Raw genomic sequence first — 57,671 nt, 5'->3', positions numbered from 1 at the left:
CGGTTTGGCAAGGATAGCCGCGAACAAAGGCCGTGAAGTCAACCGTTTAGACATGGAAGATGTGACATTCCATAACAAAGTACAAGCTGGCTATGAGACCGTTCGCGACATGTTCCCAGAACGTATTGAAATCATTGATGCCACGCGAACCATTGAAGAAATCGTCGCAGATATTTTCGAGCGAATCCAAGCAAAAATAAGCTAACATCAAGTGTTATATATGTAGAAAAAACGCTTCGCCAACGAGGTTTTATTAGTAAAGCTTTCTAAAATTTTCTGATATAATAAAGAAAAAACATGTATAAGGGGATGTAAGACATGAAACTAATTTATGCAATCGTTCAAGACCAAGACAGCAACCGCCTATCCGACGCGCTAACAGATGCCAATTTCCGCGCAACGAAACTAGCTTCAACCGGAGGATTTTTAAAAGCAGGAAACACGACATTTATTATCGGAGTAGAAGATGACCAAGTAAAAGCTGCACTCGATATTATCCGTAACAATTGCAAGGCACGCGAACAAATCATGAGCCCCTCAGCCTCACTTGGCGTAACCGTAGACACGTACGTTCCATACCCAATCGAAGTCCAAGTTGGCGGCGCGACAGTGTTTGTAATGCCGGTGGAGCAATTTGAGCAGTTCTGACTGAAGAGCGGAAACAGCCCGTTAGCCTCGACAGAATTTGTTAGGGGGCGTAGTGAAAAACCTTTTTTGTTTTTTGCGGAGGCACCGAAAATTCCGAGAGGCTGGCTGTTGAAGCTAGATCCGAAGGCGCTGAGCATAAACTAATACCAGAATCCGAGACCATACCTTCTCTAAATTCCAGAACTTCAATAAAAAACAAAGCTCTAATTCAGCAAAAGACGCTGGCTGTTGGCGCTGAATATCAAAAAAGGTTGAGCTAGAAATTCCTAGCTCAACCTTTTTTATCCGACAACAACAACGCCAACCGCAACTTCAGCGAAAAATCCGCATGCGTAATCGGATGATCGAGCAACGCCGCACATTTCGCAATCCTATACTTCACCGTATTCCGATGAATATAAAGCTGTTTCGCCGTCTCCGTAATCTCACATTGACAACTCAAATACACCTGCAACGTCCGCCGCAACTCCTGATGCATCTCATTTTGCGGGTAGGCCAGCGTCTTCAACGTGAACAAACAAAAATGCTGAATCTGCTCCACCGGAATAAACTGCATCAACTCCATAATTCCCTTCGACTCATAAAAATGCACAAACGAATGATAGTGATCCTTCTCGCTTTGCCGATACGTATCCACAGCCTCCATATAAGAATAATGAATCGAAGCCGTCTCATACACCTCATTGCCCGCCGCAAAAGAAATCGAAATCGGGAACAACCGATCAAGCGCCGTCTGAATCGCCACCAGCCGTTCTTTCAAGTCCGCTTCATGCTGCTGCAACAAAATAATAAACTTATCCTCCGTCGGGTGCGGAAAAATCAAAGCGCTCTCAAAATTCCGGTGCAATTCCCGCTCCAACCACTCGTACGTCAGCGAATAAACCTCTTCCTGCAACGTCAAATTCTTCAGCGCCATCGAACTCTCATCAATCCCAGCGACTAAACACCGATAATAATCAGAAGGCAACAGCCCATAACTTTTCCCATAATCCAGCAAGTTCCGCGTATATTCCGCATCATCCTCACCTTTTTCCAACAACTTTGTAAAAAATTTACCGCGCAACGTCCGATTACTCTCCGCCAACTTCTGATTCTTATAAATCGTAAACGAAATAATCGTGTTCGCCTGCTCAATCGCGAGCTGCGAGAACGGATACGGAATCTGATCCGCCTTCAAAATCACCAGGAAATACGGATAATACGTCGTCACTTTCACTGGGAAAACCGAAATCAACAACGTATCATCTTCCAACAAAAACGTCATTTCACTCGAAAGCTCCGGCGTTTTTTTTAATTTCTCATGAATATCATCAAGCGTTGTGGCATAACTCGGCTGTTTAAAATGCTGCGTACTCGCCACAACCTCCAAAAACGGATTAATGAGCACCACCGGCCGCTTCAAAATACCACCCAAATTCTGAATCAACGACTGAAGAGACGCACCCTTGATCATCATTTTTGAAAACTTCTGTTGAATATCAATCGCATAATGGAATTTCTCCGTCTGATGGTCCCAAATATAAGATAATAATTGATGCGAAATCGTGCCCAGCGTCACCGTCAGCGGAATCTTCAAAATCGGGAACTTCAAGCGGTTCGCCGTCGCGATCACCATCGGATCAAGCGTATCAATAAAACGCCCCAACTTAATCCCGAGCCCTGCAGCAGGCAAACGATGCAAATCTTCAATCAATTTACAAAGCGCCTCTGGATCATCCTGAAAAGCCATCGCAGTCGTGAGCAAAAACGTATTTTTAGGCAAATAAGCGACAATATCAGGCGTTTCCGATATCTCAATCGTATCCACCAAATTCTCCAAATCAGCCTCGGCATTTATCACTTCAATATTAGAAAATCGTGGCGTTAATAGTAGTTCAGACATTGTTGTCATAGAAAAACCCCCTTGTTTGGCAGGCACGAAAGCGCACCACACCAAAGTTTAACGTTCGATAAAAACTACTGTACTCCCTATCATTGTACTATATCCAGGCAACATTTGTCGTCCAATAACGTTGTCTACTATGAACAAAACAACATCGCCTTTTCATGCTTTATGACTAATGTTTCCTGTTTGGAATTATCTTAAAATAAAATTAGAAGCATAGCTATTGTGGCGGTCGGTCAATGGAGAGTGTATGATGAATTCCCAAGTAATGTTGTGAATAAATATACATAAACGATCGGCCGCTCTTTTTCAATCATGGAGGAGGAACCTATTATGGTAAAAGAATTACAAGCATCGATTCGAACAATTATGACTCCCGGCCCAGTAGAAGCCGAACCACGCGTGTTGCGAGCAATGAGCACACCAATTTTAGGACAATACGATCCAGAATTTTTCGCAATGATGAACGACGTAACGAACCTTTTAAAAATGCCTTTCCAAACAGAAAACGAGTGGGCGCTCGCCGTTGATGGCACTGCCCGCGCGGGACTTGAAGCAGCCGTTTGTGGGATTATCGAACCTGGCGACAAAGTACTTGTCCCATCATTTGGCCGTTTTGGCTACTTAATGGCAGAACTAGCCCAGCGCGCAGGAGCAGAAGTCAAAATCATCGAGCAAGAATGGGGCACCGTTTTCGAACCTAAAGCAGTTATCGACGAAATCAAAGCCTACAATCCAAAAATGTTGATCATGGTTCACGGTGAAACATCCACGGGCCAAATGCAAGACCTAAAAGAAATCGGCCTATTTTGTAAAGAAAACGACGTCCTATTCATGGTTGATGCCGTAGCTACATTTACCGGTGCAGACTTCCAAACAGACGCGTGGGGAGTGGACATTGCCGTTGCTGGAACCCAGAAATGCCTCAGCGTCCCAACAGGAATGGCACCAGTAACCTACAACGCAAAAGTCGAGAAAATCCTCGCATCCCGTTACCAAGTCGAACTCGGATTAACAAAAGACATCCGAAACGACCGCTTCATTTCGAGTAACTACTTAGACCTCAGCCAAATTCAGCAGTACTGGGGACCAAAGCATATCAATCACCACACAGAAATGACAACGATGATTTATGCGCTACGTGAGGGCTTAAGAATCGTTCACGAAGAAGGCCTGGAAAACCGTTTTGCCCGTCACCGCAAGCACGAAAAAGCAATGATGACCGGTTTGAATGCAATGGGCTTAACGCTATTCGGCGATATGGCGACGAAAATGCCGACCGTAACCTGCGTGAATATCCCAGAAGGCGTTGACGGAGAAGCCGTTCGTGCGACATTACTGCACCATTACGGCGTCGAAATCGCGAGTTCATTCGGTTTCCTTGCTGGCAAGATTTGGCGCATCGGAAACATGGGCTTTAGCAGCCGCAAAGAGAATGTTCTGCATACACTGAACGCTCTAGAAGCCTCGATCACATTCCACGGCGGCAAAATCGCAAAAGGCGAAGCAGCACAAGCCGCGTTGAAATTTTATAGCGAGAATTAAATACGATGAAGAATCCCTGCTTGCGAGAGTAGGGATTTTTATTATGTAGTCATAAATCTTTAACCTAAGCGCTAACTTACAGCCTATATCGTACATTCTTTAGACATATTTAAAATGATCGTATAAAGCAGTTTAATTCAATAGCATAGGTAAATAAAATCACATTCTAAATAAAAAAGGGATTTAAAGCCGTTATATCCAATATCAGCCATTTTTGCTATTGTGTAGCGAATTTCACTCTAATATAATTGGAAATAGATAGAAAAGTAGTAAAGAGGAGTGAAGGAATGAACAAAAATCACAAATGGCTGAAAATCACAATGTGCAGTTTAACACTGGCATTGGTAGTAGCGCCGCTTTCCGTTTTTGGAGAAGATAAGGAAGCGCTAACAGGAGAATTGCTAGAAACATCCGAATCTAAAAAAGTAAACGCAGAGAAGTTAACAACCCCCGACCCATCCGAAAAAAAATCTTTTAGAGAGTGGTTTCCTGCAGATTTCCGGCTTGCTCTTGCGGCTGCACAGGCACTAGATTCCTATACGTCATGGGATGTGAGTTATGAGAAATTATCGACTATCACTGGGTTGCGTATTTTGGCAGATAGTAATATAGATTTTGAAGGGATTGAGAATTTACCTAATTTGGAGTCAATTGATTTTAGTGGGAGTACAGGTATTACTGATCTGAGTTCTTTAGAGAAAATACCAGGGTTATACGGTTTGGATTTAGATGGCTGTGGGATAACTTCGCTCGATTTTTTGAAGTATCTTCCGAAATTAGAATATCTCGATATCAGAAATAATGCTATTCAAGATCTAAGCCTTTTAAAAGAAGTACCAGAACTAATTTTTTTGGATTTTCAAAATATCCAAACAACTGACTTCTCACCGATAGGAGATTTGACGAAATTAACATGGCTATTGGGTGACAAAAATCAAATAACAACGCTGGATTTTATGAAAGAATTATCGCAATTAGAGCATGTCACGCTGAATAAGAACAAGATTGAGGATGTAACACCATTGAAAGGTCTTGTGAAGTTGGATTATTTGCAGATGGAGGATAATCAGATACAGGACGTGACGCCTTTGAGTGGATTGCCGAAGTTACGAACTTTGGAGCTATTAAGGAATCAGATAACGGATATGATGCCCTTAGCGGCAGTGACATCACTGGAAAGACTAGAAGTAGGGATAAACCAGATTACATCTGTAGGCTCGCTAACAAGTCTCAATAAGCTGAAATACTTAGGTGTTGGTGCAAATAAACTCACTGATGCTAGTTTTGTCAATGTATTGCCAGATAATGTGGAAATATGGGTGCAGAATAATGAGATTACAAATATAAGTAATGTAGCACGATTTGAAGAACGGCAGAATCTGAATATACAAAGTCAATATATAACACTCCCTATGCAGTACTCGAACCAAGAGGGGATGCTGAAAGTTCATAATCCAATTATAGATGACAGGAACATGAGTGTAACCAATATCAAACCATGGTCTCACCCTAATGTTCCAAGTTATTATGATGCCATGAAGAATCAAGTGGTTTTTAATGAGTTAACGGGAGCAGAGAAAGTCGATTTCTCTTTTGTTGATAGCACGGAGCGCTTTTCAGGAACGGTATTTGTATCTTATACCTTTGTTTTGAATCAGACAGTTACTTTTGATTCCGATGAAGCATCATCACAAACACCAACTCAGAGTATATTTCCGGGAGAAAGTGTAGTAGAACCAACAAATCCGACAAAATTAGGGTATGATTTTTTAGGTTGGTTTGTGGGGGAAGGCGTTTCTTCACGATTATGGAATTTCGAACAAGATACGATGCCAAATGAATCACTAATTTTGCATTCAAACTGGAAGAAATCTGTTTATACAGTAACCTATGAAGGAAATGGAGCAGATGCGACGAGTAAATTACCTGAAGTAACCCCTTTCAGTATAGATAATTCACCCGTTTTGATTGCGCATGGAGAGGACATGCAACGAAAAGGATATACATTTATAGCTTGGAATACGGCGGCGGATGGTTCGGGAATCAGCTATTTGTCAGGAGAAAGTTATGATACTCTAGAGAATTTGGTGTTATATGCGACATGGGAGAAGGAAATACCAAGCATTATTGTGCCCCCAGTGAAGCCAATAAATCCAATAAAACCTCCATTTCCAGGACGTCCTGTGACTCCTATTGTACCGATTACAGTGAAACCAATAGAGGAGGATTCGGAAAAACCTAGTACGCCTAGTACAACAGCAGGTCCCGACATATCCAAATCATCAGGAAGCACGACAGTTAAATTACCATTTACAGGTGATAGTAGAAATTTATTTATGTGGTATTCAGGAGTATTCAGTGTCTTAGGTGCTACGGTATATCTAGTACGAAGAAAGAAAAATTAGGTGAGTTCAGCACAGTCGCTATGACGACTGTGCTCTCAAATAAAGTAGGAAGAAGAAATGAATGAGCAAAAAATAAGAGAATGAGATGGAGGAAGAAGAAATGGCAATTAAAGAAATGATTGAACTGATTAATCGTGACAACTACGTGGAAGGATATGCTACCGATAATCAACAATTATGGAATACGCGCATACAAGCGTTGGAAGCAACAGGAGAGGATATTCTTATCGAGGTATTACCAGGAACCTACTTTGTTAAAGGGTCACTTCGCCTCATTTCTAAAGCAACGATTCAAACGACAATGGATTCTAAGCTTAACCCGACTAAAGAAAAAGCAATATTTATTTTTGGCTTAGGTACAGATGGAGAAGCTGGATTTAGTAATTTACCAACGTCGGAAAATCCGAATTATCTCCATGATGTATGTATTCAAGATGTTAGATTTGAATTCATGATAAAAGCAGGAAATGAAGGTATCAGTTTGACCCTCGACTACACTAAACTCAATTTCCTAGCATCCCCATCACTACTAACCATCACTGGCCCATACGTAGGAAATTATACGCCATACAAAGGAATGCGAAACATCTCTATTCGTAACGTAGAAGTAGATGGAAAAAGCGTTGGGAAAAACGGCTTTAATTTTGGTGGAATTGAAAATTTACGTGTGATAGATTGTGATATAAAAAACATAGGTTATTTAAGCGGTATTTCGCTGGAATTTTGCCACGATGTTATTCTGGAGGGGAATCAGACTACCAATACAGGGCGTGCAGGCATCCAAATATACCGAGGTAACGAAAAAGTGAGTGTGATAAACAATAAAGTGACCGATTGGATGCAACGGTATGGCGTTTACCATTACTATTCTGTCAATGATCCTAAAAATAGCACGGAGATGTTCGACGGTGGTATAGATAGTTATGGACCAAATAACACAGAACTAGTTATTACAGGGAATCACGTTACGGCGGGCTGGGATGAGGTTGAACGTGTGAACAATGCTGTTCCGAAAGAAAATCCGTGTAATCCTAATATTATTGCATTACACGGGAATACAGCGGTTAATCCGGTAGATGTAAACACAAGGAAGAACAGGCCACTACCTACAACCCCTCACACCCTGTATCTACCCTACCGACTCAGCGGTGCCAGCAATGTTCGGTTACAAGGAAATACAGCGAAAGTTCGAAGTGTCCATATTTTTGGCTTCCTTTTCGCCGCACAGCGTGAAGTATCCAAGAATCCAACTGAGAAGGCTATTGGAGAAGTATCCGATGTAGTCGTGACAGAAAATATGCTCGAATTAGAAGGTGAAATTCGTCTTCCATTACGGACTATCACAGTGAAAAAGCGGAACAATGTGGAGCGTAATGATGATGGAACGAGTGTGACTCACACGCGAGGCATTGGTTTAGAAATTTTGGATAATGATTTCTATATGAAAGGGATTATAAACGGAAGTGGGCAAACTGGTGTGGTGAGCTCATTCACAACGAAACCACGCTTTATGACGATTCGATTAGGGGAAGAAAATGGGCGTACTGTTATGTCAGAAGAGGTCGTTTTGCATAATAATCGGATTTATCATCAGCCGTTGGAAGGTTATTACCCAGAGAAATGGGCGCAACCGGATTTGTTGCTTGTGGCGAGCCCTGAAAATATAGGAGATACCGTCATTAAGCATGTGGCGGTCAACAATAATAGATTAACTACGCACAAAAAAGAAACCGCTTTCGAAACTGTTTTGAATGAACGAATTGAGGTGCTGCATAAATCATTATTTGTAGAAAAAGTGGTTTACGATGATGTAACGCCAAGTCAAGATTATCAAAGTCAGTGTTTTCTACCCATTTGTACAGTCGAGTTACATAAGGGGAATGTGAAAATCGATGAAGCTAGCGTTAATAGTCAAGGCACCTTTCTTTTCTCAAATATCGCCACTAAACTGGTGGAGAGAACAGCAACATACTCTTTCATTGGGAAGGATATTCGTGGAAATCAAGTGGAACAAGTGGCGATTACGTTCCTTTCAGACGTATCTATCACAACGGATACGGATTATACAATTCACGATACGCAGATTACCGGGACATACGGTACTGAGATCTACGCCATCAAGCTACAAACAACTGGCATGACAAAAAATGCAACGCTGGATGGAACCGGTCGGTATGCGATCTCTGTGGAAGATATGATGATTAGCCCAGGCGATATTCTGGAACTGATTGCGATAGATCGCCAAGGTGTGGAACGATATCGATTACCCGTGCGTGTATTGGAGGCACCTCTCGATTATACATTGACAGGAAGCGATTATACATTAGGAACGGACCAGATTACGGGTACGTTTGGGCGAGACATCCGAGTGGTTTCTGCGGTGATTAGAAATATCGAGGTACCAGTCACAATTACAGGGATTAATACCTTCCAAGTCACGGGGCTTGCCGCCAAAAATATTCGCTGGGAAGATACGTTTATTCTTCGTGGAAAAGGTGTGGACGATGAAATATGTCAGGAGATAGAGATCCAATATCTAGATTATGGTATGACGGTCGTAACATATGTGATTGCCTATCCTGAACGCGCTTTAACAGGCACGCACGGTCATTCTATTGCAGGGGTATCATTATGGATAGATGGAAAAGAAATGCTTGATATACCTATGGATGGGAATGGTAACTACACCTTAAAAGATACAACAATACTTCTAACTAGTGTGTCTAAAGAGGTAGAAATCGTCGGGAGAAATGAGTGGGGGCAAGAGGCAAGTCGCATTCCAGTTATTATGAGTAGCCTCTTCCAAGTGACAGCGCAGGACTATACGATTGGAGAAACCGCTACGTTCGCTGGGACGTATAGTGATAGCGTGTTCAAAGTTCGTTTATGGGTGAATGGTGAGGTTGTCGAGCAAGCAGCGACAGATGGAAATGGAAATTATACCTTTGCAAAAGCATCGACTTTTATTAAAACGGTGAATGATATAGTGGAAATTGTGGGTGTAAACAAGGTTTATCAAGAACGGGTGCGGCTGTTAGTACGTGTGAATGCACCGAAAGATTACAGTTTAACGACTAGCTCTTTTGTAATTAATCAAAGCAAGATATTAACAGGAACTTTTGGTAAAGATATTCAAGGGGTACGTCTATGTGTGAATGGTGTGAACAAGACCAGTGCGACGCTTAGTACTGATGGAAGTTATCGTTTTGAGAATGCTGCGCAACATATAACGAACGCAACACTGAAAGTCGAAGTGCAGGGCGTGGATGGCGCGTTTGTCGAGCGAAAACGAATCCCTGTCGCGGTGACGGTATGGAAGGATTATGATTTGAAAGTAGAGACCTATCCTGTAGAATATCCGCAATTGTTGGGCACGTACGGTAAAGATATCGTAACAGTTCAATTGTGGGTCAACGGTGTGAATAAAGGACAGGCAACGAACATAGCGAATCAGGTTGGAAAATATAGTTTTATGGAGATGCGAAAATATGGTATTGCAACAGCGAGTAAAGTGGAAGTGAGAGGATTAGACGCAACGAAAAAAGTACAAGTTATAACCCCAGTTGTCGTCAAACCAGCCTTACAAGCGACATTAACCGCGCCAGCAAATTATAAATTAGGGACGAAAGAAATTGCAGGGGCGTGTGGGAAAGATATAGCTTATGTGCGTTTTTCAGTGAATGCTGTGGTCAAACAACAAGCGACGATTGATCGCGTAACGAATAAATATAAAGTGACCTATGCGAACAATTTCATTTCTGCGACGACTAATAAAGTGGAAATCATTGGTCTGGATAAGGCGTATGTGGAGATGCGTCGCGTATCAATACCTGTGATTAAATAAGCGTATAGCAATGTTATAATACCAAATAAAAATAGCAACTTGGATTTTTCAACATGAATCCAAGTTGCTATTTTTAATCCAATGCATCCAAAAGCAGCATCAATATAATAAAACACATACCTGCAATCAGCACGATTTTAAACGGAGAAATCTGCTTGTTGGCGGGTTTATCTGTTTTCGTTTCCACCTGAACCTGAGGTGGATCTGGTTGTGGCATCGATTTTTGAATAATGGGTTGTTGCACGCGCTTAGGAACCACAACAGCTTCCTGCACATATTGATCGATGATATCAGTAGGGTCTCCTAGCAAAGCAATGGCATCGACTTCCGAAATCCCGTTCTCCAAACTTACCGCGATGTGTTCGTCCAAATCTTTGATAATACTGGCACGCTCGTCTTCAGGGAGAGAACGCAGACCATGATGCAACGTTTCAAAAAAATCGGTTCTATTCATTTGGTTTGATCTCCTTTCGTAAAGCTGCGATACTTGCCGTGAATTCATCCCATTCTTGTAATGTCTCTTTCAAAAAAATCCGACCTTGATGCGTGATATGATAGTATTTCCGTTGTGGCCCAGTTGGTGATTCTACTGTATACGTCGCGCAATAACCATCTTTCACAAGCCGACGCAAAAGTGGATACAACGTACTTTCCGTGATAGGTATATGTTTTTTTATTTGTTGTGTTAAATCATAGCCATAAAAATCATCCGTCTGCAAAATGTAAAGCACACACATGTCTAGCGCACCTTTTCGAAACTGCGTAGTTACGCTCATATTCGGCCTCCAATAAATCATAATTTAGCTACTACAAGTATAACAGCAACACGCGAAAAATAAAACAGGCTCTGCGAAAATACACAGAGCCTGCTGAAAAAACTTTATTGAACGGTTTCTTTTGCGTTTTGTAGAACGAACGAGCCTTCATGTGTATCACGAACACCGTGTTCCTTGTCATAAATCACGGAACCGCGTAGTACCGTTGCCACGACTTGTGCGCCGATTGTGCGACCGATGTACGGGCTAACTTTATGACGGTACTCCAAGTCCTCAGCGGCAAGCGTGTACGGGGCATTTGGCTGAATCAATGCGAAATCGGCATCTTTGCCAATCGCGATATGTCCTTTATCCGCTAGTTTATAAAGATCCGCTGGGTTTGAGGCAATCAGTTTCGCGAATTGAGTCAATGCCATACCACGTTTTTGAACCGCTTCATCAAACATGATATCCACATTATTTTGCAATCCAGAAATCCCGCCCCAAGCTGTAAACGCATTGCCAATTTTCATATCTGGAGGGCAAGGCGAGTGATCCGAAGTTACGAAATCAATTTCACCCGCAAAAAGTTTCTCCCAAAGCCGATCTTGATTCGCTTTATCGCGTAACGGTGGGGCACATTTAGCTAGGCTACCAATCTCTTCAAACTGCTCCTCATCAATCGCGAAATAATGCGTACAAGATTCACATGTCACTTTCTGACCTTCATTACGTGCACGAGTTACTTCTTCGACGCCTTCTGGAGTACTCAAATGACAGATATGAATCTGACAACCAGCAACTTTAGCAAGATAGATGGCGCGCCGCACTGCTTCAACTTCTGTGAAAACAGGGCGTGATGCCACATAATCTTTCGCCGATGTTTTGCCTTCTGCTTGTGCCACTTTACCTAATTCATCGCAGATCAGCGCATTTTCAGCATGGATTGCTAAAATTTTGCCCATCTTCGCGATTTTTTGCATACCAACAAAGAATGAATAATCATCAACATTACGGAAATCATTATCGACACCATCAAAGCCACACGTTGCAAGGAAGCATTTATAAGCCGCGACGCCATCTTCGTTTAACTCATGAAGACGATCCAAGTTGTGTGGAACAAGGCCTCCAAAAAGCGCTACATCCACGCTAAGTTTCCCTTTTGCAGCATCAAATTTAAGATTTAGAGATTCACGATCAATTGTTGCCGGTAGTTGATTGAGCGGCATCTCGATGAATGACGTTACGCCACCTTTTGCAGCAGCTTTTGTCCCTGTTTCATAGCCTTCCCATTCTGTACGACCTGGCTCAGAAATATGCACATGCGCATCAACCATACCAGGAGAAACCACCAAACCGCTAGCATCGATGACCTTCTTCGCCTCGCCTAGATCAGCGCCGATTGCCACGATTTTTCCATTCATTACCGCCACATCTGTCACTACCGCTTCTGTGTCCAAAATCACTGTACCATTTTTGATAATTAAATCATAACTCATTTCCTTCAACTCCTATTTTTTTAATCGTAACTTCTGGTATTTCATCATAGAACGATGGATTTTTCTTGCGATGTAGCGTGGCAAATAGAGCATACGCGCCAAAAGCTACGATCACACCGACGAACCATGAAAGTCTGGAAACTGGCTCCAAGACAGGGATAAACTTACCGCTCAGCGATATAACCACGGCAACAATCGTTACAACAAACGCTAGCGAATTAAAACCATTTTTGTAATAAGAAAAGTGGCCTGGCTCCGTGTAGAGGCTATCCAGATTGATCTGACGCTTCATAATAATGAAATAATGCGCCAACATTACGCCGATAACAGGGCCAAGAATACCACCGATAATATCAAGAAATAAATAAATACTTGCCTGATTCTCCATCAATTTCCACGGACAAATCAGGACACTAATAATACTCGCAATCATAACACCGTGCTTATACGTCAACTTCTTCGGAAAAATCGCAGCAATCTGATATCCCGCTGGAATAATATTTCCCGTCGCATTCGTTGAAATCGTCGTCATCAGAATAACCAAGACGGCGAAAATCGATGCAAACAAGCTATCCCATTTTTGCACAATATCGAGTACATTCCAAGTTTCCGTACCATAATGAATACTCGCGCCCGCTAAAATACAAACACTAGCCAAAGCGAATAAAATATACGCTACCACAAGCCCGAACGTTTGCCCAGATGCTTGCGCTTTAAAACTTTTAGCATTTTGCGTAAAATCGGAAGCACTAACAGCCGGCGCCGCCCAAACCGCAACAACGGCGTTAATCACCACGAGGAATAGGAAAATCGAGTTTCCACCAGTTTGCACATTAGAGGGAACATAGCTGACGATATTGCCGAAACCAGCTAAATAAATCGCCCAAATCGCCATGCCGCCAAAGACGATGTAAATACAAGGATTCAAAATCGCGGTAAATTTATTCAAAACGCCGCCACCACCAAATCCAATCGCCACATTCACTGCCCAGAAAATGAGAAAGGCGATCAAACCAGGGACGGTGATTCCTAAAATATTAATCCCGCTACCAATCTCCAAAAAGCCAGGCCAAATTTTACCGATTAAAATCAGAAAGGCGAGCGAACCTGCGTAACATTGTAAGCCGAACCACATAATCGCTGCCACACATCCCCGCAAAATACCAGGGAAAAGCGCACCACGAACCCCATAAGAAGCCCGTAAAATCATCGCGAAAGGAACGCCGTATTTCGAACCAGCCGAACCATTCAAGACCATGACCGCTGCAATAATAAATGCGCTTACAATAATCGCCGCCATAATGCTAACCGTGGACAATCCGAGGATCAGAAACCCTCCAACCGCCACATAGTTAGGAACGTTATGTACAGAACCCATCCACAATGTGAAATAGTTAAACGTACCCCATGTTCGTTTGTTCTCTGTTTTTGGCAATAAATCATCGCTATAACCACGAGACCTATACTTCTCTAGCTGTGAATCACTCACTTGAACCATAATTATCCTCCTTTATCGTAATTTCTAAGCTTAAAATAAGCGAATAACCTTGAAAAGAAAGCGCTTTAAATATATTCTTGAGACAAATCGTGTCAGCTCTGTGTTCTAAATATAGCATGCTCCGAAATCAATTACCTTAGGCGTTTCATCTAAACTTTAGAAATTGTTTGTTCGTTTTAGACAAAGTGAAGCAACGCACATAAAAAAGGCGATAACACTAGGGTAATCTAAGAAAAAATGCTAAAATGAAAGGGTAGTAAAACTTGTTCGAAGTAAGGAGCATGATAACCGTGGCTAATTATATTAATGAAAAGCGTCGTCAAATAGATTTTGATCCGTATACATTGCCCATCATTGCCCTACCAGAAGTGATCGCAACCTCGTTTGATCCGATTGGGAAAACACCGATTATGATTCGCATTGCCGATAAAGATAAAGCGTTTGCACCTCTAAAAGATCCCGGTAAATATCAAGGCGTTTTAGAAGTGAATTTCAATGATATCAATGAAGAAGACGATTATTGGGGACTGAGTAAAAAAGAATCCGATGACATGATCCTGTTTAACAAAAAGCACGCCGAAATTATTCATGATTTTGTGGACCAATTTGATGATATCAGCCAAATCGTCGTACATTGTAATGCAGGCGTCAGTCGAAGTAGTGCTGTAGCGATGCAACTCGCTGAATATACCAATGATCCAGATACATACACCAAGCTGCGGGAAATCAAGCGTTACCTGCCAAATACCCGCGTGTTGGCTATTATGCGCGGCGAAGAGTTTTAACACATTTTTTAGCAAAAGTAGCGCCACAACCTTGCCCGTCATGTTATAATGTAGAGAAATGATTGGAGGGGTTTTTCGTGGGACGACAAGCAGATCTATTATCGATGCAACCGATCGCTATGCAATTATTCATAAAAAGCATTCAAATGGACCGCTTGGCACATGGTTATTTACTAGAAGGCGCGCGTGGAACTGGTAAGAAGCGCACTGCTAAATGGCTTGCTCAGACCCGCTTTTGCTTAGAAAAAAGTGATGATGAAATGGCTTGCGGAACTTGTAATAACTGCCTGCGAATCGATAGCGATAACCACCCCGATGTTCATTGGCTAGAACCAGATGGCAACAGTATCAAAATTGATCAAGTACGAGAATTAAAGCAGGAACTTTCTAAGCGTGGTATGGAGTCAGATCGTAAAGTTCTGATTATCGATAGCGCAGACAAGATGACGGTTCAATCTGCCAATTCTTTGCTTAAATTTATAGAAGAACCAGATGGCGGGATGTTGATTCTTTTTCTGACCGCAAATCCACAGCAAATTTTGCCGACAATTCAGTCTAGACTTCAACCAGTGAGCTTCCGAGCTTTGCCGTTTGAAGCATTTGTAGTAGACTTAGTTGCGCAAGGAATTTTAGAACAAAAAGCACGTGTGTTGGCAAGTCTCGCTGGAAATGCCGAACAAGCACTTGCATGGAATGAAGACGAGTGGTTTGCCGAGGCGCGCAACGTGACAATCAAGCTATACGAAGGGTTACACCACCAAGGCGTCGATCCGATTTTACTAATTCACGAGTCGTGGATGCCGATATTTAAAGATAAAACACAGTTGCACTTAGGCTTAGAAATGTTGCTACTCCTATATCGCGATCGCCTGCACTTATCACTAAATGATGAGTACCAACCGATCTGCATGGAGCAAGAAGCGATGTTAAAACAAGGAATATTACGCAAGTCACTAACCGACACGACTGCTGAAATGGAAATCATATTAGAAGCAAAGCGCAAACTCGATTCCAATATGAACACCCAGTTATTAATGGAGCAACTCGTACTCAAAATTCAAGGGAGGTAGTCCAATTGCCAAAAGTTGTAGGCGTCCGTTTCAAGGAAGCCGGTAAAATATATTATTTTTCGCCCGAGAAACTCAAGATTATAGAGGGACAAGGCGTTATCGTCGAAAATGCACAGGGAATAGAGTTTGGGAAAGCTGTTATTGGACCACGAGAAGTCGATGATGAAGACGTTGTTATGCCTTTAAAACGAGTATTACGCGTTGCAACCGACGCTGATTATAAATGTGTCGCAGAAAATGCAGCTTCCTGTGAGCGAGCGTTTTTACTATGCGATGAGAAGATTCACGAACACAAAATCGAGATGAATCTGGTAGACGTTGATTATACATTTGATCGCAATAAAATTATTTTCTATTTCACCGCAGAAGGTCGCGTCGATTTTCGTGAACTAGTGAAGGATTTAGCAGCTATTTTCCGTACGCGGATCGAATTACGCCAAATCGGAGTACGTGATGAAGCGAAATTGCTAGGTGGAATTGGTCCATGTGGCCGTATGCTCTGCTGTTCCACGTTTTTAGGTGATTTTGAACCAGTTTCCATCAAGATGGCAAAAGATCAGAACCTATCGCTTAATCCGACGAAGATTTCCGGACTTTGCGGTCGTTTAATGTGTTGTTTGAAATATGAGAATGATGAATATGAAACGGCGAAAAAAGAGATGCCTGATGTTGGTCAACACGTTGTCACCCCTGATGGTAAAGCACGCGTTGTAGGCATCAACTTACTCGGCCGAATTATGCAAGTTAGATTACCAGATCAAGACGCGGTCATTGAATATGCATTAGAAGAATTACGTCCATTTAATGCCTTTTCAAAAGAACCGGCGAAGTCTTGAGGTGAAAACTATGGACAAAAAAGCACTTTTTGATTCCGTCAGTAATATGGAAGAGCAGATTGGCGAGTTATACCAACAACTTGGTGATTTGAAGCAGAACCTAGGCGACATGCTAGAAGAAAATAACCGCCTGAATTTAGAAAATGAGCATTTGCGTCGTCGGTTAGAAGAGCTTGATGGAAAGCAACACGTCAGCCAGATTCCAGCTGAGAAAGCGCTGGGAGCTATGGCACCGGCCCGAAAAGAAGCGATGCGTCAAATGATCGAAGTCGGAGAAGGTTATGATAATCTAGTCAAACTGTATAAAGAAGGTTTCCATATTTGTAACGTGCATTTTGGAAGCCCGCGCGGAAACGATGAAGATTGCCTTTTCTGCATGTCGTTATTAAATAAGAAGTAAAACGCGGCTTTCTCTTCTACAAGAGAGGGCCTTTTTTTAAGGAGAGATTTTTATGTTAGTCGGAGACGAGAGGTTAGATCATTTATTAGCGGAGAATTTGCGGATTATCCAAAGCCCAACGGTGTTTTCCTTTTCGTTAGATGCAGTTTTGCTCGCTAGATTCAGCTATATTCCATACCAAAAAGGGCGTGTCATCGATCTGTGTAGCGGTAACGGCATTATTCCGCTTTTGATTAGTCCGCGAACAAAAGTACCAATCATCGGTGTCGAGATTCAAGAACGACTTGCAGATATGGCACGACGCAGCGTTTCGTACAACGAGCTTACAGATCAGATTGAAATTATGCAACAAGATTTGCGCGATATTGTGCCGATACTTGGAAAAGGAAAAAACAGCTTTGTCACCTGCAACCCGCCCTATTTTGCGCTAGAATCGACCAGTATTAAAAATGAAAATGAGCACTTGCGAATCGCGCGTCATGAGGTCCATTGCACATTGCGCGATACGATTCAAGTCGCAGCAGATTTGCTCAAACAAGGCGGAAAGGCGAGCTTTGTTCACCGTCCAGAACGTTTACTTGAAATTATTGATATCATGCGTGAATACGGCCTTGAACCAAAACGAATCCAATTTGTGCATCCGCGTGTCGAACGAGAAGCAAACACGATTTTGATTGAAGGAATAAAAGGTGCGAAACCAGGCGTGAAATACTTACCGCCAATCATTGTACACGACGCGGTTGGCGAATACACAGCCCAAGTGAGGGAGTTACTTTATGGCAAAGAGTGAAACGCATTATTTTTATGTATTAGAGTGCAAAGATGGCTCCTATTATGGCGGTTACACAACAGATGTTACGCGCCGGGAAGCCGAACATAACGCTGGAATCCGCTGTAAATATACACGAAATAGGCGTCCAGTCCGAGTGATCCATTCCGAATGTTTCGAAACCAGATCCGAGGCGACCAAAGCCGAATCAGCCTTTAAAAAATTAGTACGCAAAGAAAAAGATACCTACCTAGAAAAAAATAAGGAGTGAAATACCATATGAAAAGCCAGAAAAGTTTTGCCGAAACAATTGATGCAAAAGGGATCCTATACTTAGTTCCAACACCGATCGGTAATCTAGAAGACATCACGATGCGAGCAGTTCGGATTTTGAAAGAAGTGGATTTAATCGCAGCGGAAGACACGCGGAACACGATCAAGCTACTAAATCATTTCGAGATACATACAAAAATGGTGAGCTATCACGAACATAATAAAATCAACCGCCAAGACGAGCTCATCGAAAAATTACAGTCAGGAACAACGATCGCCGTCGTGAGTGACGCAGGAATGCCCTCGATATCCGATCCAGGCTACGAACTAGTCGGCGCGGCAATTGAAGCCGGAATCACCGTCGTGCCACTACCAGGCGCAAACGCAGCCCTAACAGCCCTGATCGCGTCCGGCCTTGCGCCACAACCATTTTATTTTTACGGTTTTCTCCCAAGAGGCAATAAAGACCGCGAGACGGCTCTAAACGCGCTAAATCGTCATGAAGAAACGTGGATCATTTACGAATCCCCACACCGCTTAAAAGAGGTTCTAAAAGCGATGAACAAAGTACTCGGAAGCACCCGCAAAATTGTATTATGCCGTGAGCTAACGAAGAAATACGAAGAGTTTTTGCGAGGAACGGTGGAAGAAGCACTAGAATGGGCGAAAGAAACCGAAATTCGCGGTGAATTTTGCGTTATTGTCGAAGGAAATCAAGAAGCTCCAAGCGAAGACGAAGAAGTTTGGTGGGCGACAATGCCAATCAAAGAGCACGTCGAAAAAGTGATGGATGAAGAATCCGTGTCATCCAAAGAAGCCATCAAGCAAGTCATGAAAACCCGTCAACTACCAAAACGCGAAGTTTACCAAGCATATCACGAACTATAATGAAAAAGACTCGTCATCGCGCGGGTCTTTTTTTGTGAAAAAATGTCTATCCTTGCTATAATAATAGTAGTAGAAAAAGGAGGAATCCCAAATGACGAAACTACCCAATATCGGTAAGCCAGCAACAAACGCGTTGCAACTTCTAGACATAAATACGCTCGAACAAGTAGTCGAATACGACGAAAAAACGCTGCTAAAACTGCACGGCGTTGGACCAAAAGCGATTCGGATTTTAAAGGAAGCCTTGTCGGAGAATGGTTTAACATTTACAGGAAATCCAACAAAAAGCGCCTCATCAGGAGTGGGATTCGCGGTATTCTGTGATTTCGACTGCGACAACGCACCAAAAAAACGCATTATCCGAGACTATCTTGTAGCGTCCGCATCAGGTGACAGAGCCGCACTCGAAAGCGTATTAGAAGAGTCGTTCGTGTGGACAGTACCCGGCGAATTCGAAATCAAGGGCCGCGATAAATTCATCGCAGAACTAGTGGCAAACCTCCAAGCAGTCAGCATACTCGAAGTCCAGTCGCTCCTAAGCCACGGCAAAGAAGGCTCCGCCCACGGAACCGTCACAAATAAAAAAGGCAAACACGTCTACTTCTCCGACATCTTCACCTTCCAAAGCAACAAACCAGACGCCAAAATCTCAAAATTAACCTCATTCGTGGTGATAGAAAACTAAACTAAGATTTATTAAGTCTTTAAGTCTTTAAGTCTTTAAGTCTTTAAGTCTTTAAGTCTTTAAGTCTTTAAGTCTTTAAGTCTTTAAGTCTTTAAGTCTTTAAGTCTTTAAGTCTTTAAGTCTTTAGATTTTTATTCTTTATTCTTTATTCTTTATTCTTTTTGCGTATCATCTACATTCTGCTTTAAATAAATCGAGCGAAAGCGTTTGCATTCCATCCATTCGGTGGGACCCGGAAGCGGAGCGTACTCGTGTACGTGATGACTGAAAACAGGGAGGGGGTAGTTTCCCCGACCATGTAAGAAGTTATGCGAAGCGTAGCGTAGAAGAACTGGAAGTCCGCCGAATAATAATGGATTACATGCTCGCTTCACTCTCATGCATATTGAGATTGTAACTCATTTCATTTCGAACAGTCACAACAATGCGAACGCTTGCCGCCGATTTACCCATAAGTAGGCTCAAGCCAACAAAGGATTAACAACTCACTACGTTCGCTCTTATATTTGGGTTCTAACTCAGCAAAGTACGCTTCGTAAGAACCCAAACAAAAAAGCATCCTATTTGAGGCTAGCACGCTTTCAAATAGGATACTTTCTTTAGTTGTAGTCTTAGATATCATCGCCGAATTGACGACGGATGTCAGCTACTAATTTCTCAGCTCCATCACGGCTAAGTGTTAATTTACCGTCAACAACTTGCTTGTTTTGATCGGAAAATTCACCAGTGATGTCACAAAGGTTGCTAGCTGTATATTTCTTTAGGATAATTTCATCTTCATTGATGTAAATTTCTAAAGCATCTTTAACAGCAACGCCTAGGTTACGACGAATTTCAACTGGGATTACGATACGTCCTAGTTCGTCAATTTTTCTTACCATACCTGTAGATTTCATATTCTTACCTCCTAACTCTTTGGTCTATTATCTATAATACCAAGAATTTCCTAAAAAAGCTAGATGAAAATATCAATAAATACAAAAAAAATGATTATTGTTCTGAAAAAAGGGTATAAACCTAGTTGGGACGCTATTTATAAAGAAAAAGTTGCGCAATTACAAATATTGTTTTTAAGGGCAGTTGTAGCGCATATGGATTCGAAAGGAGTTTTTTGGATGGAAATATTAATTGCACTCATTCCAGCAGTGATGTGGGGGATCATGCCACTCGTTGTTTCAAAAATCGGAGGAAAACCACATCAACAAACGCTTGGCGTAACATTTGGTGCGCTGATCTTTGCAATAGGGATGTATTTTTATTCTACACCTGCGTTTACTATGACTATATTATTAGTTAGTTTCGTCTCAGGTGTTTTCTGGACAGTGGGACAACTGAATCAATTCAAAGCATTCACACATATCGGCGTTTCGAAAGCAATGCCGCTATCAACTGGGATGCAACTCGTAGGAACCTCACTATTCGGAGTTTTCGTTTTCCAAGAATGGGGAACAACCGCAAAATTAGTATTAGGTTTTTCAGCGCTCGCCTTTATCATTGTGGGTATTTCGCTGACATCCTATCAACAACATAAATCGCAAAATAGCAATATGAAGCAAGGAATGTTCGCGCTTATTATCTCATCACTTGGTTACGTGGCTTACGTCGTTATTTTAAAAGCCTTCGATATCAGCGGTTGGGAAGCGATCTTGCCGCAAGCTGTGGGTATGGTCGTTGCAGCGCTCGTGTTCTCACTTAAAGAGCGTCACGATTACTTCACAAGAGAAACATGGCTCAGCGTTATTCCAGGCGTCATTTGGAGTATTGGTAACTTAGCCTTACTTATTTCCAACACGGTCATCGGTGTAGCAATCAGTTTCTCGCTATCACAAATGGGTGTTGTCATCTCGACACTAGGCGGCATTTTACTCCTAGGCGAGAAAAAGACTAAACGGGAACTTATTCTCGTAATTATCGGTATTATTTTAGTCAGCGCCGGTGGATTTATGATTGGATTTACGAAATAAAATAGAAACGAGCAGAATCTACACAGGTTCTGCTTATTTTTTTATCTTTTTAAGGCTGGCGGTGTTTCGTTTTAGATAGAAAATGATATAATAGAAGGTAATTGCGAATTTAACAACGTAAAAATTTCGGCGGAAGAATGGGAGAGGATTAGATTGCCAAAAGAGAATAATACATTTTATATTACAACTCCGATTTATTATCCAAGTGGGAAAGCGCATATTGGACACGCATATACAACAGTTGCTGGAGATGCGATGGCGAGATACAAGCGCCTGCGCGGGTTTGATGTCTTTTATTTAACAGGAACAGATGAGCACGGTCAAAAAATACAGCAAAAAGCAGAAGAACAAAAGATCTCTCCGCAAAGCTATGTAGATGATATCGCAGCTGGATTCCAAGATTTATGGAAAAAACTTGAGATTACAAATACCGATTTCATTCGGACAACAGAACCACGTCATAAAGATGGCGTCGCGACTATTTTTCAACAATTGCTCGATCAAGGTGATATTTACCTCGGTCAATACGAAGGTTGGTATTCCGTTTCTGATGAAGAATATTTTACGGAAACGCAATTAGAAGAAGTATATCGTGATGAAAATGGGAAAGTAATTGGCGGGAAAGCACCAAGTGGCAATGAAGTAGAACTTGTGAAAGAAGAATCGTATTTCTTCCGGATGAGTAAATACGCCGATCGTTTACTTGCGTACTACAACGATAACCCAGAATTCATCCTACCAGAATCACGAAAAAATGAAATGATCAATAATTTCATCAAGCCAGGTCTAGAAGATTTAGCCGTTTCAAGAACTACTTTTGACTGGGGTATTAAAGTTCCAGGAGATGCGAAACATGTTGTGTACGTGTGGATTGACGCGCTTTCTAACTACATAACGGCGCTTGGTTATGGCTCTGATGATACGAGTAAGTTTAACAAATATTGGCCTGCAGATGTGCACATTATCGGAAAAGAAATCGTCCGTTTCCACACGATTTATTGGCCAATTATCTTGATGGCGCTAGATTTACCATTACCGAAGAAAATTTTTGGACACGGTTGGATTTTAATGAAAGACGGCAAAATGTCCAAATCTAAAGGGAATGTTGTAGACCCGTATATGCTTATCGATCGCTACGGCCTGGATGCATTACGTTACTATTTATTGCGCGAAGTACCATTCGGCTCAGACGGCTTATTCACGCCAGAAGATTTCGTAGATCGCGTCAATTATGATCTGGCAAATGATCTAGGAAACCTATTAAATCGTACCGTTGCGATGATAAATAAATATTTTGATGGCGAAATTCCAGCTTACGAAGGCAATGTAACGCCTTTTGATGGCGAACTAGAAACTTTTAAAGACAACGTACTAAAAGAATACGAAACCAATATGGAAACAATGCAATTCTCCGTTGTCCTCTCGAATTTGTGGACATTTGTGAGTCGCACGAATAAATACATCGATGAAACCGCGCCATGGGTACTTGCGAAAGACGAAGAAAAACGCGGCGAATTAGCAAGTGTTATGACACATTTAGCTGAAAACCTACGAATCATTGCCGTTATGCTGCAACCGTTCTTGACGCAATCTCCAGAAAGCATCTTTGCACAGCTAGGCATTACAGATGATTCACTAAAAGACTGGGCATCCATTACAGGCTACGGCAAAATTCCAGCAGGAACAAAAGTTGTAGCGAAAGGAACACCAATCTTCCCGCGTTTAGATGCAGAAGAAGAAGTAACGTATATTCAAGAACAAATGAAATCGACAGTTGCCCCTGCTCCCGAACCAGAACCAACCGTCGTAGCACTGGAAACACCAGAAATCGGCATCGAGGACTTTGACAAAGTGGATCTTCGCGTCGGTGAAGTAAAACAAGTCGAGAAAGTCAAAAAAGCCGATAAACTGCTCTGCTTCCAATTGGATCTAGGAGAAGGCAAACTGCGCCAAGTACTGTCTGGTATTGCTGAATTCTATGAACCAGAAGATTTAATCGGCAAAAAAGTTATTGTCGTTTCGAACTTGAAACCAGTGAAATTACGCGGTTTAATGAGCGAAGGCATGATCCTATCCGGTGAAAAAGATGGTAAACTACAAGTAATCGAAGCAAGCAGCGCCTTACCAAATGGTGCAAAAGTAAAATAATAGATAGTTACAAGATGAGGCGGTTTTTATAACGGTCTCATTTTTGTAGAAAGCGCCAAAAATCAAGTTTCTTCTATAGTATAAGTAACTCCATAAAAATAGTTGAGAAAATATAAAACTGGGAATATACTTCTATATAGAAGAAAGTCGTAATTTGACGAGTTAAAAATAGAGAAATGAGGGATAAAAATGCTTTTTGATACACATGTGCACTTAAACGATGATGCCTTTAATGATGACCTAGAAGAAGTTATTGTACGAGCAAAAGAAAATGATGTCACACGTATGGCGGTTGTTGGTTTTAACGAGGAGACGATCAATCGTGCGCTGGAACTTGCCGATAAATATGATTTCGTCTACCTAATCGTTGGATGGCACCCGACAGACGCAATCACTTTTACGGCTGAAAAATTAGAATGGCTTCGTGAACTCGCATCACATCCGAAAGTGGTAGCGCTCGGCGAAATGGGACTGGATTATCACTGGGATACATCGCCTAAAGAAACACAGTTTGAAGTTTTTCGTCAACAAATCCGGTTAGCCAAAGAAGTGAACCTTCCAATTGTGATCCATAATCGCGAAGCAACGGAGGATGTTGTCCGCATTTTACAAGAAGAAAACGCAGCAGAAGTTGGTGGGATTATGCATTGCTTTGGCGAAACTGTAGAAGTAATGGAAGCCTGTTTAGCGATGAATTTCTACATCTCATTTGGCGGAACCGTGACCTTTAAAAACGCAAAATTACCAAAAATTGCAGCAGAATCAGTGCCGTTAGACAAGTTCTTGATCGAAACTGACGCGCCATATCTTGCTCCGCACCCAAATCGAGGCAAAAGAAATGAACCTAGTTACGTCAAGCTCGTTGCCGAAAAGCTCGCAGAATTAAAAGAATTGAAATATGAGGAAATCGCCCGCCACACCACAGAAAATGCAAATAAGCTGTTCAAATTAAGCTGATTTTTGTAATGATACTGTAACATTACATGAACTTTGTAACGGAATCTTAAGTAAGCATAAAAAAATATTTAAGAAATCTTTAAGAACCCGCTATATTATGCCTACGACTAGAGACTGAGTTCGACGAAATATAATTGTAACATTAGAAATAAAATGTAATGAAAAGGCTTTACAATCGCTTGCTATCAACGTTTGTAAAGCTTTTTTTGGTCTATACAACTTCAAAAGAAAATCCGTTGACAGTTCTTTCGTCCCGCGTATATAATCACAACAGAAGTTAGAAAGGGGAGAAATACATGACCATGGAAACTAGCAGTAACGCAAGCCAGAAATCAAAATGGCGTTTACCAATAATGATTGGCGCGTTTGTTATTGTCATAGCATTGGTTTTTTATTTCGTTTTCGAGGGAACTAAAAACGATATCACAATTGTAAAAGCAGGCGAGGTTACAGAAATTAGCACGCACGCAAAAACAGTTGGAGAAGTACTAAATGACGAAGGTGTAAAAGTTGGAAAACATGACGAATTGTCTTATTCCGAAAATACAGCTGTAAAAGACGGAATGAAGATTGCTTACATTCCAGCTAAAACACTTACAATTAACGATGAAGGTAAAGAAGCAAAAGTATATACAACAAAAGACACGGTTGCTGAAGTACTGAAAGATGAAAATATTACGACACGTCCACAAGATGCTTTAAATGTTTCATTGAACGATAAAGTTGCAGCGAACATGGAAGTTAAGATCGACCGTGCTGTCGCTCTAGCTATTCAAAATGGAGCGAAGAAAGAAGTATTGTGGTCAACAAAAGATACAGTAGCAGATTTATTAGCAGAAAAAAATATCAAATTAAACGCACATGATCAAGTGAAGCCTGCAAAAACAGCTAAGCTTGCCGAAAATATGACGGTTGTTGTTACATATGTGGACAAAAAAACCGATGAAAAGAAATCAAAAGTAGATTTCAAAACAGTAGTAAAAGAAGATTCCTCTCTTAAAAAAGGCGAGGAAAAAGTAGTACAAGCAGGAAAAGCTGGCGAAAAAGTTGCCAAGTATGATGTTGTTATCGAGAATGGTAAAGAGAAACAACGCAAACTCCTTACAGAACAAGTAACAACTAAACCAGAAGATAAGATTGTTGTTCGTGGTACGAAAGAAGACGTAGTTGTGGCAGCAATCGAGAATGCTCCAGCAGCTCCTAAAAAAGCGAAAGCATCAAGTACATCTTCATCTTCAAACAGCAGTAGCGCATCTAAAGTAAGCAGTAAACCATCATCAGGCGGTAAAACGTTCACGATGGAATCGACAGCTTATTCAGGTGGCGGTACAACAGCAACAGGAATCAACCTAACAGCTAACCCAGGCCTAAAAGTAGTTGCAGTAGACCCAAGCGTTATTCCTCTAGGTTCTAGAGTGTACGTATCAGGTTACGGTGAAGCAATTGCCGGAGACACTGGTGGCGCGATTAAAGGTAATATCGTAGACGTATATTTTGCGAATGAAAGCCAATGTTACACATGGGGTCGTCGTCAAGTTACGGTTACTATTTTAGATTAAGAAAATTTCCAAACGTAAGATGCTGATCCTAGTGTCTTACGTTTTTTGTTGTGTCCGAATGGCAGTTTTATGGTATGATAGAAACACTGATTAAGAGAAGGGGACGTTTTGTATGGAGAAGTTAGTTATTCATGAAGTCATTGTTGTCGAGGGTCGCGATGATACTACAGCGATTAATCGAGCGGTAAAAGCGGACACAATCGAGACAAATGGTTCCGCGCTTTCAGAAATGACCATTGAAAAAATTCGCCATGCCAAAGAAAAACGCGGGGTTATCATTCTGACGGATCCTGATTTTCCTGGTGAAAAAATAAGAAAACAAATCGATGCTGCGGTGCCTGGATGCCATCATGCTTTTATCAAAAGAAGCGATGCGCTACCAAAGTACGGCCGTGGACTTGGTGTAGAACATGCCACGCCAGAAGTTATTCAAGAAGCTTTGCAACATTTTCATACGAGTGATGATCGTGTGCAGGCAAGTGAAATTGACTTTGAAGACCTTGTTATGCTTGGTTTAATGGGCGGAGCAGGAGCGAAAGCGAAACGACAAAGATTAGGAGAAATCCTTAAAATAGGCTATACCAATGGCAAACAGCTGCAAGCACGACTGCGTATGTTTGGCATTACGAAGGAACAATTTGAAGCCGCTTGGGGCATTATAATGCAGGAGGATACGAATGAGTAAAGATATCGCAACACCAGGCAAGACGAAGGAAATATTGAAAAAATATGATTTTCTATTCAAGAAGAGTTTGGGGCAGAACTTTTTGATTGATAGTAATATTTTGCGACGCATCACGGAAACGGCGGAATTAAATAAGGAAACGGATGTCATTGAGATTGGTCCTGGTATTGGAGCGCTGACGGAACATTTGGCGCGGACATCAAGACGTGTGTTGGCGTTTGAGATTGACCAGCGCTTGATGGAAATTTTGCCGGAGACGTTAGCTGCTTATGATAATGTAGAAATCGTGAACGAAGACATTTTGAAAGTGGATGTTGGGGCGATGATAGCACAGAAGCTTGAGGGACGCACGGAGCCAGTCAAGGTCGTTGCTAACTTGCCTTACTATGTGACAACGCCGATTATTTTGCAATTGCTGCATGAGGACTTACCGGTGTCTAGCATGACGTTTATGCTGCAAAAAGAAGTAGCTGACCGTATTTCAGCAAAACCGAGCACAAAGGCTTACGGGAGCTTGTCGATCGCGATTCAGTACTACATGGAAGCGGAACTCTCTTTCATCGTACCAAAAACAGTCTTCATGCCACAACCAAATGTCGATTCTGCGATTATTCATTTAAAACGCCGTACAGAACCGCCGGCACAAGTGAATAATGAGGAATTCTTTTTTGACGTAACGCGTTCCTCTTTTGCACAAAGAAGGAAGACGCTATGGAATAATATCGTGAATCGTTTCCCTGAGTTAAAGCCTCAAAAAGAGGAATTAGAAGCAGGGCTGGCCGCGGTTGGCATTGACGTAAAACGACGCGGAGAGACGCTTAGCATCCCAGAATTTGCGACTTTAAGTAATTTTCTTGACGATTTCATGAGAAAATAGCGAAAAAATGATAAAAAAGTGATCTTAGTGGTTGACACAGAGGCATTTCGCTGTTAAAATATTTGGTTGTTGATTTTTTGGCCTAATTGTGCTATACTTGAATTTAGTGAGGTGGGGGTACAAAATGTCAAAAACTATTGCAAGCATCAAACAAAATCTTGAATCCAGACTTGGAACAAGACTAACTTTGAAAGCTAACGGCGGACGCAAGAAAACAATCGAGCGTTGTGGTGTTTTAGCTGAAACTTATCCTGCTGTTTTTGTTGTTGAATTAGATCAAGACGAAAACAATTTTGAAAGAGTATCATATAGTTATACAGACATTTTAACAGACACTGTAGAATTAGACTTTACAGATGATGTAAGTAAAGAATTAGCACTTTAATCACTGATATCTCAAGACCAGTCCTTAAATAAAGGGGCTGGTTTTTTGATGTAAAAAATTGTTTTATCATTTTAGCGTAGGACGTAAACATGCGTTACATAAATCAAGCGAGCGCTTGCCACCGATTTACACCGCGTATACACAAGTTCATGGTACATATTTTAGGTGTGGTGTGGTAGAATAAACAAAGAAGAATTGAGAGAATAGGGAACGTAAGAAAATAAATGGTTGAACGATAGTGGTTCCCCTAGGAAAGGCTGTAGGAATGATGAAAATAAATGTGAAGGCACCTGCGAAGATTAATTTGTCATTGGATGCGCTATATAAAAGAAAAGATAACTATCATGAGCTTGAAATGGTGATGACAACAATTGATTTGGCGGATCGGCTACAGCTGGTATTACTGGAAAAGGATATCATTAAGTTGGATGTGAAGGCGCATTTCATTCCTGATGATAAACGTAATCTGGTCTATCAGGCGGCAGCCCTTTTAAAAGAGCGGTTTCAGATAAAACAAGGTGTTGCGATGACGCTGGATAAAAGCATTCCAGTTGCAGCAGGTCTGGCCGGTGGTAGCAGTGATGCGGCGGCGGCGCTTAAAGGTTTGAACCAATTGTGGGATTTGAAACTGACGCTTGCGGAACTTGCGGACCTCGGCGCGGAACTGGGATCGGATATTCCATTTTGCCTATACGGAGGAACGGCACTTGCGACGGGACGTGGTGAAATCATTGAACCGTTACCTATGATGCCGAATTGCTGGATTGTTCTAGCTAAGCCGTCTATCAGTGTTTCGACGCCAGGCGTTTACCGTGATCTGCGAGTTGGGGAAGTCGAACATCCTAATACGGCTGGCATGGTTCAAGCGATTCGAGATAACAGTTTTGAGGGTATTTGCGATAATATCGGGAACGTACTGGAAACGGTGACGCTTGCTAAACATCCTGAGGTGAAACGTATCAAAGAAAAAATGCTGGAATTTGGCGCGGACACGGCCTTAATGAGCGGTAGTGGGCCAACAGTCTTTGCGCTTGTAAAACAATACTCACGAGCAAAACGCGTCTATAACGGCTTGCGAGGCTTCTGTGAGGAAGTATATTTAGTCAGACCTTGGCAAGAAGAAAAATGATGAAGGAGTCGATTAAAATGAAGGTAATTTTTAATGCGGATGATTTTGGCTTATCTAAAGGTGTGGTTTACGGGATTCTGGATGCATACAAAAATGGTGTTGTGAGGTCAACGACGATGCTCGCTAACTCACCAGCGTTCGATCTAGGAGCTGAAGTTGCAAAAGAAAACCCAGGACTTGATATTGGCGCGCATTTGACGCTTACGTTTGGTAGTCCGATTTTAAAAGATGTACCAAGTGTGACAGCGCCATCTGGGAAATTCTTAGCGCAGGACGTATTAAGAGCATCTGCGGACAAGCTTGACTTTGATGAAGTGGAGCGTGAATTCACAGCACAAATTGAAAAAATAATGGCAGCTGGAATTACAATTTCGCATTTTGATACCCATCATTTAATCGAACCACTCGTTTTACCCGTGATGCAAAAATTAGCGAAGAAGTATAATGTTGGCTTGCGCCGCTCTGTACACGATGCAGATTATATTGGTATCCCAACAACGGATCGCTTTTCTGACCAGTTCTATGGGGCTGGAATTACTGCTGAGGTAGTAAAACAAGAGATTAAAAAATATGAAAATGATACAAAGACGATGGAATTCATGTGTCATCCAGCATTTATCGATGAAACATTGCTATCGCTTAGTTCGTATACAGAATATCGAATCAAAGAACTAACATTTTTGACTTCACAAGAGGTTTTAGACGCATTAGAATCAGTCGGTGCCGAAGCAGTAAGTTTTAAAAGCGTTATGAAATAAGTAGATTGATCGCTTTGACATCTGTATTACTATCTTTTCCTCGAAAAAGTCTTTATAATAAACTTAAACACGTACAAAAAGGGCGAATTAGATTCTATTGTTAAGAAATGTAACTTTTAAAAAGAGGAGAAGAAGTAAAATGAAAATTCGGCGTAGCGAGCGATTAATTGATATGACACAATTTTTATTAAGCCATCCGCGAAAACTTGTTCCACTGACTTTGTTTGCAGAGCGTTATGGTTCAGCTAAATCATCGATCAGTGAAGATTTAGTTATTATTAAGAAAACATTTGAAGATAGAGGCATCGGCACGCTTGAGACGGTCCCAGGAGCTGCTGGTGGCGTGAAATACATTTCAATTGCAGATAATGCGGATGTGCTCGATTTCGTGCAGACGCTCTGTAATCGCATTGCAGAGCCTAACCGTTTATTGCCAGGTGGTTATTTATACTTATCAGATTTGCTAGGTGAGCCGGTGACACTAAGCCAAATTGGTAAAATTTTAGCAACTAAATTTAATAAACAAAAAATCGATGCCATTATGACGGTTGCCACAAAAGGAATCCCGATTGCGCAAGCCGTAGCGGAACATCTAAATGTACCATTCGTTATCGTGCGTCGCGACAGTAAAGTAACAGAAGGATCCACTGTGAGCATCAATTACGTCTCCGGATCAAGTAAGCGTATTGAAAAGATGGAGCTGTCTAAACGCAGTCTGCCAGAAGGCTCTAATGTTGTTATCGTAGATGATTTCATGAAAGCTGGCGGAACGATTAACGGTATGAAAAACTTACTAGAAGAGTTCAACGCCAAATTAGTAGGTATCGGCGTATTGGTCGAGTCTGAATATGCGGAAGAACGTCTAGTGGATGATTACGTATCACTTGTTAAAATTAAAAATGTGAACGTCAAAGAAAAACAAATCCAAGTCGTAGAGGGTAATTACTTCAATTATCCAAACGAGTAAATAAGAAACTAAAATTTAGGGACTGCATACAGATGGCATCCTTAGATTTTAGTTTTTTCATTTATGAATTGAATATGAACGGATAAATAAGACCTCCGTATGACTGGTTTGAGAACGTTTTGTGCTACAATAGGAACTTATAAAGGTATGTAAACAGTTCGCATGGCGAATACTTATGTTTATGAACCTTTTTTACATGCTTGGTACCTACATAAACAATAGGGGCTAACAGACGATTACTTAATTTGGAAGGAGCAAAACACATGAAAAAATGGGTTAAATGGTTGATTGCCTTAGTGATTATTGCGGCAATTGTAGTTGGAGCAGTATTATTCTTAGGCTCGAAATCAGGATCAGATACAACGGCGACAAAAGACCTTGTTACAACGAAAGTAAAACAAGGGGACATGAAAATAAATGCAACAGCAACTGGAGCAATCGTTCCGCAAAATCAACAAGCGCCTGACTATGATGAATTAGAGCTTCAGGTTCAAATGGATGAATTAGACGTGCCAAATGTGAAAAAAAATCAAGAAGCGAAAATTTCGGTGGCAGCACTTCCAGATAAAACATACACCGGTAAAGTCAAAGAAATCGCCGAGCAAGGAACTGTTGTAAATGGCGTATCATCTTTCTTAGTTACGATCTCAATAGACGATGCTGCGGATTTAAAATCAGGAATGACAGCAGATGCATCGATTTTGGTTAACGAAAAAGCAAACGCGCTTTATGTTCCAATCGAGGCTGTTCAAAAAAATGATGACGATAAATATTACGTATTGATCCCTAAAAAAGGAAGCAACAATACGACAAAAGAAGTGAAACAATATATCACGACTGGACTTCACAATGAAGATAATATCGAAGTCACGAAAGGCCTAGAAAAAGGTGATGAGGTCATTTTACCATCCAAATCAAGCTCATCCCAGCAACCAGGATTTTAATAACTAGATCAAACAAGGAGGTGAGCGCATGGCAAGTCCACTTATTGATATGAAGAACTTAACGAAAACATATACACTTGGCGGTGAGACATTTAAAGCACTAGATAATGTTACACTTGCCGTTGAACAAGGCGAATTTTTGGCAATCGTTGGACCTTCTGGCTCTGGTAAATCAACCTTGATGAATATGATCGGTTGTTTAGACGTACCAGATTCAGGACAATACCATTTAGATGGTGTCGACGTGGCAACGCTAAATGATAATAAACTATCAGCTATTCGTAATAAGAAAATCGGTTTCATTTTTCAACAGTTTAATTTATTGACGAAACTATCTGCTTTAGAAAATGTCGAATTACCGCTAATTTATGGTGGAGTGAGCGCGGCCAAACGAGAAGAAATTGCGTTAGAATGTCTAAGAAAAGTGAGTTTGACAGATAAGAAACAAAATCTGCCGACGCAACTTTCTGGTGGACAACAACAACGTGTCGCTATTGCACGTGCACTAGCTGCTAATCCTCAAATTTTACTAGCCGATGAGCCAACAGGTGCTTTGGACTCCAAGACGGGAAAAGAAGTTATGGCTATTTTGCAGGAATTAAACCGTGCGGGAAATACAATTGTGATGATAACACATGATCTTGACATCGCGAGTTATGGAACAAGAACGATTCGGATTCAAGACGGTCAACTTTTCAATGAGGGGGTAGTGAAATGATCCTTCAAAGCATGAAAATGGCCTGGAAGCAGTTGAAGACAAGTAAGTTGAGATCCTTTTTAACGATGCTCGGAATTATTATTGGGGTATCATCTGTTATTTTATTAGTATCGCTTGGTAAAGGTGTTACGGATCAGGTTAATAGTCAGATGGGGGACTTAGGGTCGAACCTAATCACTGTCATGAATACATCGACCAATCCGAATGATAAATTTACGTATGATGATGCGATGAAATACAAGAATATCGATGGCGTAAAAAGTGTTTCTCCAGAAATATCAGGGCAAGTAAAAGCCACATATGACTACAAAACGAAAGATTTAAAAGTAATTGGAACAAATGAGCAGTATAAAGATGCTCGTGGTCTTAAACTAGATTCTGGTAGATTCTTGCTACCAATTGATGTGGAATATGGTCAAAAGGTGGCTGTAATTGGCCCGAATGTGGCGAGTGACTTATTTGGTTTCTCAGAACCGATTGGCGAATACGTTCGTGTCGATGGGATGCCATACAAAGTCGTGGGCGTTCTAAAAGAAAAAGGCGCTTCGATGATGGGTTCGAGTGACGATCAAATTTTCATTCCGTTATCGGCGGCTCAACGTATGTTAAAAGATACGAGTGTTAGGACGATGTATGTAGAGACGGATTCTGCGGACGATGTAGATCGCGTTGTTAGCACGCTTGACTCGCGATTATCCATCCACTTTAATTACAATGCGAGCGATGCCTCGAGTGGTGAAACAGCGCCTTATCAAGTCATCAATCAGCAAGAAATATTGAACGCGTTTGATACAATTAGTTCGACACTGACGACAGCCCTAGGCGCAATTGCTGGGATTTCGCTTATTGTTGGTGGTATAGGAATTATGAATATTATGCTAGTTTCAGTATCCGAACGGACAAGAGAAATTGGTATCCGAAAAGCTTTAGGTGCTAAAAAACGAGACATTCTAACACAATTCCTTATTGAATCGATCGTTATTAGTGTCGTCGGAGGCATAATTGGTATCGCAATTGGTGTGTCTGGTGCGCTTGCATTCGGCTCATTTGCAGGGATACCATCTGGAATTACGGCTCCAACTATAATTGGATCATTCCTGTTCTCCTTACTCATAGGTGTCATCTTTGGTATTACACCAGCGAATAAAGCTTCAAAATTACGCCCAATTGACGCATTACGGTCAGAATAATATAAAGAAAAAGAGGATTTGTGTAAAAAAATCCTCTTTTTTTTTATAAAAATTGAAATAAAAGCATTCGAAAAATCATTTTTAGCGACAAAAGTGTAAATTTAAGTGATTAAATAAGCTGTTACATATTTTTAATCTGTTTGTCACATTAAAGGTGTGAATGAAGGCGAAATGTGTCCGTTATTAATGCGTATGATACTTTATTTAATTTCAAATCACAGTATAAATGCGGATTCAAGACTATTGTAAGTATATGTAATAATTGTCATAAAGAGATTCTTTTTGAAATTAAAATTGATAAATGATGTGCAAAAAAAAGAATAAATGGCAGAATTTTGCCACATTATTGTATACAATGATATTAGTATGTTATTGTATGTTATAGTTTGAGAAAAAATATTTTGTCTAAAATATATCAAAAAAGAAATGATGGTAAGAGTGTTTGGCATATAAATACCAGTTAAACAAGGAATAACAAGTTATTTTTGTATACAAAAATACAGATAATTTAAAACAATTCTTTGTTGTCAATAAAAAACGTCTTATTTTAGCTGTTTTTATGTACGAAGTCACAAAGTTGTCAAATTTAGCTTTTTTTATTATGATGTTGTTAGAGAAAAATTCTGGGCTTTCCTTTTTGGGAACAAGGAGTAATTTAATAATTGCTTTTTGTATGGGAGAAATGTCGAGGGAACAATTCTCTAGTGTTATCTTTATGATGTTGCGTGTGTGTTGGATCAACAAGTAGCATGTCAACAAGAGCTAAGGTGGTGAAGAAAATGGAAATTACAGATGTGAGATTACGTCGAGTTGAGACTGATGGAAGAATGAAAGCTATTTCTTCAATTACTATTGACGGTGAATTCGTAGTACATGATATTCGCGTGATTGATGGTAATGATGGATTATTTGTAGCAATGCCAAGTAAACGTACTCCAGACGGAGAGTTTCGTGACATCGCTCACCCAATTAATTCAGATACTCGTGCTAAGATTCAGGACGCTGTTTTAGTTGCTTATGCAGAAGCTGATGAAGTTGTCAGTGAAACAGCAGAAGTAACAACAGAAACAGAAGAAGGAAACGAAGATTAAACACTACTTTTTATAGCGGCTGGGTGAAGACTTGTTGTGAATAGCGGATCTAAAGGGAAACCAATTTTGTCCCAAATAACAAGATGAAAAATAATCCTAAGAAACTATGAGAAGACAAAATGGGATAAGGAGTGACGATAATGCAAGTAACTGATGTTAGATTACGTCGTGTAGAAACTGATGGAAGAATGAGAGCTATTGCTTCTATAACTTTAGATGAGGAATTTGTTGTTCATGATATTCGTGTCATTGACGGCAACAACGGTTTATTCGTAGCAATGCCAAGTAAACGTGGCGTTGACGGTGAATTCCGTGATATCGCTCACCCAATCAATTCTGATACTCGTGGTAAAATCCAAGAGGTTGTACTTGCTGAATATGTTCGCGTAGGCGAAGAAGAGTCAAGTGCTGTATCAGAAGACGTAGCAGTTGAAGAAGAAGTAACTGCTGAATAATTAGGATATTAATTCAAGCAACCAGCCATGGCTGGTTGCTTTTTGTTGCGTTTTTCAATCTGAAAAGTGGTCGACGTCAGAGGGGTTACATAGTTAGGTGCAAAATAATTATTCATTATAAAATAGCGCTTTTTCTAGAAAATAAATGGGTTATAGGCTGGACAACATCGGATTTTAAAGTTGAAAAGAGTGATCGCATACACCTGTTCGTAATCGGTCGTGTATCTTTTTTTACAAAGACCGAGATTCAGATCAGGAAACAGAGATATATCAGGATTTTAGTAAAAATTATTACTCGGTCTATTTACATCTTGAAAAAAAGCCATTTTTACGGTATTATTCATTATGAAGAATAGTGGATAATTGGAGGGTCTTGTCAATGATGAATAGATATGCAATTGTTTTGGCGGCTGGGCAAGGTACGAGAATGAAGTCGAAGCTTTATAAGGTTTTGCATCCAGTTTGTGGGAAGCCGATGGTGGAGCATGTAGTAGATCAAATAAGCCAACTTCAAACTGATAAAATTGTGACGATTGTTGGACATGGCGCGGAACAAGTACAGACTCATTTGCAGGATAGAAGTGTGTTTGCTTTGCAAGAGGAACAGTTGGGGACTGCTCACGCGGTTTTACAAGCAAAAGACGTCCTAGGAGACAAAGAAGGTGTAACGCTCGTTGTATGTGGCGATACGCCCCTTATTCAAGGTCATACGATGGAAGCTTTAATGAAGTATCATCATGAAAAACGTGCTAAAGCAACTATTTTGACGACTGTTTTAGATAATCCTGCTGGTTATGGACGAATTATTCGTGATGATCTAGGAATTGTGGAAAAGATAGTGGAACAAAAAGATGCATCTGAAAAAGAACAGCGCGTGAATGAAATTAATACGGGAACTTATTGTTTTGATAACAAAGCTTTATTCGAAGCTCTTTCCAAAGTATCTAATGAGAATGCACAAGGCGAATATTATTTGCCAGATGTCATCAAAATTCTAAAAGATGATGATGAAGTCGTTGCAGCATACCGGATGGAAAACGCGAAGGAATCACTTGGCGTAAATGACCGCGTAGCCTTGGCGGAAGCTCAAGAAATCATGCGTCATCGTATCAATGAAAAACATATGCGTAATGGTGTCACATTAATTGATCCTGCGAACACGTATATTGATGTGGACGCTCAGATCGGCCAAGATACAATTGTTGGTCCTAATGTTGCGATTCACGGAAAAACCGTTATTGGTGAAGATTGCGAAATTACAGGAGCTAGCGTGCTTGATAACGCCATTTTAGGCGATCGTGTTGAAGTGCGACATTCTTCTATCTATGACAGTAAAGTTGGCAACGATGTTCAAGTGGGCCCATACTCTCACTTACGTCCTGAATCTGACATCAGTGAAGGCGTGAAAATCGGTAATTTTGTAGAGACGAAGAAAGCAACCATTGGCAAGAATTCAAAGATCCCGCACTTTATCTACATGGGTGACGCGGAAATTGGCGAAAATGTAAATATCGGTTGTGGTTCGATCGCAGTGAACTACGACGGCAAAAATAAAGCCAAAACAATCATTGGTGACGACGTATTTATTGGTTGCAACTCCAACTTGGTAGCGCCTGTCAAAATTGGCAATCGCGCATTTGTAGCAGCAGGAACAACGGTTACAAAAGATGTGCCTGAGGATGCACTTGCCATTTCTCGCACAAAACAAGAAAATAAAGAAGGTTACGCGAAAAAATTAAATTTTGGTAAGTAAGGTTCTCGCTAGAGACACCAAATTTGCTTCTAAAATAGAGCGCTACATTTGTCGCTCGTAACAACTTAGGCAATAAAAAAATTATATAAAATCTATGTGGAGGCTGATTATGTCTAACGATTATTTTGATCCAAAGTTAAAAATTTTCTCTTTAAATTCCAACCAAGCACTGGCGGCGGAAATCGCGGAAGTAGCGGGAATTAATTTAGGGAAGTCCAGCGTGACCCATTTTAGTGATGGCGAAATTCAGATTAATATTGAAGAAAGTATCCGTGGTTGTCACGTCTATGTCGTACAATCCACTGGTTTTCCTGTAAACCAAAATCTGATGGAACTTTTGATCATGATTGATGCACTTAAGAGAGCTTCAGCAAAAACGATTAACATTGTGATGCCATACTACGGTTATGCACGTCAAGACCGTAAAGCGCGTAGCCGTGAGCCGATCACAGCGAAACTCGTAGCAAACCTGATTGAAAAAGCAGGAGCTACACGCATGATTACACTAGATCTTCATGCACCACAAATTCAAGGTTTCTTCGATATTCCAATCGATCATTTGAATGCTGTGCGTTTGCTATCTAATTATTTCAGTTCACATCATATTGACGAAGATTTAGTTGTTGTATCACCAGATCACGGTGGCGTGACGAGAGCCCGTAAAATGGCGGATCGTTTGAAAGCTCCGATTGCGATCATTGATAAACGTCGTCCGCGTCCAAATGTTGCCGAAGTAATGAACATCGTTGGTAATGTAGAAGGTAAAGTCGCTATTTTAATTGATGATATTATTGATACGGCGGGTACGATTACACTTGCAGCTAATGCTTTGATTGAGAGTGGCGCGACAAAAGTATACGCTTGTTGTTCGCATCCTGTTTTATCAGGCCCAGCAATTGAACGTATCAACAACTCACCAATTGAAAAACTAATCGTGACGAATTCGCTAGTTTTACCAGAAGATAAATGGATCGACAAAATCGAACAATTATCTGTAGGACCACTTTTAGGCGAAGCGATCGTCCGCGTACACAAGAATGAATCAGTAAGTCCATTATTCGATTAAGTTATATAATGACAAAGCGCAGGCATCTAATATTTGGTGTCTGTGTTTTGTTTTATCTTCTATCGCTAACTTTTTCTTATCAGCTCGATATATGTTATAATGAAGTCTGTAACGGTCTGTGCTGTGATGGCATAGTGTGTAGTACTATTAATATAGGGTACTACAGGCGATTACGTGAGAAATAAAGCATTTAAATACCTCATACAGAATGACATTTTTCAGTTGCAACATACGGGTTATTTCTCGAAAAATATAGGTTTATCGCGAACGATGTGCGATTTTAGAAATGGGAGGACTGGATTAACATGGCAGAAAAGAAAATTCTAGTTGTAGATGATGAAAAGCCGATAGCAGACATTGTGAAATTTAATTTAAATAAAGAGGGTTTTGATGTATATTGCGCTTATGATGGCGATGAGGCAATTGAACTTGTAGAGGAGATTCAGCCAGATTTGATTTTGCTCGATATTATGTTGCCAGGACGCGACGGTATTGAAGTATGTCGTGAAGTCCGTAAAAAATATGATATGCCAATTATTATGGTAACGGCAAAAGACTCTGAAATTGATAAAGTATTGGGGCTAGAACTTGGCGCCGATGATTACGTGACGAAACCGTTTAGTAATCGTGAATTGATTGCACGTGTGAAGGCTAATTTACGTCGTCATAGTACGCCTGGAAGTACAGCTGCGGAGGAAGAAGAAAACAGTGAACTTGAGATTGGTTCATTGATTATTCATCCGGACGCATATGTAGCATCTAAACGTGGCGAGACTATTGAGTTAACACATCGTGAATTCGAATTGTTACATTATTTAGCGAAACATATGGGTCAAGTTATGACACGTGAACACTTACTACAAACCGTTTGGGGTTATGATTATTTCGGAGATGTACGTACGGTCGATGTAACAGTGCGACGTTTACGCGAGAAAATTGAAGATAACCCAAGTCATCCAGCATGGCTTGTAACACGACGGGGAGTAGGCTACTATTTACGTAACCCTGAACAGGAGTAATCATTATGCGGAGAATGAAGTTTTTTCAATCGGTCCAATTTAGATTTGTCATGATTTATTTATTGCTCATTTTAGTAGCAATGCAGGTAATTGGGGCTTATTTTGTGCGAGAATTGCAGGATCAGTTGGAAAAGAACTTTAAGACAGCGATTACAAATAGTGTGAACTTATTAGAATATAATGTTCGTGAAGAGATGTTGAAATATACGAATGACGATCAGACGAAACTCGAGAGCAACATTCAAGGCATGTTGCTCGATTTTGTTCGTGGTAGCAATGATTTCGAGGAAGTCTTGGTCGTTGATAATAAGCTGAAGATTATTGGTACATCAGATGCGGATAATCAAGGTATTGTGGGACAAGTCTCGACGAATAAGATGATAAAAAATACGTTAAATAGCGGCAATGGCGAAAATAAAATCTTCATGGGGAAAAATCCAAAACGGCAAATTTGGGTGGATGTTTCTCCGATTACTTCAAAAGGAGAGGTTATTGGCGCCATCTATTTGGCTACGGATATTGAGTCGGTCTATGAGCAAGTCGATAGTATTACCAGCATTTTTATCACGGGGACGTTGCTCGCGATGATTATTACGGCGATTCTGGGTATCTTGTTATCAAGGACGATTACGAAGCCAATTACGGATATGAAACGGCAGGCTTTTGCAATGGCACGTGGGAATTATACGCGTAAAGTAAAAGTGTACGGCATGGATGAAATCGGTCAATTGGCGGAATCTTTTAATGCGCTAACGAAGCGGGTGCAAGAGGCTCAAGCGATGACGGAAGGTGAACGACGCAAATTATCGTCTGTCCTTTCGTATATGACGGATGGCGTAATTGCTACGGATCGGCGCGGTAAAGTTATTTTGATTAATACGCCTGCTGAGAAAATGTTGAAAGTTCCGCATGAAAGTGCGAATGGGAAGCCGATCATTGATGTGTTAGGCGTTTCTGAGGACTATAGTTTTGATGACCTGATGGAACTGGAAGAGCCGTTAACAATGGATCGGAGCACTTTTGAAGAGCCATATGTGTTACGCGCAAACCTTTCTGTTATTCAGCGTGAGACTGGGTTTGTAAATGGGGTCATTGCGGTACTACATGATATTACGGATCAGGAAAAAATTGATCAAGAACGCCGTGACTTTGTTTCGAATGTATCGCATGAACTGCGGACGCCACTTACGAGTATGCATAGTTATCTTGAGGCGCTCAGTGATGGGGCTTGGCGTGATGAAGAGATTGCGCCACGTTTCTTAGAAGTGACGCAAAGTGAGACGGAGCGTATGATTCGCCTAGTAAATGATTTGCTGAAATTATCGCGTATGGATAGTGGACGCACCAATTTAGATAAGAATTTTGTGAATTTTAATGACTTTTTCAATCATATTGTGGATCGTTTTGAAATGATGAAGAAGGATGATATTACGTATAAACGCCACTTTACGCGTGAGCCTGTGATTATCGAGATTGATGAGGATAAAATTATGCAGGTGATGGATAATATTATCTCGAACGCGAATAAGTATTCTCCTGATGGTGGCCGGATCACGTTCTTCTTGCGTAAGCGCGAGGATGAGATTGAGGTTAGTATTAGTGACGAGGGTATGGGTATTCCAGAAGAGGATTTGACGAAAGTGTTTGATCGCTTCTTCCGTGTTGATAAAGCAAGGTCTCGCGAAATGGGCGGAACTGGTCTGGGTCTTGCGATTGCGCGTGACGTGATTACCGCGCATGGTGGTGAAATTTGGGCAGAACGTAACCGTGGAAAAGGTACGACGATCTCGTTTACGCTGCCATACAATGATTTACCGGAGGATGATTGGGAATGAAGGGTACAAAAATAAGAGGAGTTATCCTGACTATTCTTGTAGTTATTAGCGTATTCCTAAGCTACAGCCTCTGGAAAGTACAGCCGGATTATGAAGTAATCGACAATGAGACGGTGAAAAAAGAGCAGATTGCCAAGATGCGTCAGCCTGAACAAGTTTTCAGGCCGACGATGGTTTATTATCACCAAAATGATGTGAATTACATGTCGCAGAATTTAGATTTGGTGAGTGCGCTTGTGAAGGCTGGGACGACGTTTGATTTTTCTGAGTTGGTCCGGATGGATAAGTTGAGCGCGGGATATCAAAGCATGGTGCATCAGGATAATTCGATGGAGCTTGTTTTTCCGAATGCTGTGCCGCTTTCGATTTATAGCCAAGTTTTCAGGTTGAAAGGTGATAACTTTGACTTGAATTCGTTTAATCGGATTACGTTTAACTTGAATAAGTCGGAGAATGGTTTGTTCTCGGTTTATTTTGGAAATGATTCGAACGAACAAATGTATCAGGGTTCTATTCAGCAGGATCAGGTGGATGAGTTGAAAGAAATTTTGACGAAGCAGAAAAAAGACTTAGTTGTTGCGGATCAGTTGTATAAGAATAAGCAATATTTATTTCTTAGTGATCGGCCTGTGAAGTTGAAACAGCAGCAGTATGTCATTGAGGCGATTGATATTGGTCTCTTTAAAAATGCGCTGTTTGGCGATGGTAGCAAGGTGAAGGGGCAGGATAACTCGTATACGAATGGTTCGAGTTCGATGACGGTGAATCCTGATGATAAAGTGTTGACGTATGTTGATCCAGCGCAGGAACGTCGGGATACGTCGCAGCTTAGTAGTGCGATGAAGTCGGAGCAAATCCAGTCGAGCTTTAGTTTTATTAATGATCATTGGGGCTGGACGGGGGACTATTATTATTCTGGGTATTCTGCGGATACTTCGACGACGGCATTTTCTTTGTTCGTGCAAGGCTTGCCTGTGTTTAATGATGACGGTATGTCGGAAATACTTGTGGCTGAAGGGACGGAAAGCGTGTATAAATATAGACGGCCGTTCTTTAAGTTAGGCGCGCAAATTTCGACGGAATCAAAAGAAGTGACGCTGCCAAGTTCGGACAGTGTTTATAATGAGCTGATTAAGACGGTGAATTCTGATGATATCCAAATGATTGTACCGGGTTACGTGATGGGATATGAGCAAAATAATAAGAGTTATAATCGTGTGGTGGAGTTAACGCCAGCTTGGTTTTATAAGTATAATGGTACGTGGACTCCTGTTAAAGGAGGCGATGCTTAATGGATTGGAAAAAGACTGAAACGATTTTCATCATCGCCTTTTTGATCCTCGATATTTTCTTATTGGTGCTCTTTATTGACTCGCGGATGGCTTCTTCACCGACGCCGCTCGTTAGTCAGACACTCGATGAAAAGTTGAAGTCGGAAAATATTACGTATGGCAAAATACCATCGAATCCTGAAACGGGTTCTTACTTATCTACGGAGCCGATTGCCTTTAGCCAGAGTGATATTGACACTTTAAAAGGACAGAAGATTAACTTGCAGAATGGGAATCAGCGTATTTTTTCTTTCTTAACAAAGCCTGTGAAAATTGATCCTGAAAAGTACGGTGCGGATTTGGCGCCACTTTTGAAGAGTGATATTTTTAAGGGCGATAAGTATATTTATTGGAGTTATGACAAGGATAAATATGAGATGACGTTTAATCAGAAAATTGATTCGCGACCTGTGTTGTTTAATACGGATGGCCAGATTGTGTTTCATTTGAATAAGAATAATGAGGTTGTTTCGTATACGCAGACGATGCTTGGCGATACGCAGTTATTTGATAATCAGGATGACGTGATTTCTGGTACGGATGCGCTTGAAGTGCTTCATCAGCATGGTGATTTGAAGCAGAATAGTAAGATTTTGAATACGACGCTTGGTTATTATAATTTAGTTAGTTTACCGAGTTCGGATGTTTATTTACCAGTGTGGGCATTTGAAGTGAAGCACGATAAGAAGACGACATTTCTCTTAGTGAATGGTTTGGAAGGTTCGGTTATTAACACGAATGATGTGCAAACGAATCAAGTGCCTACTGTGGGAAATGAATAATTGAAAACTGGAAGAGGGTCTTTATACTTGAGGACCTTCTTTTTTCGTGCATTTGTGTTTTTTTCGTTGTACAATAAGATTATGGAATTATAAGGGGGCGCGAACAATGTTTGCACAGGAGCAAAAAATTGCAAATCAGGTAACGGATCAGCTCCGTTTTAGTATATTAGCTAGTGGTAGTTCAGGAAATGCGACGCTTATTGAGACTGCGGATCAGACGATTTTGGTCGATTGTGGCTTGAGCGGGAAAAAGATTGAGAACCTATTTAGCGAGGTTGGTCGTAGTATGACGGACGTGGATGCTATTCTAGTGACGCATGAGCACGTGGATCATATTAAAGGACTGGGCGTTTTAGCGAGACGTTATGAGGTGCCGATTTATGCCAATGCAAAAACGTGGATGGCGATGGAACCGCTGATTGGGGAAGTGAATAGTGATCAGAAGTTTCAGTTCGATATGGAGACGGTAAAATCATTTGGTAGCCTGCAAGTGGAATCTTTTGGGGTTTCACATGACGCAGCTGAGCCGATGTTTTATATATTTCATAGTGGTAAAAAGAAATTCGTGATGATTACCGATACGGGTTATGTGAGCGATCGGATGAAAGGACACATTGCCAATGCGGATGCGTATCTTTTTGAGAGTAATCATGATGTGGAAATGTTGCGAATGGGACGCTATCCTTGGAATGTAAAACGCCGTATTTTGGGCGATGAAGGACATGTTTCGAATGAGGATGCAGGAATTGCGATGAGCGAGGTGATTGGGGACGCGACGAAGCGGATCTATCTGGGACATTTGAGTAAAGATAATAATATGAAGGATTTAGCACGCATGGCTGTTTCGCAAACATTGGCTGGGGAAGGTATCATTGTCGGGGAACAAATCGAGCTTTTTGATACGGATCCGGAGTTACCAACGCCAATTTTTACGATTTAATGTGATTTATAGCGGAATTTTTAAGGAAATTTCATAGTTTTTTCATAATTAGGGTATACAATGACTATATGGAAATGTCTATCAAGTAGGAAAGGGATGAATTATGTATGGATGAGAAAAATAAAGATCTTGAAACACATAAAGATGACCTAGCAAGTGGAGCGTCACCTGAAAAATTACCGGAATCACAATCTTATGTAAAGCCTGAACCAACTGCGGCTGGGGAGGTACATACACCACCAGTAGAACCGCAAGTGGCCAAAGATATACCTGTTGAGGCGGTGCATTCGGCGGAGGGCATAACACCTGAAGGCGAGCCATTTGCAACAGCGACTAAAGAAGAAGCAGAAGCGAGTTCGACACATGCTTTCTTTGATGCAGCGGCAAGTGAAGCACCGAAGGAACCAAGTAATACAGGTGGAAACAACGTAATACCGCCAGTACCACCAACACGTGCAAGTGGCGGAGGAACTGGAAGCGAACCACCGAAAAAAGGCAAGAAGACGATGTTAGGCGTATTTTTAGCAGGGCTTATCGGTGTTTTAATCGGAGCTTTAATTGTGCTCGGATTCTCTTGGGGCGCGCTACATGATGACAATAATACAGCCTCAAATTCGACAACGACAAGCAGCGGTCAAACGAAAAAAGTAACGGTTGAAAATACAACAAGCACGACTCAGGCCGTTGAAAAGGTACAAGATGCGGTTGTTAGTGTCTTGAATTATCAAGCAGGAACTTCGATTAGTACAGGCGGAACAACAGAGGATGAAGCGTCATCTGGTTCTGGTGTTGTCTACAAGAAATCAGGTGGAAAAGCATACATCGTAACGAATAATCACGTTGTGGAAGGTGCTAATAAACTTGAAGTTACTTTTTCAAATGGAAAGAAATCGGAGGCTACACTCGTTGGAACGGATAAGTGGAATGATTTAGCCGTGCTTGAAATTAGCGATAAAAATGTGACGACGGTTGCTGAATTTGGTAACTCTGACTCGCTTAAAGTCGGCGAAACAGCGATTGCGATCGGTAGTCCACTCGGAACTGAATTTGCTGGAACGGTAACAGAAGGTATTATTTCTGGTCTAAATCGTACGGTGCCTGTTGATACAAATGGCGATGGTACGGAAGATTGGGAAGCTGAGGTTATTCAAACGGATGCTGCGATCAACCCTGGGAACAGTGGTGGGGCGTTAGTGAACATTGAAGGCCAGGTTATCGGTATTAACTCGATGAAAATTTCAACGGAAAATGTAGAGGGTATCGGCTTTGCAATTCCAAGTAATACAGTGGAACCAATCATCGATCAATTAGAGAAAAATGGAGAAGTTGAGCGTCCGTCACTTGGTGTGACATTGCGTGACGTGGATACAATTCCTGAGGTACAGCAACAACAAATCTTGAAATTACCAGAAGGCGTTGATTATGGTGCGATGGTACAACAAGTCGTATCTGGTTCAGCTGCTGATAAAGCTGGTTTGAAAGAGTATGATGTTATCGTTGAAATGAACGGTAAAAAAGTAACTAATTCCATGACATTGCGCCAAATCTTATACGCGTCTGATGTGAAGGTCGGCGATAAGATGGAAGTGAAGTATTACCGTAGTGGCAAGAAAGAAACTACGACGGTTACGTTAACTGCTGCATCATCCACCAACCAATAAGTAACGCACGGACCGAGAAACGCTCATCTGCGTTGTTAAAGGCTCCGTTCCGATGCTCTTGTACAAGTCGTACATTCCGCTTCGGTACTCGCCTTTGCCTAGCAGCTAAGCATTTCTCGGTCCGTGCTCGTTCGGCGGTGAGTTGAGAGAGTATAGTGAAAACACGATTTCCTTTTGACGGGAATCGTGTTTTTTTGTTATTCCATTATTTGGTGGCCGGCGTTTGTTAGGGTTTGAATTGCGGTGGTTAGGTCGGATTGTTTCATTAGGATGTAGTCGGTGTTGTAGGTGGAGACGGCGAAGATACTGATTTCTTTTTCGGCGAGGGGTGTCGCGATTTTGCTCAGGATGCCGGTTAGGGAGAAGTCGAGGATTCCTTCGATTTTTAGGAGGAACCAGTCGGGTTCGGTGGATTCTGCTTGGACGGGGTCGAGGATATCCGTGGGGGCTATGATGGAGCACTCTTCGTTTGTGTAGGTGATGCTTTTGAAGCGGGTTTCTTCGGACTGGAACCAGGTCGGGATTTGGAAAGTTGGTGGGAATTTTGCGATGGTGTAGTTTGTTTTGTCTATGTGGAGTTTCATTGGGAAACGCCTCCTTTTTGATAAGCGTATCATGAATGGGGATGGCTTGCAAAATGTTTTGACAGACGGGGGCCTGGATGGTAAAGTTAGAGGAAGTTAATAATTCTATCAGATAGAGTAATTTGAGGGGTGAGTTTCATTCGTAGTGATATTTTAAGAGGGCATGTGGACTCGATTATTTTGCGAATTTTGGCGGATGAGGATTCTTATGGTTATGAGATCTCGAAGCAAATTAGTCAGCGGACGGGTGACCGGTTTCAAATTAAAGAGGCAACGTTATATGCGGTGTTTCAGCGGCTTGAAAAGAAGCAGTTGATTGAGTCGTATTTTGGGGAACGGTCGCATGGTGGTAAGCGGAAATACTATACGATTACGAGTCTCGGTCGGGCTTATTTAAGCGAGATGGCGCGGGAATGGCGAGAAATTAAAGATATTATGAACATTTTTTTGGAGGAGATTGATTCGTGAACAGGATAACAGAATTTGTGGAGAAACTATTTGAAAATGTACCAGAGAGCGATCAGGCGGCGCAGATTAAGGAAGAAATCACGTATAATTTAGAGGAAAAAGTGGCGGACTTGATGGAGGAAGGGAAGTCTGAGGAGGACGCGGTGAATAAGGCGATTATCGAGTTTGGTGATATTGATGAGATTATTGCGGAATTAGAAGTGGCTAAGCCGAATACGAAGAAACGACGGGCGCTTGCGAAAGTGAACTTAGGATTTTCGATTTGGGGCGCGGCGTTGCTGATTATTTTATTTATCGTTGTGAATGTGATGTACTCACGAGATGTTTTGTGGTGTATTTTCCCTATTTTTGTAGTGCTTTGGTGGCCGCTCGCGATGTTTTATTTTTGGTATCGGCGTAAGGCTGAGGATAGATAGATTTGGATAAGTCAATGCGGTTTTCTTCCTAATGAAGAGTTGTTATTGGCTTTTTATATGGTTGCGAAGAAGAAAAGAATTATACATAATTACGGCAATTCGTTGTATCCTCCTTCTCGTTTGGAAAAAAGCAAAACGGGAATATTGGAAGAAACATGAGGAGGCGAACTTGGATGGGAGAGCGGTATTTGAACTATTATTCCCAGGAAGCTATTCGAAAAAATAGCGTTGTTATTGTGTCTAATCATGAGGCGTTTATAGAAGATATAAAGCAGCATCCGATTTTTCTAGGAGTCTCCCTAGAATCGATGAGCGATAAGGCTTTAGCAAGCTCGGCGTATGTTGTTTCGGATGAGGCGATGCCGAGTTATTTTATAAAAAAAGATGGTCAAATGTATATTCATTTTTATCGGGGAGAGGCATTGGAGCCATTGTTAATGCGTAGTTTGCTGCATGCGGATTATATTGTGACGGATGAAGCGTTACCTCTCTATTTGCAAGAAGTTATGCAAGGGGTGGTCATTACCTCGCAACAATGGGAGGCCGGTTTATTGTCGGAAAAACAAGACGCTGATACCAAAAAGACGATTTTGATGTATTGTGGTGGGTTTAAAAATAATGGAATTACGACGTCAGCTATCAATTTATTGCATAATTTAGACTACGAGCGTTATCGGGTTATTGTGATAGATACGGAGGCACTTCACGATGATTGTAAACGAAATTTCAAAAAATTGGATCCGCGTGTGTTGCGGGTGACAGTTGTTGGCGGTATGCTACGGACCGCGGAGGAAAGCAAAGCGGAAGAGCGGCTTTTCACGGCGAGTCACGAACTATATGTGGAGTTTGGCCCTGAAGCTTTTTTAGAGGAGGAAGTGAAACGATTATACCAGCGTGAATTACGGCGTATTTTAGGGGAGACGAAGATTGATATTGCGATTGATTTTGATGGTTATTTTAAGTATTGGACCTTGTTGCTTGCGACGAGTGGGGCTAACCAGAAATTGATTTATCAGCATAACGAGATGATGCAAGAATATCGCAAAAAATTAGGTGTGGACTATAAGCATCGGGTGGATTTAAATGTGATTTTCTTACTGTATAATTATTTTGATAAAATCGTTTCGGTGGCGGAGCATACGCGAGATTTGAACGAGGCCAAATTGCGACATTTAGTGGAAAATAGTTCGGAAAAAATGGTTTATGTTCATAATTCACTGGATTATGAGGCTGTGCTTAAGGCTGCGGATGAAACGTTAGATGTTGCGCTAGATGAGAATAGCTTTTACTTTATGACCATGGGCAGGCTTTCTCCTGAAAAGAATCAGCGAATGTTGATTGAGGCTTTTAAAGAGGTTGTTGTGAGGCGGAATGATGCAAAATTAGTGTTGGTTGGTAATGGGGAATTGAAGGGAGAGCTGGCGGAAGTGATTCGGGAACTGGGCTTGGAGGAACATGTTACATTGCTTGGACAAGTGGTCAATCCATTTCCATTATTGAAGCGGTGCGACGTATTTATTTTGCCATCGAATCATGAAGGACAACCAATGGTATTGCTGGAGGCGTTGATTTTGCGGAAGGCGATTGTGGCAACGGATATCCCAGGATCGCGGAGTATTTTGGAGGATGGTTATGGTTTGTTAATTTCGAATTCGAAAGAGAGTTTGGTGGAGGGGATTTTGCGTGCGCTGGACGAAGATAGACCTACTAAAGAATTTGATTATGTGGCGTATAATCAGCATGCGATGGAGATGTTTTACGAAATAATAGAATGAAAAAAATGCCGCTACATGATGTGGCGGCATTTTTATTTGTTATTTTAATCCGGAAACGTTGAATCCTTTCAAAATGTATTTTTGGAACATCATGAAAATCAAGATAATCGGGATAACCATGAAGGTAGAGCCGGCCATTTGGAGTGCGTAGTTGCTTGAGTATTGGCCTTTTAATAGGGATAGACCTACGGATAATGTGTAGTATTTTTCGTCGTTTGCGATGATCAGTGGCCATAGGAAGGAGTTCCAACCTGCGATGAAGGTCAGGATTCCTTGAACGGCTAGGACTGGGCGGGAAATCGGTAAGATAATTTTCCAAAAGATGAAAAATTCGCTGGCACCATCTAGTCTAGCGGCTTCCATGAGCTCATCAGGAATTGTCGACATGAACTGTCGGAACAAGAAGATTCCGAAGGCGCCGACAAGGCCTGGTAGGACAATACCTGTCATCGTATTTGTAAGTCCAAACATGTTCAGGATGAGGTAAACGGGGATCATTGTGACCTGCCCAGGAATCATCATCGTAGCAAGAACCATGTAGAACATCTTGTTTTTGCCGCGAAATGAGAACTTCGCAAATCCATAACCTGCCATCGCATTTAGAAATAGGCCGATGAAGGAAAACAGGACGATAACGAGTGTGTTGCGTAAATAAACGCTGAAATTAAGTTCGGTAAAGAGCATTTTGAAGTTGTCCCATGTGAATGTTTCGGGCCAAATCGTTGGTGGGATTTGCAGGATTTCTGCGTCGGTTTTGACTGATGAGAGCACCATCCAGATGAAGGGAAGGATCATGAAAAATCCGCCAACTGCTAAAATAATACCTACGAGCCACTTGGCACCGCGCGATTTGTGTGCATATTGATTCATTTTTTTCACTCCTCCTACATTTGGGTGTCGCTATGACGATTTTGAATTTTAAACTGGACAATGGTAATAATGATAATCGCGATAAACAGGATAAAGGAACCTGCTGCAGCGTATCCAAATTTACTTAGTTGGAAACCGTTTCGATAGATGAATAGCGCCACGGAAGTCGTGCTATCAAGCGGCCCACCTTGCGTCATGACAAACGGTTCTTCGAAAAATTGTAGCCAACCGATCATGGTTGTAACGGTAACGAAGAAAATCGCAAAACGAAGTAAGGGAACGGTTACGTTAGTTAGCTGTTTCCAACGATTGGCGCCGTCAAGTTGTGCGGCTTCGTAGTATTCGCGCGGAATGCCTTGAAGTGCAGCTAAAAAGATGATCATGTTAACCCCGATTGCACGCCATAGTGCGAGGATAATCAAGGAAATTTTGGCGATGGTTGGATCTTGAAGCCAAGGCACCGCGGGTAAGTCGAGTAAGGATAGTAAGTAGTTGAAGAGGCCGAATTGTGGATTGTACAAATAGCTCCAAACAACAGCTACAGCAACGACATTCGTGATCGATGGTGTGTAAAAAATTAATCGGAAAAATTGGAAAATCTTCGCTTGGCTGAAGTTGATCATGAGCGCAATTCCGAGTGAGCAAATGATAACTAAAGGTACCCCGATGATAACGTAAAATAGCGTGTTACCTATTGATTTTAAGAATATCGGATCGGATAAGACATTTTTGTAGTTCTCTAAGCCGATAAAATTGATTTTTGACCAGTCAGCGAGTCCAACTAGATTTATGTCGGTGAAGCTGATGACAAAAGCGATAACGATTGGAAAAAGGGAGAACATAATCAAAAGTAAAAGTGCTGGTGAAATGAATAAATACGGTGTTTTTTGATCCATAAAACGACGCAAATTGTAAACCTCCTCATAATATGTAGTTGGGGCAAGAGCGACATTATCAGCTGCTTTTGCCCCGAACAGTTAATTATTTTTTAGAATGGTGTTAACTTCTTTGTTGAAATTATCCATTTGATCTTGCACGTCAGCGCCACCACGATAAATTTGTTCGAAGTTTTTCATGTAGGCTTGTGCAATTTCTTCAAACTCGGGAATAAGCGGCATTGGTTCTGCATTCGCCATTTGTTCGCCGAATATTTTGTAGAAAGGATCGTCTTTTAGCGTCTCGTTTTCCCATGATTTTTGCACGGTAGGTAGAGAATTCGTTAGTTCCATCCATTTGAGTTGTGTTTCTGGTTTGCTCATGAATTGCAGGAATTTCCCAGCATCGTCTTTGTTTTTACCGTATTTAAAAACGGCTAAATTGGCTCCACCTAAGCTTGAGGTATTATTTTCTTTGGCTGGAAGTACTGCCGTTGCCCATTTTCCGTCGATATCTGGAACGGTATCTTTCACGGCTTTTACCATCCATGGACCGCTGATGAACATTGGAATAATTGCGTCGCCGCCGAATGTTTGGGCAACGTCAAGGCCTAGTTCTGCTTTTGGCGCAGAGCCATTTTGGAAAAAGCTATTCAAATAAGATACGGAATCAACGAACGGTTTTTTATTGAACACGGGTTTATTTGCATCATCGAAAAGTGGTGAACCGTTTTGACGACCGAACATGAATCCTAGGCTTTGTTCTTTGCCATCGATGTTTAAGCCGTACATATCGTCACCGCGGTCTGAGAGTTTTTTAGCAACTTCGGATAACTCATCCCACGTTTTTGGTGCATGATCGTAGCCCGCTTTTTTCAAAATATCAGTGCGGTAAAAGAGCACGCGAGTATCGGCATACCAAGGAACTGCGTAAGTTTTGTCATCAAATTTCGTTGTTTTCGCCGAGCCATCGAAGAAGTTTTTGCCTTCTAACTCTGCATATTTATCCGTATAGGAATCAAGGTCTTCCAGTGCACCAGCTGCCACGAATTCGGGCATCCAGGTTGTTCCCATTTGAACGACATCGGGGCCTGATTTTGAAGCCACAGCAGTGAGTAGCTTATCGTGCGCGTTAGCCCAAGGGATCGCTTGTACTTTCACTTTTATTCCCGTGTCTTTCTCAAATTCTTTTGCGAGTTTTGGTAATTGTTTGGCTTCATCTCCCATTGCCCAGACGTTCAATACTTTTGTGTCGGCGGCATCGTCTGAATTTCCACAGCCTGCAAGTGCCACTCCTAGCGTTAAAACCATCGTTAACAACAATATGCTCCACTTTTTCTTCATTTCTTCTCCTCCAACTTTTTATTTTTATGTCTTGCAATTGGTGCTTGTTTATAGAAACGTTTCGATGGAATCATTATAAAGCGAAATGTAATCGATTACAAGTCTTAAATGTAAAATATTTAGCGATTTATGGACTACTTTTGGGGACATTAATAGGAAGAAATAATTCGGAAAAAAATTAAATTTCAAGGAGTATTTCGGAATTTCAAGGCTTATTTGTATAATTTTATCGATATTTGTTTGACGTGAGAAAAGAAAACGCTTATACTGTTGGTATGATTGGATAGAAACGTTTCGAAATAATTGATTTTGAGGATGTGTATTATGAAAAAGAAAGAGTTAGGACAATTACTTGGAAGGATGACGGTGGCTGAGAAGGTTGGACAACTTTTGCAATTGGCACCGATGTTTTATAAGGGAACGATTACGAAAGGGGAAATTACGGGACCTATGGCGGAGATGGGGATTACGGCGGAAATTTCGGAACGGGCTGGTTCGGTGTTAGGATCGGCGACGGCAATTGAGATGATCGCGATTCAAGAGGCCTATCTGGAAACGAATCGATTGGGAATACCGCTCATTTTTATGGCGGACGTCGTGCATGGCTATAAGACGATTTTCCCGATTCCGCTTGCGATTGGGGCGACTTGGGATGTGGAAGCGGCTGAGAAAATGGCGGCAGTTTCGGCAAAAGAGGCGACGGCAGCTGGTTTGCAGGTTACTTTTTCTCCGATGGTGGACTTGGTTCGTGATCCTCGGTGGGGGCGCGTGATGGAGTCAACTGGTGAAGATCCTCATTTGAATAGTGAGTTCGCAGCCAGTTTTGTGCGTGGATATCAGGGTGACCCAGAGTTGCTCTCGGAAAACTATGAAAAAATGGCGGCTTGTGTGAAGCATTTTGCGGCGTATGGTGCGGCTGAGGCGGGACGGGAGTATAATACGGTGGACATGTCGACGCGGGAGTTGTACCAGAATTATTTACCGGCATATGTGGCGGCGCTTGAGGCGGGTTCGAAGCTTGTGATGACGGCGTTTAATGTGGTTGACGGTGTGCCTGCGACGGGAAACGAGTGGTTGATGCGAGACGTGTTGCGGGATGAGCTTGGTTTCGATGGTGTGCTGATTTCGGATTGGGGCGCGGTCAAGGAGATTATTAATCACGGGACGGCGGCTGATTCGGCGGAAGCGGCGGAGCAGGCGTTGCGCGCGGGCGTGGATATTGAAATGATGACGACGTGCTATTTGGAGAATTTGGAAGGTATGATAGCGGACGGGACGGCGGATGTGGCGTTGGTTGATGAGGCTGTGATGCGGATTCTGGAATTAAAAAATGATGTCGGCTTATTTGAGGACCCGTATCGTGGATTGAAGGGCAAGCAGGATCGACAAACGGATATTTTATCGGCGGAACATCGGGATTCTGCGCGCGAGATTGCGGCGGACGCGATGGTGTTGCTGAAAAATGTGGACGGTTTATTACCGCTTGCAGTGGATACGAAAATTGCTTTGGTTGGACCGCTTGCAAAGACGCAAGATGTGCTTGGCGCTTGGTCATGGCTTGGTGATAAGGAAGACGCGATTTCGGTGCATGATGGGATGGCGAAACAGTTTACGCAGGTGGATGTCGCGGGCGCGGCTGATACGGAAAATGTGACAGAAGCGGAAATTGCGGAGATGGTTCGGGTTGCAAAAGATGCGGATGTGATTGTGTTGGCGCTTGGCGAGTCGGCGGATCGGAGTGGTGAGGCAAACAGTATTGCGACCATTCGTTTACCAGAGACGCAGTACGCGATGATCGAAGCGATTCGTGCGGTTGGAAAACCTGTTGTGACGGTACTTTTCAATGGTCGACCACTGGATTTACATGGCTTGATTGAAGCGAGCGATGCTTTGGTCGAAGCTTGGTTTCCGGGGACGGAAGCGGGAAATGCGGTGGCCGATATTTTGGCGGGCCGTGTGAATCCAAATGGGAAGTTGCCGATGTCATTTCCGTATACAACGGGGCAAATTCCGGTGTACTATAATCACTTGAATACAGGGCGACCAGTGGATGCAGCGGACGCGCAGGAACATTATGTATCGCAGTATATTGATATTCCAAATCAGCCGTTATTTGATTTTGGGTTTGGGTTGAGTTACACGACGTTTGCATATACTGATTTAAAAATTTCGAGCGATATCATCACCAAAAGCGACACGTTGACGATTTCGGTGACGGTGACCAATACCGGCGAAGTCGCTGGAAAAGAAGTTGTGGCGCTATATTTGCAGGATCTTGTTGGAAAAGTGAGCCGGCCACGTAAGGAATTGAAACGGTTCTCTAAAATCGATTTGGCACCAGGTGAAGCGAGAGTGGTGACGTTTTGTTTGACCGAAGAGGATCTGCGTTATTATAAGCCAAATTTAGATTTTACAAGTGATCCAGGTGATTTTAAACTTTTCATTGGAGCAGATTTGGAAGCTACATTTTGTTTGGTTTAAATACAGTGGGAGATAGACATTTGGCTGTGAAATAGTGCATAATAAAGAAAAGTAAACAAGGAGCGGATCGCAGTGGTTGGGATTAAAGATATAGCAAATAAAGCGGGTGTCTCGATTTCCACTGTTTCTTATGCGTTAAACGGCAGCCCGAAAGTAACTGACGCAACGAGACAACGAATTGTGGCAATCGCAAACGAATTAAACTACATTCCGAATATGGCAGCACGAACATTGAAAACGCGCAAGACGAAAATTGTTGGTATTTATTTGGCGAACTATAGCGGTGTATTCTATGGGGAACTTCTGCACGGACTAACAGATACGTTGCTAGATAAGGGTTATGAATTGATTGTGTGCAGCGGTAAGAAAGCACATCGGTTTTTACCTGAGCGAATGATTGATGGCGCGATTATTTTGGATATGGGATTTTCGACGGAGGAATTGCTGGAATATGCGGGACGTGGTCATAAAATCGTCGTGCTAGATCGCGAGGTGGAGCACCCAAATGTGAGGCAGGTTTTGCTTGATAACAAGGCGGGTGCAACGCTTGCTGTGGACTATTTGAAAACAGGTTTTTCAGGTAAATTCTATATTGTGACGGGTCCAACAAACACGTATGATAGTGAAGAACGCTTGCGGGCGGCGCTTTCGGAGTTAGAGCGTTTTCGGGATGAGGAAGTGATTGTGATTCCAGGTGATTTTTCGAAGGTGACGGGTGAAAAGGCAGCGCAACAAATCGAGCGGGAATGGACTGGCGAGCCAGTGGCGGTTTTTACGCTCAATGATGAGATGGCGATTGGCATGTATAATTATTTCGCGAACACGAGTCTGGTAATTGGGCGTGACGTGAAAATTATTGGGTTTGATAATACGGAAGTCGGGCAATATTTACAGCCGCGATTGGCAACGATTGAGTATTCAAAGTACAAATGGGGCGCGGTTGCAGCGGAGAAATTGTTGAAATTGTTAGAAGAGGAAGAAGTGGCGGATGAGATTATTTATACGTCGTTGATTCCAAGTCACTAAAAAAACGGATGGGATTCATTGGAATCTCATCCGTTTTTTTACTTAGATTAAGGCAGTAAACGAATATCTTGTTGGATATTTTGAACCGCAGTTTTTGTTGAGAAATTATATTTGCCAACTAAACGAATGCCTTTTAGCGCTTCAGGAACGGTGCCATTATACACTGGTGCATAAGCGTCTGTTCCGCTGACACCTAGATATAAATCAGTGTTGAATGGAATTTTATCGATTGTAAAGGCTGTTGTGTATGATGCTGAGTTGACTGTGCGCAACACTTTGCCATCTTTATCATAGATAGTTAGAGCAACGACTTTACTCTTTTCACCAGAATCTAGGATGCCGTTGTTGTTAGCATCGATGTAAAGGTTACCTTTGATTGTTGGTAACTTGCGAATTCCGAAGTCAAAGTTAGTCGTTTTAGTAAATTTAAGAGCAGTTAGATCGTATGTGTTACCCCAAATGTCTACTTTTGCAAAGCGCATAGCAGGGATATGATTTAGTAGATTGGCGATTGATTTCGCATCGCCGAGCACGGAGTTAACGCTAGTTCCTGCTTGTGTACCTAAATACTTATCTACGTCTACTTTTTCTACTGCATCGATAGCTTTTGGTAAGAATGTTGCTAAAGCTTTGATGTATTCGTTGTCTGGGGTTGTAGAGGCATCGCCAGTGTCAAGAAGTGTTGGATCATCAAGTAGTTTTTGGATATCGCCGCCAGAGATGATGTCAACGAGCGCATTGATTTTCTTGAGGTTACCGATAAGATCACCAAGCGTTAAATTAAAAGGTGAGCGGATCATCACGTACATGCCTGGGTCCACTTCTGGAAGCGCGATTGGTGCAAGCTTGCTACTAGTTCTGAAAAGAATCGCGTCTTCAATATCCAGAGAACCGCTTAAAGCAGATGTGATATTGGATGATAGGTCAAACTCTGACAAGCGACCGCTTTGAATTAATTCGGCTGTCTTTTCTAGGTTAAGGAAAATGATTGTTTTACCGTTCATTACGGATTCGTTGGCATCTTTCAAGCCGTTGACATTCAAATCCTCGAATGGTGTCATCGTTAAATTGGTTACTTTTTTTGTTGCAAGGTCTGCCCAAGTAACGATGTTTAGCGTGTTAATCGTAATTTTAGACACGCCTGGAATTTGCTTTCCAGCAGCATCTAATGCGGAATTTTTTTGTGCGATCGGCTTAATGGATGCATCCGTACCGTATTTGACGAAGTAGGTCCCTTTTTGTAATTTTGTAAAGTTGTAAACGCCTACTGCATTTGTTTTAGCGGTCGCGGCTACGTTTGTTCCAGCGATCGCATCGGCTTGTGTTTTGTGCAATGTTACGGTCATGTTTGCTTGCGGTAAATCCAATTTGTGCAATTCCATGATGCCGTTGCTGTTTGTGTCAGCATAGACTGTTCCTGATAGCGTGTAGATCGACGGATTTAGAAAAGATGCATTGGCTGCAGGTGCGAAAACACTAATCGCCATCACTAAAATCAGAACAAAGGCTAATAACTTTTTCCCGAGATGGTGTTTCATTGGTAAAATTCCCCCTTTAAAATTTGGAGATTGCGGTTCGTTTGTATACAAAAAAGTGAGTGCTGTGCCGCAACCTTTGATGCCATTGTATAAGCTAGCTTGGAAAATGGCAATATAGTCAAAAAGGCAGGTAATTTAGCCGGAATTGTTGTTTATTTAATGGTAACAGGTGAGTGTTATATAGAAGGTTGGAGGATTTACAGAGTTCATCTATCAAATATAAAGTGTTTTTTAGAACTAAAAACAGAGCCGTTATTACATCGTCTAGTTGTGTTGTTTCCGGTAATGCTAGGAT

The 57,671-nt window shown here is 41.6% G+C and carries 52 protein-coding genes (1 of these 52 cut by a window edge); 41 read left to right on the top strand and 11 right to left on the bottom strand.

What is annotated here, in order from left to right:
- Together tmk and UE46_RS14845 are read left to right on the top strand one after the other, a co-directional pair.
- Positions 1-205, top strand: partial view of a dTMP kinase gene (gene tmk, locus UE46_RS14850; RefSeq protein WP_036060662.1) — the 3' portion only. The gene continues 422 nt to the left of window position 1, outside the view; only the last 205 of its 627 coding nucleotides appear in the window; its start codon lies beyond the left edge, outside the window; its stop codon occupies positions 203-205.
- Positions 206-318: 113 nt separating this feature from the next.
- Complete coding sequence (locus UE46_RS14845; protein ID WP_036060661.1) at positions 319-648, top strand: cyclic-di-AMP receptor; 330 nt, start codon at positions 319-321, stop codon at positions 646-648.
- A 271-nt stretch (positions 649-919) separates the two neighbouring features.
- On the opposite strand, the gene UE46_RS14840 is transcribed toward UE46_RS14845, so the two are convergent.
- Positions 920-2,539: a PucR family transcriptional regulator gene (locus UE46_RS14840; RefSeq protein ID WP_118907736.1), complete on the bottom strand. Its 1,620-nt coding sequence runs from the start codon at positions 2,537-2,539 to the stop codon at positions 920-922.
- 327 nt (positions 2,540-2,866) lie between these two features.
- On the opposite strand from UE46_RS14840, the gene UE46_RS14835 reads away from it, so the two are divergent.
- The 3 genes from UE46_RS14835 (at position 2,867) to UE46_RS14825 (ending at position 10,327) form a co-directional block, all read left to right on the top strand.
- Positions 2,867-4,078: a pyridoxal-phosphate-dependent aminotransferase family protein gene (locus tag UE46_RS14835; protein WP_036060660.1), complete on the top strand. Its 1,212-nt coding sequence runs from the start codon at positions 2,867-2,869 to the stop codon at positions 4,076-4,078.
- Positions 4,079-4,365: 287 nt separating this feature from the next.
- Positions 4,366-6,483 (top strand): leucine-rich repeat domain-containing protein, encoded by a 2,118-nt coding sequence (locus tag UE46_RS14830; protein WP_118907735.1) that lies wholly within the window; start codon positions 4,366-4,368, stop codon positions 6,481-6,483.
- A gap of 100 nt (positions 6,484-6,583) precedes the next feature.
- Positions 6,584-10,327, top strand: a complete 3,744-nt coding sequence (locus UE46_RS14825) for a right-handed parallel beta-helix repeat-containing protein (protein ID WP_036060657.1) — start codon at positions 6,584-6,586, stop codon at positions 10,325-10,327.
- Between the two features lie 73 nt (positions 10,328-10,400).
- Here the strand turns inward: UE46_RS14825 and UE46_RS14820 are convergent, their stop codons facing one another.
- From UE46_RS14820 to UE46_RS14805, 4 genes are all read right to left on the bottom strand, one after another.
- Positions 10,401-10,781, bottom strand: coding sequence for a DUF1700 domain-containing protein (locus UE46_RS14820; protein ID WP_036060656.1), 381 nt, complete (start codon positions 10,779-10,781; stop codon positions 10,401-10,403).
- Positions 10,774-11,103: a PadR family transcriptional regulator gene (locus UE46_RS14815; protein ID WP_036060655.1), complete on the bottom strand. Its 330-nt coding sequence runs from the start codon at positions 11,101-11,103 to the stop codon at positions 10,774-10,776. Before UE46_RS14815 ends, UE46_RS14820 begins: the two co-directional genes overlap by 8 nt.
- Before the next feature lie 104 nt (positions 11,104-11,207).
- Complete coding sequence (gene allB / locus UE46_RS14810; RefSeq protein ID WP_036060654.1) at positions 11,208-12,581, bottom strand: allantoinase AllB; 1,374 nt, start codon at positions 12,579-12,581, stop codon at positions 11,208-11,210.
- Complete coding sequence (locus UE46_RS14805) at positions 12,571-14,079, bottom strand: allantoin transporter (RefSeq protein ID WP_077912503.1); 1,509 nt, start codon at positions 14,077-14,079, stop codon at positions 12,571-12,573. Before UE46_RS14805 ends, allB begins: the two co-directional genes overlap by 11 nt.
- Positions 14,080-14,369: 290 nt before the next feature.
- On the opposite strand from UE46_RS14805, the gene UE46_RS14800 reads away from it, so the two are divergent.
- From UE46_RS14800 to UE46_RS14765, 8 genes are all read left to right on the top strand, one after another.
- A complete protein-coding gene (locus UE46_RS14800; protein WP_036060653.1) occupies positions 14,370-14,864 on the top strand; it encodes a dual specificity protein phosphatase family protein in 495 nt (164 codons plus the stop codon).
- Between the two features lie 77 nt (positions 14,865-14,941).
- Complete coding sequence (holB, locus tag UE46_RS14795) at positions 14,942-15,934, top strand: DNA polymerase III subunit delta' (RefSeq protein WP_036060651.1); 993 nt, start codon at positions 14,942-14,944, stop codon at positions 15,932-15,934.
- Between the two features lie 5 nt (positions 15,935-15,939).
- Positions 15,940-16,770: a PSP1 domain-containing protein gene (locus UE46_RS14790; protein ID WP_036060649.1), complete on the top strand. Its 831-nt coding sequence runs from the start codon at positions 15,940-15,942 to the stop codon at positions 16,768-16,770.
- Positions 16,771-16,780: 10 nt separating this feature from the next.
- Complete coding sequence (gene yabA, locus UE46_RS14785; RefSeq protein WP_036060647.1) at positions 16,781-17,170, top strand: DNA replication initiation control protein YabA; 390 nt, start codon at positions 16,781-16,783, stop codon at positions 17,168-17,170.
- 52 nt (positions 17,171-17,222) lie between these two features.
- A complete protein-coding gene (locus UE46_RS14780; RefSeq protein ID WP_036060645.1) occupies positions 17,223-17,960 on the top strand; it encodes a tRNA1(Val) (adenine(37)-N6)-methyltransferase in 738 nt (245 codons plus the stop codon).
- The gene (locus tag UE46_RS14775; protein WP_036060644.1) at positions 17,947-18,210 is read left to right on the top strand and encodes a GIY-YIG nuclease family protein; all 264 of its coding nucleotides are present in this window, start codon (positions 17,947-17,949) and stop codon (positions 18,208-18,210) included. Before UE46_RS14780 ends, UE46_RS14775 begins: the two co-directional genes overlap by 14 nt.
- 8 nt (positions 18,211-18,218) lie before the next feature.
- On the top strand, positions 18,219-19,100 hold the full coding sequence (rsmI, locus tag UE46_RS14770) for a 16S rRNA (cytidine(1402)-2'-O)-methyltransferase (RefSeq protein WP_036060642.1): 882 nt from the start codon (positions 18,219-18,221) through the stop codon (positions 19,098-19,100).
- Between the two features lie 91 nt (positions 19,101-19,191).
- Positions 19,192-19,785, top strand: a complete 594-nt coding sequence (locus UE46_RS14765) for a nuclear transport factor 2 family protein (RefSeq protein WP_036060640.1) — start codon at positions 19,192-19,194, stop codon at positions 19,783-19,785.
- Between the two features lie 611 nt (positions 19,786-20,396).
- On the opposite strand, the gene UE46_RS14760 is transcribed toward UE46_RS14765, so the two are convergent.
- The gene (locus UE46_RS14760; RefSeq protein WP_036060638.1) at positions 20,397-20,681 is read right to left on the bottom strand and encodes an AbrB/MazE/SpoVT family DNA-binding domain-containing protein; all 285 of its coding nucleotides are present in this window, start codon (positions 20,679-20,681) and stop codon (positions 20,397-20,399) included.
- A gap of 219 nt (positions 20,682-20,900) precedes the next feature.
- On the opposite strand from UE46_RS14760, the gene UE46_RS14755 reads away from it, so the two are divergent.
- The 23 genes from UE46_RS14755 to UE46_RS14645 all read left to right on the top strand — a co-directional run bounded on the left by UE46_RS14755 (position 20,901) and on the right by UE46_RS14645 (position 45,999).
- Positions 20,901-21,749, top strand: coding sequence for a GRP family sugar transporter (locus UE46_RS14755; RefSeq protein WP_036060755.1), 849 nt, complete (start codon positions 20,901-20,903; stop codon positions 21,747-21,749).
- A 153-nt stretch (positions 21,750-21,902) separates the two neighbouring features.
- A complete protein-coding gene (gene metG / locus UE46_RS14750; RefSeq protein ID WP_118907734.1) occupies positions 21,903-23,897 on the top strand; it encodes a methionine--tRNA ligase in 1,995 nt (664 codons plus the stop codon).
- 189 nt (positions 23,898-24,086) lie between these two features.
- Positions 24,087-24,854, top strand: a complete 768-nt coding sequence (locus tag UE46_RS14745; RefSeq protein ID WP_036060635.1) for a TatD family hydrolase — start codon at positions 24,087-24,089, stop codon at positions 24,852-24,854.
- A gap of 296 nt (positions 24,855-25,150) precedes the next feature.
- Positions 25,151-26,413 carry a G5 and 3D domain-containing protein gene (locus UE46_RS14740; RefSeq protein ID WP_118907733.1) on the top strand — a complete coding sequence of 421 codons (1,263 nt, stop codon included), beginning with the start codon at positions 25,151-25,153 and terminating at the stop codon, positions 26,411-26,413.
- A 112-nt stretch (positions 26,414-26,525) separates the two neighbouring features.
- Positions 26,526-27,098: a ribonuclease M5 gene (gene rnmV, locus UE46_RS14735; protein WP_036060634.1), complete on the top strand. Its 573-nt coding sequence runs from the start codon at positions 26,526-26,528 to the stop codon at positions 27,096-27,098.
- Positions 27,091-27,975: a 16S rRNA (adenine(1518)-N(6)/adenine(1519)-N(6))-dimethyltransferase RsmA gene (gene rsmA, locus UE46_RS14730; RefSeq protein WP_036060633.1), complete on the top strand. Its 885-nt coding sequence runs from the start codon at positions 27,091-27,093 to the stop codon at positions 27,973-27,975. Before rnmV ends, rsmA begins: the two co-directional genes overlap by 8 nt.
- Positions 27,976-28,099: 124 nt before the next feature.
- Complete coding sequence (gene veg, locus UE46_RS14725) at positions 28,100-28,360, top strand: biofilm formation stimulator Veg (RefSeq protein WP_036060632.1); 261 nt, start codon at positions 28,100-28,102, stop codon at positions 28,358-28,360.
- Positions 28,361-28,628: 268 nt separating this feature from the next.
- On the top strand, positions 28,629-29,489 hold the full coding sequence (ispE, locus tag UE46_RS14720) for a 4-(cytidine 5'-diphospho)-2-C-methyl-D-erythritol kinase (protein WP_118907831.1): 861 nt from the start codon (positions 28,629-28,631) through the stop codon (positions 29,487-29,489).
- A gap of 17 nt (positions 29,490-29,506) precedes the next feature.
- Entirely contained in the window at positions 29,507-30,247 is a 741-nt protein-coding gene (gene chbG, locus UE46_RS14715) for a chitin disaccharide deacetylase (RefSeq protein ID WP_036060753.1), read from the top strand.
- A gap of 139 nt (positions 30,248-30,386) precedes the next feature.
- Positions 30,387-31,214, top strand: a complete 828-nt coding sequence (gene purR / locus UE46_RS14710; protein WP_036060627.1) for a pur operon repressor — start codon at positions 30,387-30,389, stop codon at positions 31,212-31,214.
- A 263-nt stretch (positions 31,215-31,477) separates the two neighbouring features.
- Positions 31,478-32,158, top strand: coding sequence for an efflux RND transporter periplasmic adaptor subunit (locus UE46_RS14705; RefSeq protein WP_036060625.1), 681 nt, complete (start codon positions 31,478-31,480; stop codon positions 32,156-32,158).
- 28 nt (positions 32,159-32,186) lie between these two features.
- Positions 32,187-32,876 carry an ABC transporter ATP-binding protein gene (locus UE46_RS14700; RefSeq protein ID WP_036060624.1) on the top strand — a complete coding sequence of 230 codons (690 nt, stop codon included), beginning with the start codon at positions 32,187-32,189 and terminating at the stop codon, positions 32,874-32,876.
- Positions 32,873-34,066: an ABC transporter permease gene (locus UE46_RS14695; protein ID WP_036060621.1), complete on the top strand. Its 1,194-nt coding sequence runs from the start codon at positions 32,873-32,875 to the stop codon at positions 34,064-34,066. The genes UE46_RS14700 and UE46_RS14695 overlap by 4 nt, the downstream gene beginning before the upstream one ends.
- A 779-nt stretch (positions 34,067-34,845) precedes the next feature.
- Positions 34,846-35,157: a septation regulator SpoVG gene (spoVG, locus tag UE46_RS14690; RefSeq protein WP_036061444.1), complete on the top strand. Its 312-nt coding sequence runs from the start codon at positions 34,846-34,848 to the stop codon at positions 35,155-35,157.
- Positions 35,158-35,297: 140 nt separating this feature from the next.
- Positions 35,298-35,612: a septation regulator SpoVG gene (gene spoVG, locus UE46_RS14685; RefSeq protein WP_036061445.1), complete on the top strand. Its 315-nt coding sequence runs from the start codon at positions 35,298-35,300 to the stop codon at positions 35,610-35,612.
- Positions 35,613-35,991: 379 nt separating this feature from the next.
- Entirely contained in the window at positions 35,992-37,365 is a 1,374-nt protein-coding gene (gene glmU, locus UE46_RS14680; RefSeq protein WP_036061446.1) for a bifunctional UDP-N-acetylglucosamine diphosphorylase/glucosamine-1-phosphate N-acetyltransferase GlmU, read from the top strand.
- A 109-nt stretch (positions 37,366-37,474) separates the two neighbouring features.
- Positions 37,475-38,431 (top strand): ribose-phosphate diphosphokinase, encoded by a 957-nt coding sequence (locus tag UE46_RS14675; RefSeq protein WP_036061447.1) that lies wholly within the window; start codon positions 37,475-37,477, stop codon positions 38,429-38,431.
- A gap of 305 nt (positions 38,432-38,736) precedes the next feature.
- Positions 38,737-39,450: a response regulator YycF gene (gene yycF, locus UE46_RS14670; RefSeq protein WP_036061448.1), complete on the top strand. Its 714-nt coding sequence runs from the start codon at positions 38,737-38,739 to the stop codon at positions 39,448-39,450.
- A gap of 5 nt (positions 39,451-39,455) precedes the next feature.
- Positions 39,456-41,285, top strand: a complete 1,830-nt coding sequence (gene walK / locus UE46_RS14665; RefSeq protein WP_036061449.1) for a cell wall metabolism sensor histidine kinase WalK — start codon at positions 39,456-39,458, stop codon at positions 41,283-41,285.
- A complete protein-coding gene (locus UE46_RS14660) occupies positions 41,282-42,577 on the top strand; it encodes a YycH family regulatory protein (protein ID WP_036061450.1) in 1,296 nt (431 codons plus the stop codon). The genes walK and UE46_RS14660 overlap by 4 nt, the downstream gene beginning before the upstream one ends.
- The gene (locus UE46_RS14655) at positions 42,577-43,398 is read left to right on the top strand and encodes a two-component system regulatory protein YycI (RefSeq protein WP_036061451.1); all 822 of its coding nucleotides are present in this window, start codon (positions 42,577-42,579) and stop codon (positions 43,396-43,398) included. The genes UE46_RS14660 and UE46_RS14655 overlap by 1 nt, the downstream gene beginning before the upstream one ends.
- Positions 43,399-43,504: 106 nt before the next feature.
- Complete coding sequence (locus UE46_RS14650) at positions 43,505-44,338, top strand: MBL fold metallo-hydrolase (RefSeq protein ID WP_051492969.1); 834 nt, start codon at positions 43,505-43,507, stop codon at positions 44,336-44,338.
- A 107-nt stretch (positions 44,339-44,445) separates the two neighbouring features.
- A complete protein-coding gene (locus UE46_RS14645) occupies positions 44,446-45,999 on the top strand; it encodes a S1C family serine protease (protein ID WP_036061452.1) in 1,554 nt (517 codons plus the stop codon).
- Positions 46,000-46,196: 197 nt separating this feature from the next.
- Here UE46_RS14645 and UE46_RS14640 read toward each other — a convergent pair whose 3' ends face one another.
- Complete coding sequence (locus tag UE46_RS14640) at positions 46,197-46,583, bottom strand: ACT domain-containing protein (RefSeq protein ID WP_036061453.1); 387 nt, start codon at positions 46,581-46,583, stop codon at positions 46,197-46,199.
- Positions 46,584-46,721: 138 nt separating this feature from the next.
- Here UE46_RS14640 and UE46_RS14635 point away from each other — a divergent pair, with 138 nt between their 5' ends.
- From UE46_RS14635 to UE46_RS14625, 3 genes are all read left to right on the top strand, one after another.
- On the top strand, positions 46,722-47,051 hold the full coding sequence (locus tag UE46_RS14635; protein ID WP_036061471.1) for a PadR family transcriptional regulator: 330 nt from the start codon (positions 46,722-46,724) through the stop codon (positions 47,049-47,051).
- On the top strand, positions 47,048-47,467 hold the full coding sequence (locus UE46_RS14630; protein ID WP_036061454.1) for a permease prefix domain 1-containing protein: 420 nt from the start codon (positions 47,048-47,050) through the stop codon (positions 47,465-47,467). The genes UE46_RS14635 and UE46_RS14630 overlap by 4 nt, the downstream gene beginning before the upstream one ends.
- Positions 47,468-47,640: 173 nt before the next feature.
- Complete coding sequence (locus UE46_RS14625) at positions 47,641-49,242, top strand: glycosyltransferase (RefSeq protein WP_159103104.1); 1,602 nt, start codon at positions 47,641-47,643, stop codon at positions 49,240-49,242.
- A 39-nt stretch (positions 49,243-49,281) separates the two neighbouring features.
- Here the strand turns inward: UE46_RS14625 and UE46_RS14620 are convergent, their stop codons facing one another.
- From UE46_RS14620 to UE46_RS14610, 3 genes are all read right to left on the bottom strand, one after another.
- Positions 49,282-50,112: a carbohydrate ABC transporter permease gene (locus UE46_RS14620; RefSeq protein ID WP_036061455.1), complete on the bottom strand. Its 831-nt coding sequence runs from the start codon at positions 50,110-50,112 to the stop codon at positions 49,282-49,284.
- Between the two features lie 14 nt (positions 50,113-50,126).
- A complete protein-coding gene (locus UE46_RS14615; RefSeq protein WP_411431066.1) occupies positions 50,127-51,008 on the bottom strand; it encodes a carbohydrate ABC transporter permease in 882 nt (293 codons plus the stop codon).
- Positions 51,009-51,089: 81 nt separating this feature from the next.
- Positions 51,090-52,331 carry a sugar ABC transporter substrate-binding protein gene (locus tag UE46_RS14610; protein WP_036061457.1) on the bottom strand — a complete coding sequence of 414 codons (1,242 nt, stop codon included), beginning with the start codon at positions 52,329-52,331 and terminating at the stop codon, positions 51,090-51,092.
- Positions 52,332-52,655: 324 nt separating this feature from the next.
- Between UE46_RS14610 and UE46_RS14605 the strand changes: the two genes are divergently transcribed.
- Together UE46_RS14605 and UE46_RS14600 are read left to right on the top strand one after the other, a co-directional pair.
- Entirely contained in the window at positions 52,656-54,812 is a 2,157-nt protein-coding gene (locus UE46_RS14605) for a glycoside hydrolase family 3 N-terminal domain-containing protein (protein ID WP_036061458.1), read from the top strand.
- 72 nt (positions 54,813-54,884) lie between these two features.
- Entirely contained in the window at positions 54,885-55,838 is a 954-nt protein-coding gene (locus UE46_RS14600; RefSeq protein WP_036061459.1) for a LacI family DNA-binding transcriptional regulator, read from the top strand.
- A gap of 47 nt (positions 55,839-55,885) precedes the next feature.
- Here the strand turns inward: UE46_RS14600 and UE46_RS14595 are convergent, their stop codons facing one another.
- The gene (locus UE46_RS14595; RefSeq protein WP_036061460.1) at positions 55,886-57,376 is read right to left on the bottom strand and encodes an SdrD B-like domain-containing protein; all 1,491 of its coding nucleotides are present in this window, start codon (positions 57,374-57,376) and stop codon (positions 55,886-55,888) included.
- Positions 57,377-57,671: the final 295 nt, after the last annotated feature.

Source organism: Listeria weihenstephanensis (assembly GCF_003534205.1).
In the GTDB taxonomy this organism is placed as follows: Bacteria; Bacillota; Bacilli; order Lactobacillales; family Listeriaceae; genus Listeria_A; species Listeria_A weihenstephanensis.
This window is presented reverse-complemented; position numbering and strand designations above follow the sequence as displayed.

Excerpts from the sequence above, each read along its gene's own strand:
- yycF (WP_036061448.1), top strand. The coding sequence starts at position 38,737 with ATGGCAGAAAAGAAAATTCTAGTTGTAGATGATGAAAAGCCGATAGCA.
- UE46_RS14740 (WP_118907733.1), top strand. The coding sequence starts at position 25,151 with ATGACCATGGAAACTAGCAGTAACGCAAGCCAGAAATCAAAATGGCGT.
- allB (WP_036060654.1), bottom strand. The coding sequence starts at position 12,581 with ATGAGTTATGATTTAATTATCAAAAATGGTACAGTGATTTTGGACACA.
- walK (WP_036061449.1), top strand. The coding sequence starts at position 39,456 with ATGCGGAGAATGAAGTTTTTTCAATCGGTCCAATTTAGATTTGTCATG.
- UE46_RS14605 (WP_036061458.1), top strand. The coding sequence starts at position 52,656 with ATGAAAAAGAAAGAGTTAGGACAATTACTTGGAAGGATGACGGTGGCT.
- UE46_RS14700 (WP_036060624.1), top strand. The coding sequence starts at position 32,187 with ATGGCAAGTCCACTTATTGATATGAAGAACTTAACGAAAACATATACA.
- UE46_RS14620 (WP_036061455.1), bottom strand. The coding sequence starts at position 50,112 with ATGAATCAATATGCACACAAATCGCGCGGTGCCAAGTGGCTCGTAGGT.
- UE46_RS14625 (WP_159103104.1), top strand. The coding sequence starts at position 47,641 with ATGGGAGAGCGGTATTTGAACTATTATTCCCAGGAAGCTATTCGAAAA.
- purR (WP_036060627.1), top strand. The coding sequence starts at position 30,387 with ATGAAAATTCGGCGTAGCGAGCGATTAATTGATATGACACAATTTTTA.
- UE46_RS14780 (WP_036060645.1), top strand. The coding sequence starts at position 17,223 with ATGTTAGTCGGAGACGAGAGGTTAGATCATTTATTAGCGGAGAATTTG.
- chbG (WP_036060753.1), top strand. The coding sequence starts at position 29,507 with ATGAAGGTAATTTTTAATGCGGATGATTTTGGCTTATCTAAAGGTGTG.
- UE46_RS14830 (WP_118907735.1), top strand. The coding sequence starts at position 4,366 with ATGAACAAAAATCACAAATGGCTGAAAATCACAATGTGCAGTTTAACA.
- spoVG (WP_036061445.1), top strand. The coding sequence starts at position 35,298 with ATGCAAGTAACTGATGTTAGATTACGTCGTGTAGAAACTGATGGAAGA.
- ispE (WP_118907831.1), top strand. The coding sequence starts at position 28,629 with ATGAAAATAAATGTGAAGGCACCTGCGAAGATTAATTTGTCATTGGAT.
- UE46_RS14675 (WP_036061447.1), top strand. The coding sequence starts at position 37,475 with ATGTCTAACGATTATTTTGATCCAAAGTTAAAAATTTTCTCTTTAAAT.
- veg (WP_036060632.1), top strand. The coding sequence starts at position 28,100 with ATGTCAAAAACTATTGCAAGCATCAAACAAAATCTTGAATCCAGACTT.
- UE46_RS14835 (WP_036060660.1), top strand. The coding sequence starts at position 2,867 with ATGGTAAAAGAATTACAAGCATCGATTCGAACAATTATGACTCCCGGC.
- UE46_RS14845 (WP_036060661.1), top strand. The coding sequence starts at position 319 with ATGAAACTAATTTATGCAATCGTTCAAGACCAAGACAGCAACCGCCTA.
- rsmI (WP_036060642.1), top strand. The coding sequence starts at position 18,219 with ATGAAAAGCCAGAAAAGTTTTGCCGAAACAATTGATGCAAAAGGGATC.
- UE46_RS14825 (WP_036060657.1), top strand. The coding sequence starts at position 6,584 with ATGGCAATTAAAGAAATGATTGAACTGATTAATCGTGACAACTACGTG.
- UE46_RS14765 (WP_036060640.1), top strand. The coding sequence starts at position 19,192 with ATGACGAAACTACCCAATATCGGTAAGCCAGCAACAAACGCGTTGCAA.
- UE46_RS14655 (WP_036061451.1), top strand. The coding sequence starts at position 42,577 with ATGGATTGGAAAAAGACTGAAACGATTTTCATCATCGCCTTTTTGATC.
- UE46_RS14820 (WP_036060656.1), bottom strand. The coding sequence starts at position 10,781 with ATGAATAGAACCGATTTTTTTGAAACGTTGCATCATGGTCTGCGTTCT.
- UE46_RS14705 (WP_036060625.1), top strand. The coding sequence starts at position 31,478 with ATGAAAAAATGGGTTAAATGGTTGATTGCCTTAGTGATTATTGCGGCA.
- UE46_RS14815 (WP_036060655.1), bottom strand. The coding sequence starts at position 11,103 with ATGAGCGTAACTACGCAGTTTCGAAAAGGTGCGCTAGACATGTGTGTG.
- UE46_RS14650 (WP_051492969.1), top strand. The coding sequence starts at position 43,505 with ATGTTTGCACAGGAGCAAAAAATTGCAAATCAGGTAACGGATCAGCTC.
- UE46_RS14755 (WP_036060755.1), top strand. The coding sequence starts at position 20,901 with ATGGAAATATTAATTGCACTCATTCCAGCAGTGATGTGGGGGATCATG.
- yabA (WP_036060647.1), top strand. The coding sequence starts at position 16,781 with ATGGACAAAAAAGCACTTTTTGATTCCGTCAGTAATATGGAAGAGCAG.
- spoVG (WP_036061444.1), top strand. The coding sequence starts at position 34,846 with ATGGAAATTACAGATGTGAGATTACGTCGAGTTGAGACTGATGGAAGA.
- UE46_RS14695 (WP_036060621.1), top strand. The coding sequence starts at position 32,873 with ATGATCCTTCAAAGCATGAAAATGGCCTGGAAGCAGTTGAAGACAAGT.
- UE46_RS14775 (WP_036060644.1), top strand. The coding sequence starts at position 17,947 with ATGGCAAAGAGTGAAACGCATTATTTTTATGTATTAGAGTGCAAAGAT.
- UE46_RS14805 (WP_077912503.1), bottom strand. The coding sequence starts at position 14,079 with ATGGTTCAAGTGAGTGATTCACAGCTAGAGAAGTATAGGTCTCGTGGT.
- UE46_RS14840 (WP_118907736.1), bottom strand. The coding sequence starts at position 2,539 with ATGACAACAATGTCTGAACTACTATTAACGCCACGATTTTCTAATATT.
- rsmA (WP_036060633.1), top strand. The coding sequence starts at position 27,091 with ATGAGTAAAGATATCGCAACACCAGGCAAGACGAAGGAAATATTGAAA.
- UE46_RS14645 (WP_036061452.1), top strand. The coding sequence starts at position 44,446 with ATGGATGAGAAAAATAAAGATCTTGAAACACATAAAGATGACCTAGCA.
- UE46_RS14615 (WP_411431066.1), bottom strand. The coding sequence starts at position 51,008 with ATGGATCAAAAAACACCGTATTTATTCATTTCACCAGCACTTTTACTT.
- UE46_RS14745 (WP_036060635.1), top strand. The coding sequence starts at position 24,087 with ATGCTTTTTGATACACATGTGCACTTAAACGATGATGCCTTTAATGAT.
- UE46_RS14760 (WP_036060638.1), bottom strand. The coding sequence starts at position 20,681 with ATGAAATCTACAGGTATGGTAAGAAAAATTGACGAACTAGGACGTATC.
- UE46_RS14640 (WP_036061453.1), bottom strand. The coding sequence starts at position 46,583 with ATGAAACTCCACATAGACAAAACAAACTACACCATCGCAAAATTCCCA.
- UE46_RS14660 (WP_036061450.1), top strand. The coding sequence starts at position 41,282 with ATGAAGGGTACAAAAATAAGAGGAGTTATCCTGACTATTCTTGTAGTT.
- UE46_RS14610 (WP_036061457.1), bottom strand. The coding sequence starts at position 52,331 with ATGAAGAAAAAGTGGAGCATATTGTTGTTAACGATGGTTTTAACGCTA.
- rnmV (WP_036060634.1), top strand. The coding sequence starts at position 26,526 with ATGGAGAAGTTAGTTATTCATGAAGTCATTGTTGTCGAGGGTCGCGAT.
- glmU (WP_036061446.1), top strand. The coding sequence starts at position 35,992 with ATGATGAATAGATATGCAATTGTTTTGGCGGCTGGGCAAGGTACGAGA.
- UE46_RS14595 (WP_036061460.1), bottom strand. The coding sequence starts at position 57,376 with ATGAAACACCATCTCGGGAAAAAGTTATTAGCCTTTGTTCTGATTTTA.